The organism is Wenzhouxiangella indolica (assembly GCF_042310355.1).
Lineage (GTDB): Bacteria > Pseudomonadota > Gammaproteobacteria > Xanthomonadales > Wenzhouxiangellaceae > Wenzhouxiangella.
The window spans coordinates 1-57,161 of record NZ_JBHJMR010000012.1 but is presented as its reverse complement, the minus strand read 5'-3'; the positions used below and the strand labels follow the sequence as shown (position 1 = coordinate 57,161).

Genomic DNA, 57,161 nt, shown 5'->3' with positions numbered 1-57,161 from the left:
GGTGACCGGATCCGTGGTGCCCAGGGCACGGCCCGAGGGTGTCTCGAGGCGGGCAAAGAGTCGATGCTCGCCGGGTGCCGGCGTCGGAATGCTGGTCTCCAGGGACCGCACGGGCGCCAGTTCCTCGCCGTCGAGGACCAGGGTGATCCGGGCGGTGGGCGGCACGTCGATATCGATACCCATCGTGATATCGATGCTGTCTCCCTCGGGCGTCAGGGTGGCGCCATCGGCCGGTCGCTCGATTCGGAAATTCATCGGCTGGGCCTCTCCCCGGGTCGGCGCAGCCTCGCTTTCGATTCCGGGGATTGATTCGTCGTCTCCCTCGAGCACATTCAGCTCGGGCAGGTCGACGGGGTCGACGTCGCCGTCGGGCTTCTGGTCGGTATAGGTCACGTTGCCGTTCTCGTCAACGACGCGGTAGATCTCCTGTGCGCCGGCCGGCAGAACCAGCAGCGCCAGGAGCGCGGCAAGAATGATCGACGACTTGTTCATGATGGCACCTCGATTGCCCGGCAGTCTGACCGGTATTGTAGGAGAGCGCCGCGGCAATGGACAGGTGTTGCTTGCCGGTAGCGGAATGCGGACCGCCGGTGGCGGCCCGCAATCGGCGCCGGGGATCAGCTCGAGTAGTACATGTCGAACTCCACCGGGTGAGTCGACATCCTGAAGCGCGTCACCTCGTTCATCTTCAGCTTGATGTAGCCGTCGATGAGGTCGTCGGTGAACACGTCGCCGGCCTTGAGGAAGTCGCGGTCGGCGTCGAGCGCGTCCAGTGCCTGGTCGAGGGCATGGCACACGCGCGGAATATCGCGTTCTTCTTCCGGCGGCAGGTCGTAGAGATCCTTGTCCATCGGTGCGCCCGGGTCGATCTTGTTGATCACCCCGTCGAGGCCGGCCATCAGCATGGCGGCGAAGGTCAGGTAGGGGTTGCCGGCGGCGTCGCCGAAGCGGATCTCGATGCGGCGAGCCTTGTCGGTGCCGACCCAGGGCACACGGCAGGAGGCCGAGCGGTTGCGCGCCGAGTAGGCCAGCAGCACCGGCGCCTCGAAGCCCGGTACCAGGCGCTTGTAGCTGTTGGTGGTCGAGTTGGCGAAGGCGTTGATGGCGCGCGCGTGCTTGAAGATGCCGCCGATGTAGTGGAGGGCCGTTTCGCTCAAGCCCCCATAGCCGTCGCCGGCGAACAGGTTGGTGCCGCCCTTGGAGATCGACTGATGGACGTGCATGCCCGAACCGTTGTCGCCGACCAGGGGCTTGGGCATGAAGGTGGCCGTGCGCCCGTGGCGGTGGGCGACGTTGTGCACGACGTACTTGAGCATCTGCATCTCGTCGGCCTTGCGCACCAGGGTATTGAAGCGCGTACCGATTTCGCACTGCCCGGCTGTTCCGACTTCGTGATGGTGCACCTCGACCGGAACGCCGATGGCTTCGAGCGTGGCGCACATCAGGCTGCGCAGATCGGAGTGACCGTCCACCGGGGGCACGGGGAAGTAGCCGCCCTTGACGCGCGGCCGGTGACCGTAGTTGCCGTCCTCGTAGGTCTTGTTGGTGTTCCAGGCCGCTTCCTCGGAGTCGATCTCGAAGGAGCTGCCCGAAATGTCGTTCTTCCAGCGCACGTCGTCGAACACGAAGAACTCCGGCTCCGGCCCGAAGAAGGCGAGGTCGGCGATGCCGCTCGACTGCAGGAAGGCTTCGGCGCGCTTGGCCAGCGAGCGCGGGCAGCGCCCGTAACCCTGCATGGTCTCGGGCTCGAGAATGTCGCAGGTGAGATTCAGGGTGGCGTACTCGGAGAACGGATCGACGTAGGCGGTCTCGGTATCCGGCATGATCACCATGTCGGACTCGCTGATCCCCTTCCAGCCGGTGATCGAGGAACCGTCGAACATCTTGCCTTCCTCGAACAGTTCGTCATCGACCGCGCTGGCCGGCAGGGTGATGTGCATTTCCTTGCCGAGGGTGTCGGAGAAACGCAGGTCGACGAATTCGATCTCTTCGTCCTTGATTCGCTTGATGATGTCTTCAGCGGCCATGGCGGCTTGCTACCTCTTCGAGTGTGTCAAAAATGGGATGCCCGTACGATGCACATGTCGTGCCAAGCCCTGAAGCCTGCATTTGCCGGCTGACGAGACGCGCACGTGTTCAGAATATGAGCGGATCGCCCGCGGGCCGTTCATGAATTGAGCAGGCATTGACGCGCTCAGCCCGACATGCCTGGATTGAGCGTGTAGGTGCCGGTGATGCTGGCCTTGCCGAGCACATGGCCCTCGAGGGCCTTCACCACGTCGTGCCCGGTGAATGTCCGGGGCAGGTCGAGATGCTCCGTGTCGAGCGCGTAGACCGTGAACGCATAGTGGTGCAGGCGCTCGTCGTTCCAGGGCGGGCAGGGGCCGTCGTAGCCGAAATAGTCGCCGGCCATGTCCGGATCCCCGGCCAGGAAATTGGTGTAGTCGTTCAGGCCCTGGCGGGCGCCTTCGGGCCCCGGCGGGTTCTGCTTGCCCTTGGGCGTGATTCCGTCGCAGCACTCGCCGGTCGCCAGTTCGGTCACGCTCGTGGGAATGTCGACCATGGCCCAGTGGCAGAAGTCGACGCGCGGCATGTCGGTCGGCAGGGTCTTGCCTTCCTGGTTGACGTCGTCGGCCTCGGCCGGAACGTCGGGGTCCATGCACACGATCGCGAACGAGCGGGTGCCCGCCGGTGCGTCGGACCAGGCCAGGTGCGGGCTGAGGTTGTCCGACAGCGCCATGTGCGACTGCGGATCCATCTTGGCGAATGCGAAGCGAGGATCGATCGCGGTTCGGTCGACCAGATCGCGGGACTCGAGCTGCATGTGGCCTCCTTGTCGGTTTGCTTGTCCGGTGTCGTTTAAGCTTACCAGTCTGACTTCAAGACTATACCCGCTTGCCATGACAAGAAAGATGCTGATCCCGTTCCTTCTCCTGCTCTCGCCGGCGGTTCCGGCCGCCCCGGGGCTGTCCGATGACCTGGCCGTGGACGAGGAGATTCCGACACCGGCCGAGGTGCTCGGCTTCGAACCCGGCGAGCGTCATCCGCGTCACCACCAGGTCGTGGACTACCTGTCGCGCCTGGCAGCGCACTCCGACCGTGTGATGATCGAGGAAATCGGTCGCAGCCACGGCCAGCGCCCACAGGTTCTGCTGACCTTCGCCAGTCCCGAGCGGCTGGCGAATATCGATGAAATCCGCGCCGGCCGCCGCGACGCCGCCCGCGAAGGCGAGGGGCCGCCGGTGGTCTGGATGGGTTACTCGGTGCACGGCAACGAGGCCTCCGGCGTGAGCGCCGCGATGGTCATGGCCTGGTATCTCGCCGCGGGCCAGGACGAGCGCGTGACGCGCTGGCTCGACGAGATGATCCTGGTCATGGAGCCAGCCATCAATCCCGACGGCATCGACCGCTTCGCCCACTGGGTCAACATGCATCGCGGCCAGCATCCCTCGGCCGACCCCGATGATCGCGAACATGCCGAAGGCTGGCCCGACGGGCGTACCAACTACTACTGGTTCGACCTCAACCGCGACTGGCTGCCGGTGGTCCATCCCGTTTCGCAGAACCGCCTGCGTCACTATCATCAGTGGCGGCCCCATGTGATCACCGACCACCACGAGATGGGCCGCAACAGCACCTTCTTCTTCCAGCCCGGCATTCCCGAGCGCGCCAACCCGCTCATCTCCGACGCCAACCAGGAATTGACCGGCGCGATCGCCGAGTTCCATGGTCGCGAGCTCGACGCTGCGGGCGAGCCCTTCTATGCGCGCGAGTCCTTCGACGATTTCTACATCGGCAAGGGCTCGACCTACCCCGACGTGACCGGCGGCATCGGTATCCTGTTCGAGCAGGGCTCGAGCCGCGGCGTGGTCCAGGAAAGCGACTACGGCCGCAAGCGCTTTGCCGACACCGTCGCCAACCAGGTCCGCACCAGCATCTCGACGCTCGACGGCGCCCTGGCCCACGCCGAGGACCTGGTCGAGTACCAGCGGGACTTTTTCGAGCAGCTCGGTGCGCAGGCCGCGGACTGGGGTCGCGCGGGCTGGCTGATCGGCGACGGCGGCGATCCGGCGCGTGCCCACGCGCTGATCGGCATGCTGCTCAATCACGACGTCGTCGTCCGCCCGGTCGAAGAGACGGTCTCGATCGAGGGGCGGAGCTTCGCCCCCGGATCGGCCTGGGCGATTCCCGCCGACCAGGATGCCTACCTGATGCTGAAATCCGTCTTCGAGGCGGTCACCGAGATGGAGGTCGAGACCTTTTACGACGTATCGGCCTGGCCCATGGCGATGGCCCACGACCTGCCGCTGGCCACCCCCCGGCGGCTGCCCGATACCGGTGCGGCCCTGACCGAGGCGCCGCGGCATCGACCGGCCGCGGTCGATACCGACGCCCTGGCCTGGCTCGTGCCCTGGAACCAGTACCGTGCCGACGCCCTGCTGGCCGACCTGCTCGACGAGGGCTATCGGGTCCAGGTTCTGACCGAACCGATGACGGCCTCGGTCGAGGCGGACGAGCGCGAATTCGCGCGCGGCAGCCTGGTCGTTCATTCCGGCATCCAGCCGAGGGATGTCGGGGCCGTCGGGGCCCGGCTGGGCGAGCTTTCCGGGCAGCACGGCGTCGACGTGGTCGCGGTCGGCCGCGGTATGGCCGCCAGCGGCGTGGATCTTGGTTCGCCTTCCGTACCCGTGCTCGAGCCCGTCAAAGCCGCCATGTTGACCGGTCACGGCGTCAGCGCCTACGCCGCCGGAGCGGTCTGGCACTGGTTCGATACCCGACTGGATCAACCGGTCACGCAGCTCGATGCAGCCCGGTTGCGCGGCAGCGACCTCGACGACCAAACGCACCTGATCGTGCCGCCGGGCTGGTATGGCGCCCTGTCCGACTCGGTCAAGGCGCGGATCGCCGAGTTCGTACGCGGCGGGGGCACGCTGCTGGCCTTCGGTCGGGCGGCCGGGATGGTCGAGTCACTGGAGCTCGAATGGCAGCTGGTATCCGAGGACGACGAAGACGAGGGCGAGCACGAACGCCGACCCTACGGCGACTACCGCCAGGACCGGGCCCGCGAGCTGATCGGCGGCACCGCGCTGCGCGTCGACCTCGATCGGACCCACCCACTGGCCTGGGGTTACAGCAACGACGAACTCGTACTGTTCCGCCAGGGCGCGCACCGCCTCCGGGCGGTGGACAACGCCTATGCCCAGGTCGGCGTGTATGCCGACCCACCCCTGGCCGCCGGTTACCTGTCGCAGACCAACCGCGACGAACTTGCCGGCACGCCGGCGATCAGCGTCAGCCGGCATGGCGAAGGGACGGTGGTGCGGATCGCTGACGAGCCGCTGTTCCGCGGCTACTGGCGCGGCGGCGAGAAGCTGTTCGCCAACGCCCTGTTCTTCAGCCAGCTGGTCTCGCCGACGCGCTTGCCCGGAGATTGAAATTGCCAAATTCGAATGACCGAAATTCGAATGTTCGAAACAAGCAGCTGACTTTTCGGTGCGGATTGCCGGGTAAACCTGAGGCGATCGGCTGAGGGTGGATCTGGTTACCCGGCTGCAGCGTGCGGCCGGGTGGCTTCCTCGACATGGGCCTGCTCGGCCAGGGCCGTGCGATCGAGGATCCGGACGTTCTTGCCTCTCACGTGGATGACGCCGTCGCGCTGCAGGGCTGACAGGGTGCGCGAGACGGTCTCGATGGTCAGCCCGAGGTAGTTGGCGATGTCGCGCCGGTCCATCGACAGGCGGAACAGGTCCGGGTCGAGCTGACGGCGTTCGAGCCGGCGCGAGAGGCTGAGCAGGAACAGGGCCACGCGGGTGCGCGCGTCCAGCCGTCCGACCACCAGCAGCAGCTTGCGGGCCTCGGCCATCTCCTCGGCCAGCAGGCGCAGCATGACCTGGTTGAGCCGCTGGCTTTCGCCGAGCATCTTCTGGAAGTCCGCGATCGGGATCTCGCACAGCCGGCACTCCTCCAGCGCAACGGCCGAACCGGCGTGCTTGCCGGTGGAGAAGGCGTCCAGCCCGATGACATCGCCAGGCAGGTAGAAGCCGGTGACCAGTTCATCCCCGTCGCGCGAAATCTCGTACGCCTTGATCGAGCCCGAGCGCAGGACGGCCAGTTGCCTGGAGGGCTGGCCGCCGTGGTGCAGGTGAGCGTTGCGATCCACGCCCTGGCGGCGCCGGATGACGCCGTTGAGCCGGTCGCGCTCGTCGGGGTTGATGTCCTGGGCGAAGCACAGGCTGAACAGCACGCAGTCGTTGCAGCCGTTGTCCTTGATGGTCAGATCCGGTGCGGTGCTGTTCGACGGCATGGCATGCGTCCTAGACGATGCGTGAGAAGCGGCCGCGCGCTTGCCCGGCGGGTGCCAGGTAGGCGTCGAAGACCTTCGCGATCGCGCGCAGGAAAAGCAGGCCGTTGGGGGTGACCTCCAGGCCGTCCGGCCCGAGTTCGATCAGCCCGTCCTCGGCCAGTGGCTTCAGGCGCTCGAGCTCGTCGGCGAAATAGCGCCGGAAGACGAGCTGGTAGTCACGCTCGATGTCGCGGTAGACCAATTCGCCGTTGCACATGATGCGCTCGATGATGTCGGCGCGAATGCGATCGTCGGTGTTGCGGGTCAGCCCGCGTGCGGTCGGCAGGTGGCCCTCGATCAGCGATACCGTCCAGTCCTCGATCTTGCGGTGGTTCTGGGCGAAGCTGTCGCCGACCTGGCTGATCGCGCTGGGGCCGAAGCTGATCAGGTCCAGCCCGCCGTGGGTCGAGTAGCCCTGGAAGTTGCGCACCATGGTGCCGCCCCGCTTGGCCTTGACCAGCGAGTCCTCGGGCCGTGCGAAGTGGTCCATGCCGATGAACTCGTAGCCGGCGTCGAGCAGGCGCGCGAGCGTGTTGCGGAAGACCGCCAGCTTGGTCGCCGGGGTGGGCATCTGCTCGATGTCGATCTGGCGCTGGGCCTTGAACAAGTGCGGCAGGTGGGCGTAGTTGAACAGCGAGATGCGGTCGGGGTTCATGCTGATGATTGACTCGACCGTGCGCGAAAAGCCGGTCGTGGTCTGCAGCGGCAGGCCGTAGATCAGGTCCACGCTGATCGAGTCGAAGCCCACGCCGCGGGCTGCCCCGATGACCGAGCCGACCATGGCCGTGTCGTGCACGCGGTTGACGGCCTTCTGAACCTCCGGGTCGAGATCCTGCACACCCACCGAGATGCGGTTGAAGCCGATGTTTCGCAGTTCGCGGATGCCGGCCGGGTCGATCGTGCGCGGATCGATTTCCAGTCCCAGCTCGGCGTCGGCGGCGAAGTGGAAATGGGTGCGCAAAAGCGCCATGAGCTGGCGAATCTGGTCGCTGCGCAGGAAGGTCGGTGTGCCGCCGCCGAGGTGCAGCTGGCGCACCGGGCGGTCGCGGTCGAAGCGCGGGGCGACCAGTCTCAGCTCCTTCTCCAGGTTGACCAGGAACTCCTGGCCGGCCGTGCTCGAACGCGTGATGACGCGGTTGCAGGCGCAGTAGAAGCAGGGGCTGGCACAGAAAGGGACATGGACGTAGACCGACAGGTCGGCCGGGATGGGCAGCCGGTTGCTCTCGGCGATGGCCGCTTTGAACTCGGCCGCGCCGAAATCCTCGCTGAACTGCACAGCGGTCGGGTAGGAGGTGTAACGAGGGCCCTCGCCGCCGTGCTTGGCGATCAACTCGGCATCGAAAGTGGGGCGCATCAATTCGGACATGGCGATCTTGCCGCAAGTGGTTGACTGGATACGGGCGCCAGATTAGCCCCGACGGAGCCATTCCGAATTGATCATCGTCAAAAAGCTCCACCTGCGCCGGTGGCCAGCGCTTCTGTTACATTCTGTCGCTGTATCCACGCCCATTCCGGAGCCCGCAGTGATTCGATCTTGCCTGTTCGCCCTCACCCTCCTGCTCCCATTTTCGTTCGTCCTGGCCGAGGAAGAAGCGCCCGAGCCGGTCGCTGTCGACGAAGTGCTGGCACTCGGTCCGCTGCCCGTCGATGCTGAACGCATGGACAAGGCCGGGCATGCCGACGATCTGCGCCGGGCCCTGGTGGGCCAGCTCGGCGAAGGCGCGCTGCCGCGCCCTGGCGAGGCCGTGACGGCCTTCGGTCAGCGCAGCGAGTGGGGCGCGGTCTCGCCGTCATCGACGGGCAGCGAGCGGCGGCTGCAGCTGTGGTGGTTCCAACTCGAGACCGAACGCTTCGTGCGCGGTCACCTCAAGGTCGAGGACCTGCGCAACGCCGTCGTCTTCGTCGACGGCCGCAAGGTCGATGCCAGCGATGAGGGCCATGCCCTGGACCTGCGCAACGGCAGCCATGGCGTCTGGATCGTGCACGAAGGTTCGACCGAGGACGGCGAACCTTCCGTGGCCTGGCAGGGCCGTTCCGGGAATGACCGTGCCGCCGCCCACACCCGGTCCGAGCGCCGTGTCTCGGCCCAGCGCCTGACCAATGCCGAGACCGTGGGCGATCTGGCCATCTCGCCCGACGGGCGCTACCTGGCCCTGGCCTACGAGCGCCGCGACGAAGCGGCCGGCACCGAAATCCGCCGCCTCGAGATTCGCGACCTGCAGACCGATCGCGTCGTGCGGCAGTGGACCGCCGATCGGCCCGCGGCGCTGGCCTGGAGCCCGGACGGCTCGAAGCTGGCGGTACAGACGGGCAACAGCCTGTGGCTGCACGAGCGCGACTCCGGAAAGGCACGCGCCCTGCTGCTCGAGCACGAGGGCATCGGGAGCTGGCGCTGGCACCCGGATTCCGGCTCCATCCTGTTCAACTGGGTCAAGAAGGACGAGGCCGAGACCGACAAGCGCCGCCGGCTGCGGGCCCTGGAAGACCGCTGGGCCGGTTTCCGCGACTTGAGCCAGCTCTACCAGGTCGACGTCGACAGCGCCATCGTGCGCGCGCTCACGGCCGAAGAACGCTCGGTCAACCTGCACGACATCGTCGACGGCCGCGCGCTGCTGTCACACAACGTGATCGACTACGCCGCGCCGCCGCACGGTCTCACCCGGGTGTTCGAGATCGACCTCGACAACGGGCAGCAGCGCGAGATCGCCCGCCTGCGCCAGTTCAACGATATCCGTTATGCCGACGACGGCTATTGGCTGCTGGCCGGGCCCGGCCTGTCCTTCGGCGATGGCGACACCACGCCGGAAGACGTGATCCCGAACGACTACGACACGCAGCTCTATCGCCTGTCGACCGACGGTACCCGGGCCGTCAGCCTCAGCCGCGCGTTCGATCCGGCCTTCAGCGGCATCGAGCGCCTGGCCGACGGCAACCTGCTGCTGTCGGCGGTTTCCGGTGAAGAGTCGGTACTCGTCCACTACGACCGCGATGCCGAGGCGCTGAACATCGTCGACAGCGGCTTCAGCGTCGTCGAGTCCTTCGTCGCCTCACGCACCTCGCCGCCGACGGTGGTGGCGCGCGGCAGCGATGCCGACGCGCCGCAGCGCGTGCATCGCGTCGGCCTCGACGGCGAAACCGAGGTGCTGGTCGATTCGCGCGAGACGGCCTATCCGGACGTGGTGTTCGGCGAGGTTCGCGACTGGTCCTTCACCAACGACGACGGCGTCGAGATCGACGGTCGTTACTACCTGCCGCCGGACTTCGATGCCGAAAAGCAGTACCCCCTGATCGTCTACTACTACGGCGGCACCGTGCCCGTGAACCGTCAGTTCACCGGCCGCTACCCTTTCAATCTCTGGGCCGCGAACGGTTATGTCATCTACGTTGTCCAGCCCAGGGGCGCCATCGGCTACGGCCAGAACTTCTCGGCCAGGCACGTCAACGCCTGGGGCGACTATGCCGCCGACGATATCGTCGAGGGCACGCAGCAATTCGTCCAGGCCCACGATTTCGTCAGCGAAGATCGGATCGGCAACATCGGCGCCAGCTACGGCGGCTTCATGACCATGCACCTTGCGACCAAGACCGACATCTTCGCCGCGTCGATCTCGCACGCCGGCATCAGTGCGCTGACCAGCTACTGGGGCGAGGGCTGGTGGGGTTATTCCTATTCGGGCATTGCCAGCAAGGGCAGCTTCCCCTGGAACAACCGCGAGCTCTACGTCGAGCAAAGCCCGGTCTACAACGCCGACAAGATCGAAACCCCGATGCTCCTGCTCCACGGCGAGGACGACACCAACGTGCCGGTGGGCGAAAGCGACAACATGTTCACCGCGCTCAAGCTCCTGGGGCGCGAAGTCGAGATGGTCGAGTTTCCCGGCCAGGACCACTGGATCCTCGACCGGGAACAGCGCTACATCTGGTGGGACAGCATCCTGGCCTGGTACGACCGCTGGCTCAAGGATGAACCCGAATGGTGGCAGCACCTGTATCCGGAGTCGTAGCGGGTTTGCGTTGACTCACGCAGAGCCGTGGATTGCGTGGAGAAGAGAAAACCTTTGAAACGCAAAGACGCAAAGACGCGAAGTGAAAATCAAAATCACCAGGTTTCAGAACGAGAATTTGCTTCGATGAAGATCCTCTTTCGTCTTTGGTGGTCCTCTGTGTAGTCAGTTTTTTGTTTCTTCGCGTCTTTGCGTTCAAAAGATTTTGATTTTGACCCCAGCTGCGCGCTCTGAAACGCCGCGGCTCTGCGTGAAATTCACTTCAAGGGCGCCTCTAGGTGACGCACTCGACAAGAAATTGCATCCAGGGGTGGTCGATGGCGTGCGCCAGCCAGGGGCCGGCTGCGATCAGAAGCCCGGTCAGGGCCAGCAAAGATGCCGCCAGCCAGCGCAGGCCCGGGCGGTTGATGGCCGAGCGGAATTTCAGCATCACCAGGCCGCCGCCAAGCAGAAGCGGCACGGTGCCAATGCCGAAGGCCAGGATCATGGCGGTGGTCGCCAGCGGGTCAGCCAGCATCACGGCGGTGGCGACGACGGTGTAGAGCAGGCCGCAGGGCAGCAGGCCCCAGAGCAGGCCCAGGCCGATGGCGTTGTCCAGGGACTTCACGGGAAGAAACTTCGCGAAGATGGGCATCATGCGCCGGGTCAGCGGCGCGGCCAGTTGTCCCGCGACGTCGCGGAAACGACCCGGCAGGGCGATGTAGACGGCCATCAGCACGGTGCTGGAGCGTCGCTATGAGAAGCAGAAATTGGAGGCTGATGAGTACGCCAAGGACTTCATTGCCTGTTTCAACCTGATCCGGCGCTTGATGGAAATTGAGAGCCAGTGCGACGAGACCGACGAGGGGCAGAAGATTGTTGCCGTGGGATCGCAAGAGTACCTGGCGGGGAGCATGCGCTTTATAGAAACTAGTTCTGAGCTGCGGCACCGGTCGCTTCTCTGCGAGGACGCAGAACTTCTTTTCCCGACTTGCAGGATGAACTTCGGAAGACTCCGGCAATTGAAAGGCGGAGCCGCCAGCTCAACCGCATGATGATGCGGAGGGGGTATCAGCCTGTACTGATGGAAATGGACGACCGCGCGCAACTAATTGTCGGAAACGCCATGCTTCGCAGAATGGCCAAGATCGCCCATCCGAGCGACAAGCTAGAAGACTACCGTATCGCGACGAACTACATCGAGACTTAGCAATATTTGGTCGAAGATGGGCTCCGCGAGGCAGGCATTGAACAGATGAACCCGGCAACTCCGCTGGCTCTGCAGAGCCTCAACCTAAGGCTTATCGAAAGCAAGGATATGGTGTGATGGAGATCAATATCGACGTCATTCTTGAGGATCTCAAAGACGGCAAGACGACGAAGACGCAGCGATCGCTCGAAAAGCTCAACGCGACCTTGTGCGCCAGCTACGAACGCGGCGAACGCGACTTTTCGATCACCACCATCGGTCGACTTTCGGCGGAAGACGGCGGGGTCGGCTACGAATCCATCCGGGCGACCGCTAACCAGCACTACCGCAATCTGGTCAAGGCATGGGCGGCGAAAGCCAAGACCACTACCAAAAAGCCCCTCAGCAGCCATAGCCGATCCCGGCGAGTGCCTCAGGACAATCAACTGCTTGAGCGCATTCCGGATCCCGCCCTGCGGGTGCTGTTCGGCCAGATCATCGCCGAGCGCAATCGCTACCGTACCCAGCTCAACATTCTCAAGAACCACGCCGAGGTCGTGATCGATAAGCGCCCTGTCAGGCAGATGGAAGCCAGCGCCAAACCCTCCGTCGAGCTTCTTCGTTCGCTCGAGGGCATAGTCTCGGATAACGAGATCAAGGCGCTGCGGTTCGCCGCTTCCGACGAATGTATCGAGCGCCAAGGGTGGTTGGTCACGCAAGCCGGACAAGTGAAAGACGAGCTTGGGGGGGAGGTGTTTCCCCGTGGTTTCATGACGGGGCTGCACAAGATTGTCGGGGAGGTTGATTGCGATGAGTAGTCGCCGGGAGCTTGCACAGGGGTATACCGAGCGCGTCGATCAGTGGATCGCGGTGCGCGATCGGTGCAGCGATTACCTTGAATACGAGCGTAGCGGTGAGGTCAACCGAGGCGCGTTGTGTGCCGAGCTCGATTTTAGCCGCTGTCAATTGTAATGATTAACGCTACTTTACAAGCACTGACGCTACCGGCCAGTTTGGACAGCCATGCGCTGGATGAGCCACCGCACCTCATTCTGCAACCACGCAACACCAACAATGTCCAGATTCAGTGTGATCCAGAGGTTTGAGGTGCGGCGAAAAGCGGACGAAGTCGCACTACGATGCCAGGCGTCAGGGATTTGAGGCGCCAATGGACTCATGTCGCTATCTGTACCTCTCGCCATCATGAAGCTTACTCATGCGGTTGTCGCTTGGGAGAGAGTTCGACAACCCATGCCCGCCAGTCCGTGGGGCTGGCGGCTTCGCTGGTCCGGAGCAGAATTCTCTGCCCGTCGGCACTGACGTCAACCGCCCTAACTTCGCCCCAGCGCGATGACGATAAACCCAGTTCAGCAAGCACATCGGTCATGCTCACGATGCCGGTTTTTGCGGTCCAGACAAAGGCGCGAACGGGGCGCGAGGCGCCGTCGTTGATGGTCACCTGATAGGTCCCAACAGCCAAGCTTCCGTTGTCGCTGGCGTGCTGAGCGAAGTTCGTGCGCCCATTGGAATCCGGTAGTTCGCCGAAGTAGACCGTGCCGTGGTCTTCGTTCCACAGCCAAGCCTGACCCAGGTGGGGGTGGTCGGCAGGCACTTCGGCGCCCTGGCCGCCACCGAGTATGATCGAGCAGTCATCGTTGCAGGCAAACGCCCGCCTCAGAACCGCGCCGTACTGGTCGCGCAAGTACTCCGGCTCCTCTTCAACCCAGCGGGTGGCCCGCTCGCGAGGGAAATTTCCGTCGCCTGGATAGTCTGTCTGGGCGCCGGCGACCACGCGCCCGTCTCTCGACACGGCTTCTCCACGCCCTTCAAAGTTTGGATCGTCGCTAGGTGAGAGCGGCAACAATCGTTGTCCGCTCTCGGCATCCCAAAGCCATGGGCGATCTTCGAGTCTTCCGTCACCGGTCAGGTACTTTCCGCCATTAGAACTGCCTAGCACAATAGAGGAGTCCAGATTGAATCCAGGAATCTCCTGCCAACCTTGATCGGGCACCCATCGTATCGGAACAACTCCGGTCACGTTTCCTTGAGAATCCTCTTCCGCACGGATTGCAACCAACTCGTCTGCTTCATCTCGCCATAGCATTGTGCTATTGGAAACAATTGCACCTTCAAGATCCTTGACCGAGGATTCTCCTGGATGCCAAATCCAACCGCGATCAGATGAGTTATAGCCAGCGACCGCGCCATTCTCAGCCATCGTGGCAGCGCGATAGACGGGGCCTGTTTCTCCGCTGGGGGTGTTGGAGGTTGGGAGGGGCACTTCTTCGATATTGAGATCATAGATATCGCTCAACTTGGGCCGTTCGTATGGACACGCCGGCCGCTGCAGGCCGGTCAGTCGCTCCAGATCCAGCGTACCCGTGCCGAATCCCGACTCTGTAGCATCCCAGGCGAGCACACCGCCGTCGCAATCCAGCTCGAGCGCCAGCATGCCCCAGGGCTGTTGTTCGACATCCGCCGGGTCGAATGGCACGCCAAAGCGCGCACCAGAGGTCACCATCATGTCCGAAAAGACGATCTGGTCGCCCTGGCGCCCGCCGACGCCGACCAGCCATTGCTGTTCTCCGTCATTGTCATAGGTGTACCAAATGATTATTGCTTCGTCGCGACTCAGCCACTGCAGGGAAAAGCCGTGCCCGGACTCGTCCGGTTCGTACCAAGACCCGCTCAGCCCGGCGTCTTCGGTGACAGGCTCCAGCGGACTGCCGTGAATCGGTGAGTGGCAGTCCGCGCCCATAGTCCGTGTCAGCCGCTCGATGCTCATCGTCTGCTGCTGGCCAAAGGCGTCGTAGGAAAATTTGCCATCCAGGCAGCCGGAAAACCACATCTGCGCCTCCCCAACCAGTTCACTTTCGACGTCGTCGGGGTCGAAGTCTGAACCGAACCTGGCGCCGGAGGTAACGTAGAGTTCCGGAAACTCGATCCATTCGCCTTCATCCGTGCGACGTATGTTGCCGGACCCGATCAGCCAACGCTGATCGCCGGATTCGTCGTAGGTGAACCAGTACACTACCGCACTGTCTTCATCGACGATTTCCAGCGTCCAGCCCGCGCCGCTGCTGGCCGGCTCATACCAATGTGCGGTGTGGCCCGGGCCCACGATTTGGGCATCATCGGCCGGCGGCGCCGGCTGCCCGTAGGCTACCGACGCCGCCGCGATCAGCACAACTGACAAAACGCGTTGCATAGTTGCTCCTACTCCGAACTACTGAATCGGATAGGTCGGACACGGAAAGGACGTCTGGCTCTGATCGCTGCCGTATTGGTTTGAAAGAGTCAGGGTTACAGAAACCGTTTGGCTCGAACTGCAAGTGCCGAACAAAAACGAAGACTGACTTGAGTCGCCCGTGTTAGTGCTCCAGCTTTTACTGGTTATTCCTTGAGCGTCAAAGTAATCTATAACGCACATGTAGGTCTCGCTGCCGCTATTGGCGATATCGGGGCAAGTGAAGCCATAAATTTCTGGGGCGTTTGCGCCGTGAGTTGTCATAACGGCTAAGTCGTAGAGTGATGCCGTGTCGAGAACAGGCTGGAACCAACTCTGCGGAACTCCTGAGTACTGCTCGTCACAGGTCCCAGCAATTGCATCCTTCCCTCCAACTAAGGTGCCCTGGGCTTGGCCGTCCCCTGTTATAAACGGGCCACCTGAATCACCTGACTTGAGGCAGGCGTTGGTCCTGGTTACCCCCGGTATAAATACCGATTCAATACAAGCATAAAACATGTTGTGCTCTGTGCAAAACTCTTGGTTCATGTTCTTCTCTTGAACCTGGCCGCAATGTGGCCCCCCGGTCCTACGCCCGTAGCGACAAACAGTAGAGTTCAGGGGAGCTTCTACAATGCCAGCATCTTCACTCGGTACATTGAGGATCCCATCATTGTAGCCGTTGATCTCCGACACTGGATTGTATGGTGCATTTGTATCGACCCATGTGCTATCGGAGCTAGGCCAATCCGATGCCTCGAAGTCACCAATAGCAGTGGAGGAATCGCATTCGCTTACGGGATCAAGACCATCCATTGCACAATGAGCGGCAGTCATGTAGCCCTCCACGGAGGAGTCGTCTTCTACTGAAAAGCCAATCGAACATTTCTGCCCACTGTCATTATTCTCATAGCAGTTCGCGCCACGAATAGTTGCCGATAGCTCAGGAAGGCGTTGCAGGACTTCAAGGCGAAGATGCTCATGCTGCTCTGATGACAAATCAATCAGCTTGCGAACCAGTTCCTTAGTCCCAGGTGCGATCCGCACGACGACTGAGTTAGTTGGGTAGTCGATGAAAGAGGCTCGAATTGATCCGGCCAATTCCAGATTGCTCCTTCGCTGATCCCGAATCGAATCTGTTGCCGACCTGAGCTCACCAAGACTGTTTGGGACGACCTGAGCTTCTGCACCGAGTCGGCGAATGATATCGATGTAACCCTTGTCGGTTGTGGCAACCACTAGCGTGACAGTTTCTGGATCAAGCCATGCTCCAGCCCAGGCACTGCCGAGATGATCGCGCAGCGCGTGGTGTATGCGCCTAGCCTCCGCTTCCTTCGCAATTCGGTCGACTGCTTCCTGCTTGCCTATGCCATATAGCGCTCGGTATTCTTCGAGAATGGCGGCATTGGGAATCCGGTTAGACGTTGCTCCCCAAGCCGCAAGGGTGAATAAGAATAAGCTCAGTAGTACCAGAAGTTCCAGCGATAGCCTTCGGGCTGAACAATTGTTTTTGCGATGCATTTGTACCGCCATTTTCGCCTCCACAGGTTGTGGAAATTTAGCCCTTCCCAAGTTCACGCTATCATATTTGTGTTGATCTGTTGAATTTGGGACGCAAATGCAGTCCAGTCTCCGCCGCTTCGGTTCGTCGCGGTTTCGCTGAACCAACTACGCATGGCGACGGCATGAAGTTCCCGGTGTAGAGCGACACCGTAACCTTTCCTTAAGGCGACCCCCAGATTTACGCCCCTCCGGGGTGATTGTCTACACTGCTGTCCTGTTCACTGCAGGGAGCAGCGTACCGATGACCGCTGACCTGGAGGTGCGTATTACCATCAAGACCCTGGCCCATAAGGGCGTTCCCAAGCGGGCCATCGCCCGCCAGCTGGACATGACCGAAGGCAACGTTCGCTATCACCTGAGTCGGCTGGAGGCTGGCACCATCGATGGCCGCAGCCGGCAACAACATAAGGCCGCAGCGCTGGCTGACCCGATCGACTTCTGGCTTCAGGACCGGCAACGGTGAAGGGCGTCGATCAACCTGGCCGAGCTGCATGACTGGCTGGTGGCCGAGTACGATTATGCTGGCAGCCTGCGTTCGCTCAAGCGCTATGTATCCGCGAACTATCCGCCGCCGCGCCAGCGCGCCCGCCGGCGCATCGAGACCCCGCCGGGCGCCCAGGCCCAGATCGACTGAGGGACCTGGCCCAACATGATCATCGCCGGTCAGCGCGTGGATCTGCGGGGCTTCCATCTGTTCCTGTCGCACTCGCGACGGCCCGCTCTGGTCTGGTCCTACAGCCAGGACCAGCTCAGCTGGTTGTGTTGCCACAACCGCGCCTTCGAGCGCGATGGCGGCATCCCGGCAGTGCTGCGGGTCGATAACACCAAGACCACGTTAACCAACGTGCAACGCCCCGGACTACTCGGTGGCCTGATCGGAGAGCCCTAAGAGCTTGGTTCTACACACTCTATTACACAGTGTGTAATTGTATTTGGGAAGGAAAAAGCACTATTGGGTAGTGTTTTCGGTCATTCACTCACTTACTTACACACTATTTGCTATAAGGAGAGATGTCCTGTATCCGGAGTCGTAGCGGGTTTGCGTTGACTCACGCAGAGCCGTGGATTGCGTGGAGAAGAGAAAACCTTTGAAACGCAAAGACGCAAAGACGCAAAGACGCGAAGTGGAAATAAAAATCACCAGGTTTCAGAACGAGAATTTGCTTCGATGAAGATCCTCTTTCGTCTTTGGTGGTCCTCGGTGTAGTCAGTTTTTTGTTTCTTTGCGTTCAAAAGATTTTGATTTTGGCCCCAGCTGCGCGCTCTGCAACGCCGCGGCTCTGCGTGAGATCCACTTCAAGGGCGTCTCTAGTGTACCCCGTCACTCATCTTGTAACTTATAGAGCGCCGTACAAGCCCGAGCGCAAGGCGGCGCTCGCCGGGAAGGGTTGGTCCCTTTGCAAGAGCGCCAACGCCGCGATCGGGCTTGTACGGCGCTCCCTTCGGGCGAGCGCCTCAGGGGCCATCTGCGGCGTTGCAATTGCTTGACGTAGCCCCACTACGCCGGCGCAATCGCGCCTTGCATCTGACCCCTGAGGCACTCGCTATAAGTCACAATATGAGTGACGGGGTACACTAGGTGACGCACTCGACGAGGAACTGCATCCAGGGGTGGTCGATGGCGTGCGCCAGCCAGGGGCCGGCTGCGATCAGAAGCCCGGTCAGGGCCAGCAAAGATGCCGCCAGCCAGCGCAGGCCCGGGCGGTTGATGGCCGAGCGGAATTTCAGCATCACCAGGCCGCCGCCAAGCAGAAGCGGCACGGTGCCAATGCCGAAGGCCAGGATCATGGCGGTGGTCGCCAGCGGGTCAGCCAGCATCACGGCGGTGGCGACGACGGTGTAGAGCAGGCCGCAGGGCAGCAGGCCCCAGAGCAGGCCCAGGCCGATGGCGTTGTCCAGGGACTTCACGGGAAGAAACTTCGCGAAGATGGGCATCATGCGCCGGGTCAGCGGCGCGGCCAGTTGTCCCGCGACGTCGCGGAAACGACCCGGCAGGGCGATGTAGACGGCCATGAGCACGATGATGGCGCCGAGCGCCCAGCGCATGACCTGCGGGGCGGCGTCGGGCACGGCCGCGGCCGGCAGCATGCCGAGCCCGGTGGCGAGCAGCCCGATGGCCAGGTAGCTCGAAATGCGCCCGACATGAAAGCCGATCGCCAGCGCGCCGCGGCCGGAAGGAATCTGCGCATGCAGCAAACCGACGATCCCGCCGCACATACCCAGGCAGTGCGTCGACCCGAACAGGCCGGCGAGCAGGCCGGTGAGAAGGGCGGTTTCAACGTTCATGGTCCGGACTCATTCAATGGCCTTGGGATGAAAACCTTTAAAACGCGAAGCAGCAAAGCAGCAAAGCACGCAAAGACAAGAAAAAGGCGAAACCACCGAAGACACCGAATACACCGAACAAAGCACAATACGGGGAACGACTCCACTATCTGCACGAGCATTTCTGAAACCCGCTCTTCATTTCGGTGCTTTCGGTGTCTTCGGTGGTTCCACTCTTTGCCCTTCTGTTTCTTCGCGCGCGTTGCTGCTTCGCGTCTTTGCGTTTGAAAGGTTTTGATCCTCCGTGACATCGTCCTCGCCAGCGTTCCGATTGCTTCTCCCTGAAGGCTTCTCGTCGTCGTCGAGGATGTCCAGTGCCGGGGTGTCGAGGTCGTCGAACTGGTCGTTTCGGATCGCCCAGAAGAACGCGCCGATGGCCAGGAGCATCAGCAGGATCGACAGGGGGATTAGGACGTAGATGATGTTCATTGACAATAGGGTTTCAGGTTTCAGGTTTCAGGTTTCGGGACTCGGGACTCGGGACTCGGAACTCCGTATCCCGATACCGATCCTCAGGCCTCCGCCGCCGGCCTCGGTACACCACGCTCCCGGTTTTCCTTCCGCGAAGGCTCGGACAGCCGCGGCTTGGCCGAACGGGGTAGCTTGCCGGCTCTTCGGCCGTTGGCGACGACCAGCAGGCTCGACAGCGACATGCCGATGGCCGCGGCCCAGGGCGGGACGAAGCCGGTGGCGGCCAGGGGCAGGGCGAGCAGGTTGTAGGCGAAGGCCCAGGCCAGGTTCTGGCGGATCACGCCGACCACCCGCGGGGCCAGTTCGAAAGCGCGGCTGACGCGATCGAGCGACCGGCCCGTGATCACGAGATCGGCCTGGGTGCGGGCGATGTCGGCGCCTTCGGCCAGGGCCAGGGAAACATCGGCCCCGGCGAGCACCGGGGCATCGTTGATGCCGTCGCCGACCATCGCTACCCGGGCGCCCTCGGCCTGGAGTTGCCGAACCAGGTCCAGTTTGTCGGACGGTTCCAGGTCGCCTTCGAATCGCTCAATTCCGAGCCGTTGCGCCATCTCTGCGACGTTGTCGGTCCGGTCACCCGAGGCGAGCAGTATTTCGACGCCGCGAGCCTTGAGTTGTCCCACCAGTTCGCCGGCACCTTCGCGCAGCGGACTGTCGAGCCGCAGCCAGGCTATCAGCGTGCCGTCTCCCGCCAGGGCGATCCACTGGCCCGGGCCCGGTGGCGCCAGGTCGCGGCCCAGCCTTTCACCGATCCATGCCGGCTTGCCCAGCGCCAGTTCCCGGCCTTCGATGCTGCCGCGTACGCCGGCGGCCATCACGGCCTCGGCGTCTTCGACGCGGCCGCCGTCGTCGTAGTCCTCGAAGGCCGTGGCCACGGGGTGGCGACTGACGCGTTCCAGGCGGCCGGCCAGCCGCAGCACTTCGTCGCGGAGCAGCCCGGAATCGCCCACGCGCACCTGAGACACGCTCATCTGCGGTTGCGTCAGTGTGCCGGTCTTGTCGAGCACGACATGCGTGATTCGCGGCAGCTTCTCGAGCACGTCGCTGCCGGTCGTGAGAATGCCCAGGCGCGCGAAGCCGCGGGCAGCGGAGGCGAGCGCCACCGGTGTACCCAGGGCCAGCGCGCAGGGGCAGGAGACCACCAGCACGGCGATGACCACCGGCAGCACGTGGGCCGGATCGATCTGCGACCACACCAGGGCCGTGACGGCCGCGCCGCTGAGCACGAAGGCGACGAACCAGCCGGCGATGTGGTCGGCGACCCGTGCCAGGCGCGGCTTGTGGTCGCGCGCCTGCTCGAGCAACTGCACGATGCCGGCCAGTACTGTCGACCGCCCCACCTCGCCGACCTCGACCAGGAGCTGGCCGTCTCGCACCATGGAACCGGCGAGCACGGCTTCGTCGAGGCCGCGGCGGCGGGGGGTGGATTCGCCCGAAAGCAGCGCTTCGTCGACCATGGCGCGGCCGTCGACGATGCGGCCGTCGGCCGGTATGGTTTCGCCGGCGCTGACCTGGATGCGGTCGCCGGGTTCGAGTTCGACCAGCGCTACCGGTTCCGGCGTGCCGTCCGGGCCCAGTCTCCGGGCGGCCGCCGGTAACGAGCGTGCCAGGGCCGAATGAACGGAGCCGGCGCGCTGGCGCGTGACCAGCACGGCGTAGCGCCCCAGCAGCAGGAAGAAGATGAACATCACCACCGAGTCGAAGTAGGCCTCGCCGGCGTCGAGCAGGGTCGTGACGATGCTGGCGGTCAGCGCCAGCAGCATGGCGGCGGCGACCGGCACGTCCATGCCCATGCGGCGGCTCTTGAGCGTCCGCCAGGCCGATTCGTAGAAGATCCGGCCGGAGTAAAGGGCCACGGGCACGGCAACCACCATGCTGATCAACTGGAAAAAGCGTTCGCTGGTGGGATCGATATCCTGGAAGGCGCCGATGTAGCCGGCCAGGGCGTAGCTCATCACCTGGACCATGCCCAGGCCGGCGACCACGATGGCCTTGAGCAGGCGGCGGCGTTCCGTTCGGTCGCGTTGTTCGCCGGCCAGGGGAGAATCGAGATGCGGCCGGTAGCCCAGGGCAGCCAGGCGCGAGGCCACCTCGCTCAACGGCGCTCGCGCGGGATCGAACTGCAGGCGGGCCCTTCCGTCGCCGATGTCGACCTGGATCTCGGCCACGCCGTCGAGTTCGCCGACGAAGCGCTTGATCAGCCAGGCGCAGGCGGCGCAGTGGATGTTCTCGAGCACCAGTGTGAGCTGGGCCAGGCCGTCGCAGTCGATGCGGGCGTAGTGGCGCAGAATGGCGTCGCGATCCCAGGCGCTGTAGTCGTCGGGGCGCGCGGCCGCTTCCGGGCGCTCGGGCAGGGCATCGCGGAAATCATAGTAGCGATCCAGCCCGGCCCGGTCGATCAGGGTGGCGACGGCCTGGCAGCCGTGGCAGCACATGGGGCGTGCTTTGCCGCCGATGCTTGTCGAGAGTTCGACACCCGGCGGCACCGGCTCGCCGCAGTGCCAGCAAGGCGTCGACGACCCCTGGCTCACAGCTGTTCCGGATCGAGCCCGATCTGGCCGGTGACGTCGCCGCCGAATCGCCCGGCAAGCCACCAGGTCTGCTGCATGTCGCTGAGGATCACGCGAGCCCGCGCGGGCGGCCGGATGGCGCTCATCTCGGCCTGCCAGCGCTCGTTGTCGACCCGGTGCGCCACCGCCGAGACGTCGCGACCGGCATCGGTCGGGTGCTGGAAGCGCAGCAGCAGCTGATCGGGCAGTTCCTCGAGCTGATTGGCGCTCATGACCAGCTCGGCGGCATCGCCGCTGACCGACAGGGACGCGCCCAGGCCCAGGCGTTCGGCGCGCTCGGCATGTTCGCGCGTGTCGACCAGTGCCTTGCCCAGGGGCTGGTAGTCGCCGGTCACCATCTGGGGCGCGTTCTTGATGCCGATCACCAGCACGCCGGTGCCCGAGGCAACACCCATGCTGAGAATGGCCAGCAGGAACCAGACCCAGAATTCCCGGTACCAGGGCCGGGCGATCGTATCGGTCATGTCGACTTCCATGGCGTCACTCCAGTGCGCGTGCGGGGATGAAGAACCGGGTTTCGGTTTCGTTGAGCACCTGTCCCTCGGCATCGGTGGTAATGATGGTGATGTCGTGCATGCCCACCTGGGCCCCTTCGATCGGCAGGCCGACGGTCAGCGGCTGGTTGGCAACTTGCGACGGCGCGATGGTCACCGGTTTGGTCGGATCGATGACCCGCAAGCCGGGCAGGCCTTCGGCGTCGATGCTTACGGCCAGGTCGCGATCAGTCCGATTGGACAGCTTGAGCGTGAAGGGGTTCTCGAGGGTCTGTTCGGTGACCCGGTGCAGGGCGGTGCGGTCGCGCAGCACGTCGACCAGTAGCGGGTCGCGGCCGGTCAGAACCAGGCCGACCAGGGTCGCCAGGGCCAGCAGGGCAGCGAGGTAGATGAAGATACGTGGCCGGATGATACGCGTGGGCTTGCCGGCCATCGCGTTCTCCGTGGAATAACGGATCAGGCCGCGTGGATAGCCCATGCGGTCCATCACGTCGTCGCACACGTCGATACAGGCCGCGCAGGCGATGCATTCGATCTGCAGGCCGTCGCGGATGTCGATGCCGGTGGGACAGACCTGCACGCAGCCCATGCAGTCGATGCAGTCCCCCAGCCCCTGTTCGGCGGGGTCGGCATTCTTCTTGCGTGGGCCGCGCGGCTCGCCGCGGGCTTCGTCATAGGAGATGACCAGCGAGTTGTCGTCGAACATCGCCGACTGGAAGCGCGCATACGGACACATGTACTTGCACACCTGCTCGCGCAGGTAGCCGGCGTTGCCGTAGGTGGCGAAGGCGTAGAAGAACAGCCAGAAGGTCTCCCAGCCGCCCAGGTTGAACTCGACCAGGCGCATGCCGAAATCGCGGATCGGCACGAAGAAGCCGACGAAGGTGAAACCGGTCCACAGCGCGAACGTGATCCACAGGAACTGCTTGGCCGACTTGCGCGCGATCTTTTCCCGGTTCCAGGGGCCCTGGTCGAGCTTGATGCGCTTGTTGCGGCGACCTTCGGTCACGCGCTCCATCCACAGGAAGACCTCGGTCCAGACGGTCTGCGGACAGGCGTAGCCGCACCACAGCCTGCCGGCCAGGGCGGTAAAGAAGAACAGCGTCAGCGCGGCCATGGCCAGCAGCAGCGACAGGATGATCAGGTCCTGCGGCCACAGCGTGATGCCGAAGATATGGAACTGGCGGTTGACCAGGTCGAACAGCACGAGCTGCTGGCCGTTGATGCTGATCCAGGGCAGCACATAGTAGAGACCCAGCAAAACCCAGGCGGCGATCACGCGCAGACGGGCAAAGCGGCCCTTGACCTCGCGCGGGTAGACCTTGGGTTGCTTGACGTAGAGCGGGATGGACTCCTGGGTGCTGCCGTTGCTCATTGTGCGTTTCTGCCATTGAAGCGGCTGGCTGGCCGCAGCAGCAGCCAGGTGAACAGGCTGGAAGCGGCCGTGGCCGACCAGAACAGGAAGAAGCCGACGGTGTAGCCGGCCATGCGGCTCATCTCCAGCTCCGGAAAGGTCATGTCGCGCAGCATCAGCGGGTCGACGATGGCGAAAAACACCATCGTCGACACGCCGGCGGCGAAGAACGAGGGCCACAGGATCGCCCCCAGGCGCTGTGCGAGGGGGCGCGGCGGGATGTCGAGATCAGTCCTGGCCATCGTCTTGCGCGCTCAGGCTCAGGACGTAGGCGGTGACCAGCCGGGTGCGGATCTCGCCGAGCAGGTCCATCTGTGCCGGCATCACGCCGTTGCGGCCGCCGCGAATGGTCTGCTTGATCGATTCGAGGCCGTCGCCATAAGTGTAGACGCCGCTGGTCAGATCGGGCGCGCCGAGGTGGATATTGCCGCTGCCGTCGGGGCCGTGACAGGCCGCGCAGTTTTGCTGGTAGAGCTTCTCGCCGGCCGCCGCCATGGTGGCGTCGACCGACTTGCCCGCGAGCTGCTGCACGTAAACGGCGGTGCGCGTCACGCCTTGCTCACCCAGGGAGTCGCCGAAGGGCGGCATGACCGCCTGGCGACCGGCCTTGATCGATTCGAGCACGCGCTGCGGCTCGCCGCCCCAGATCCAGTGGTTGTCGGTCAGGTTCGGGTAGCCCTGCGCGCCGCGCGCATCCGATCCGTGGCAGGTCGAGCAGTTGTGGGCATAGATGTTTCGACCCATGCGCAGCGCCTGTTCGTTGCCGGCGAGTTCCTCGACCGACTCGGAAGCCAGCTCGGAGAATTGCGCCCGGAAGGCCTCGTCGGCCCGCGCCATTTCGCTTTCGTACTGTCCTTCCTGGGACCAGCCCAGGGTGCCGTCATAGCGGCCAAGCCCGGGGTAGAGCACCAGGTAGCCCAGCGAGAAGATGACCGACAGGTAGAACAGCCACAGCCACCAGCGCGGCATGGGGTTGTTGTATTCGCGCAGGTCCTCGTCCCATACGTGCCCGGTGGTGTCGGCGCCGTCACCGTCCACCTGCTTGTTCACCTTGGCGCGGCCGGTGGCGACAAAAAGCCAGACCATCGCGGCGGTGAAGCCCAGCGTGATGATGACGACGAACCAGTGCCAGAACGCGCTCATGATGAATTCTCCTTGTCCTTTTCCTCGTTTTCCTGGCGCTGACGATCGTCTTCGTCCAGCGGCAGATGGGCCTGTTCGTCGAAGTCTTCCTTGCGTTTGAACACGAACACCCAGATGACGATCGCCACGAAGGCGAGCATGGCGAAACCGGTAATCAGGCCGCTGCTCATGATTCGTCTCCCTCTGCGCCCTTGCCTGCCCTGGCGGCATCCTGGCCGGTCCAGTCCGTGCCAAGGCCCTGCAGGTAGGCGATCACCGCCTCGAGCTCGGTGCGTCCGGCCACTTCGTCGGCGGCGGCCTCGATCTGCTCGTCGCTGTAGGGATGGCCCAGGCCCCTGAGGACGCGCATGCGTTTCTGGATTGACTCGGGATCGATGAAGCGCTCCGCCAGCCAGGGATAGGCCGGCATGTTCGATTCCGGCACCACCGCGCGCGGGTCCATCAGGTGCAATTCGTGCCAGGCGTCGCTGTAGAGGCCGCCCACGCGCGCCAGGTCCGGTCCGGTCCGCTTCGAGCCCCACTGGAAGGGGCGGTCGTAGACGTGCTCGCCGGCCACCGAGTAGTGTCCGTAGCGCTCGGTCTCGGAGCGGAAGGGCCGGATCTGCTGGCTGTGGCAGTTGTAGCAGCCTTCCGAGACGTAGACGTCGCGCCCGGCCAACTCCAGCGCGCTGTGCGGCTCGACGCCATCGGCCGGTTCGACCACGGCGGCCTTGAACATCAGCGGAACGATCTCGACCAGGCCGCCGAAGCTGATGGCGACCACGATCAGGACGGCCATCAGGCCGGCGTGTTTTTCGATCTTGTCATGCATTGCCATGTTTGGAGTCTCCGTCTCGCTCAGGCGTGGGCCGGTGCCTTGACCGGCACTTCCAGGTCATCGGTTTCGCGCATCTGCCAGGTCTTCCAGACGTTGTAGAGCATGATGAACATGCCCGACAGGAACACCAGGCCGCCGAACAGACGCAGGATGTAGTACGGCTCGGTTTGCTGCAGTACCTCGATGAAGGTGTAAGTCAGCGTGCCGTCGTCGTTGAAAGTGCGCCACATCAGGCCCTGCATGACGCCGGCAATCCACATTGCGACGATGTAAAGCACGGTGCCGATGGTGGAAACCCAGAAATGCCACTCGATCAGCTTCGTCGAATACATCTTGTCAACGCCGCACAGTCGCGGGAACAGGCTGTAGAGCGACCCGACCGTGATCATCGCCACCCAGCCCAGCGCGCCGGCGTGGACGTGGCCGATGGTCCAGTCGGTGTAGTGCGACAGGGCGTTGACCGTCTTGATCGACATCATCGGACCCTCGAAGGTCGACATGCCGTAGAAGGAAAGCGCAACGATCATGAAGCGCAGGATCGGGTCGGTGCGCAGCTTGTGCCAGGCGCCCGACAGGGTCATGATGCCGTTGATCATCCCGCCCCAGCTGGGTGCGAGCAGCATGACCGAAAACACCATGCCCAGTGACTGCACCCAGTCCGGCAGCGAGGTGTAGTGCAGGTGGTGCGGGCCGGCCCACATGTAGATGGCGATCAGCGACCAGAAGTGCACGATCGACAGGCGGTAGGAGTAAACCGGTCGGCCGGCCTGCTTGGGCACGAAGTAGTACATCATGCCGAGGAAGCCGGCGGTCAGGAAGAAGCCGACCGCGTTGTGCCCGTACCACCACTGAACCATGGCGTCGACGGCGCCGGAATAGATCGGGTAGGAGTGCATCCAGCTGGTCGGGATGGCCAGGTTGTTGACGATGTGCAGCACGGCAATCGTCAGGATGTAGGCGCCGAAGAACCAGTTGGCCACGTAGATGTGGCGCACCTTGCGCTTGACGATGGTGCCGAAGAACACGACGGCGTAAGCCACCCAGACGACCGCGACCAGGACCGACAGCGGCCAGACCAGTTCGGCGTACTCGCGGCTCATCGTGTAGCCCATGGGCAGGGTGATGACCGCCCCGATGATCACGGCCTGCCAGCCCCAGAAGGTGAAGGCGGCCAGCTTGTCGGAGAATAGGCGGGCGTGGCAGGTCCGCTGCACCACGTAGTAGCTGGTCGCGAACAGGCCGGAGCCGCCGAAGGCGAAGATCACGGCATTGGTGTGGAGCGGCCGCAGGCGGCCGTAGCTCAGCCAGGAAATGCCCGCCGTCATGTCGGGCCAGATCAGCTGCGCGGCAATGAACACGCCGACGAGCATGCCGACGATGCCCCAGATCACGGTGACCCAGGCAAATTGCCGGACCACGCGGTCGTTGTAAGTGCTGGAGTGCGCCATCATGGATTCCTTGTTGTTGGTCGATACCGGAACGGGGTGGAGCGGATTATCGTTACAGCCGGCTTGCGAATACTTGATCAGAATCAACTCGTGCCGACCATGATCGTTCTCCGGCTCGATTTTCATGGCACGACAGACGGTATGATTGCCGCGATGAATCCGCAACCACAGCCTTCTTACAGTCGCGCATGACGGGTCTGAGCGTCAATGACTGGCTGCTGGTCGAGTCGTTTCGGCGGCTCGAAGAGCGCGTCGGGCGCCAGCGCGACGAAGCGGCCCTGGCGATCGCCCGCGACCGCGGCGGCGATTTGGCCGCGCGTATCCGGGCGCGCGCCGCCGCCCTCGACCAGGCGCCGGCGGTGCGAGCCGACATCCGCCGGCTGCGGCGCGCCCTGGGCTGGCTGGGTGCCGGCCTGGCCCTGGTCGGCCTGCTGGTGGGCGCGGCCGCCGCGCGCGCCACTATCGCCGATCGCCAGGTCGACATCCTGCTGGCGACCGCCGCGCTGCTGCTGGTGCCCAGCCTCATGCTGGTGGCCTGGGGCGTTGCGATGCTGCTCGGCGCGCGCCGCGGCGGGTCGGGTGGCCTGAACGCCGGCGTGGCGCTCAGCGTTCTGCGCTGGATCGGTCCGCGGCTGCTCGCCTCGCCGCATTCGGCCGACGTCATTGCTGCATTCGCCAGTTCTGCCGCCACGCGCTGGGGGCGCTGGCGACTGAGCGCACTCACCCACGGGTTCTGGACGGCCTACGCCGTCGGCGCCCTGGCCACCCTGGTCGTGTTCTTTTCAGTTGTTCAGTACGACCTGGTCTGGGGCACGACCCTGCTGAGCGACCGCAGCGTGGTGCGTCTGGTCGAGTGGCTGGCCGGGTGGCCCGAGTTCCTGGGCCTGATGCCCGCGGTCGAAGAAGCCTGGATCGCCGCCGGCCGGGCGGGTAGCGAGGCTTCGGCCCGCGCCGAGTGGGCGCGCTTTCTGCTGGCGATGGTCGCCGCCTGGGCGATCCTGCCGCGCGTCGTGCTGCTGTTCCTGTCGGCCGGAATGGCCGCCCTGGCCGGCCGCCGGATGGATCTCGATACCACGCGGCCGGGCTATCTCCGCCTTGCCCCGGATCTGTCGTCGGCGCACCGCGGCGGGCAGGAGACGGCCGGTCGGCCGATTCCGGAGGCCGAGCAGCGTCCGCGCCTGCGCAGAAAACCGAACGCCGAAGGTATCCTGGCGGTGGCGGTCGAGCTCGAGCGCGCCGACGCCGCAGCGGACAGACTGGTGCCCGGCGTTGAGCTGATCGATCTGGGCCGCGCCGACAATCGCTCCGGGCGGGCGGCGGCGCTGGAGACGGCGCAGCGGCTGCGGCGCCCGGCCGTCGCGGTGCTGGCGGTTTGCTCGATGCTCCGAACCCCCGATGCCGGCACCGAGCGATTCCTCGCGCGCCTGTCGGAAACGGCCGATGCGCCGCTGTGGCTCGTGCTCGACGAGGGCACGCGCCTGGCCGAGCGCGGCGGTGACGTGACGGCCCGCCGTCGCGACTGGCAGGCGCTGTCCGAGCGCGCCGGTGGCCAGGTCGTTTTCCTCGATCGGGAAGCGCCCGAGGCGGGCGAGCTGGCCCGGCTGCATCGCGCGCTCAGCCAGGACGGGGGGAGCGCATGAGTGCTCGATCCCTGAGAATCGCGATCGTCGGTCATACCAACACCGGCAAGACCTCGCTGGTGCGAACCCTGACCCACGACCGCCGCTTTGGCGAGGTGCGCGACCAGGGCGGGACGACGCGGCGCATCGTATCGGGCGATCTCGTCACCGACGGCGGTGAGCACATCGAGTTGCTCGACTCGCCGGGACTGGAAAACGCCCCGGAGTTGATGGACTGGCTCGATCGCCAGCCCGGTGACCGCCACGACGGCCCGGCCCGTATTCGTGCCCTGATCGATGACGCCGGGGCGGCCGAGCACTTCGATCACGAGGCCCGGGTGCTCGAACTGATGCTGGGCGTGGACGTGGCGCTGTACGTCATCGATGCGCGCGAGCCGGTGCTCGAGAAGTACCAGGACGAGTTGGCCGTGCTCGGGCTGTGCGCCCGTCCGATCGTGGCCGTGCTCAACTTCACCGCCTCGCCCGACAGCCGCGAGACCCAGTGGCGCGACGCCCTGGCGCGGGTGCAGCTGCACACGATCCTGGCTTTTGACGCGGCGGTGCGGGAACCGGCTACCGAACTGGCCCTGTTCGAGAAGCTCAAGAGCCAACTCGATCAACATGGCGACGTGCTCGAGGCGTGGCTCGCCCACCGGCGCGAAGAAGAGCGCCGTCGCCGGCTCGCGGCTGCGGAGGCCGTGGCGTCCCTGCTGCTCGATGTGGCCGCCTGCCTGCGGGAGGTCCCTGCCGACAGCGAGGCCGAGCAGCAGCGCGCCTGGCGGGAAATGCGCGCGTCCATCGGTCGTCGCGAGCAGGCCTGCGTGGACACCCTGCTCGAGCTGTATCGCTTCGGGCGCGAGAACTACGACGAGACCGATCTACCCGTCAGCGACGGGCGCTGGCAGGCCGACCTGTTCGATCCCGAAACCCTGCGCCACTATGGGCTGCGCAGTTCCGGGTATGCCGCCGCCGGTGCCAGTGCCGGTGCGGCCGTCGATATCGGTACAGGCGGGTTGTCGCTGGGTACGGGCACGCTGGCCGGTGCGGCACTCGGTTTCGGCGCCGGGCTGGTGCGAACCGCCGGTGCGCGCCTGATCAGCCGGATGCGCGGGCGTGTGCGCCTGCAGGTCGATGACGCCGTGGTGCGCCTGCTCATGGCCCGTTCGCTGGATTTGCTCGTGGCCCTGATTCGGCGCGGGCACGGCAATCCCGAACGTATTCGCTTGTGCAATGACCGACCCCTGACGCGCCGCCTGCCGCCTGCCGTGCGTCGTGCCCGACATCACCCGGGCTGGTCGGCGCTCAATCCTGACGGCGGGGTGAGCCCGTCGCGCTCGGCCGCGTTGGCGGAACTGGCGTCTGAACTCGACGATGCGATCGTCGACAGCGACGGCCCTGGCGCGGCAGGCTGAAGGACCGATCGCTGCCGGTTCCTGGTCGCCCGCATGCCGGCGTTTCGGGGGGTCTACGTTGTTGTGGCAATTGTCCTCGAGCAGGCGTACAATGGTCGGCGCCTGCGGTAAATGGCAGTTGCGAGTTCAGGTTGATCCCTCCTTATTGGCAGGTCTTCGCCGAAATCCAATCCTCATCTACCCTGGCACGTACGTTTTTTGTTTTTTATACAGGTAGCAAGATCATGGCAACAGGTTCAGTCAAGTGGTTCAACGAAGCCAAGGGTTTCGGTTTCATCAGCCAGGATGACGGCGGCAAGGACGTTTTCGTCCACTTCTCCGCCATCCAGGGCAGCGGCTTCAAGACGCTGGCCGAAGGTCAGAAGGTGTCCTTCGATATCCAGGACGGCCCGAAGGGCCCGCAGGCTGCCAACGTGCAGCCCGCCTGAAGCGAACCGCTTCACGACAAAAAGGCAAAACCCCGCTGCGGCGGGGTTTTTTTTGGTCTCAGGACAGGTTGTCGTCCTGGCCCGAATCCTTGGGCGGGGCCTTGCTGCGATCGGCGGGGCAGTGGAAGGGCTCGCCGTCGCGCCCGGCGTGGTAGGCGTAGTCTTTGCCGCCGCTGCGCAGCAGGATGTAATAGCCCTCGACCAGGGCCTGCGTGTACATCATCCCTTCTTCCGGGCAACCCAGGGCACCGTCGGCAAAGGTGACCTCCCGCGCTCGCAGCAATTCGATCTCGTCTTGCGCCTTTCCTTCTCGTCCCGCCAGGTCCTTGCGCGCCGCCTCGACGGCTTCCTCCAGGCTCAGGCGGTCGGGTCCGCTGTCGGTCATGTCGTTTCCTTCGACGATCTCGCCGCCGGTTTCTGAAGGGGCCTGGCCGGAATCCGGCGATGCACCGTTGTCCTCCGGGGAATCAACGCTTTCCTGGCAGGCGCTCAGCGCAATGGCCAGCAACAGGCAGGTGCCTAGTAAAATCAGGGGTTTGACCCTCATGCTCATGTCTCCGCGTCTCCTGTAAGCTTTAGATTATGGCATCGTGCGCATTCCCCTGCAGTCTCGTCCAGGGGCCAGGTGTAGCGCGATCACCAGCGGTGATAGGCGGGATGCCCCGGCTTGACGGCCACGAAGCGGCCGGTCGCGCGGTCGCATACCTTGCCGCCGGCGCTGAGCTCTGCCTCGACGCTGACGATGCCCTTCTCGTCGGTGTCGGTGACCCAGGCTTCCAGGTGCAGGGGGCCGTCCGACGGGGTGGGGCGGCGCAGCTTCACGGCGTATTCCATCGTCACCGTGCACGGCGGTGTTTCCAGGCCCTGCGACTGCATCAGGTGCCAGGCCGCGGTCCAGTTCATGTGGCAGTCGAGCAGTGAGCCGATGATGCCGCCGTTGATCACACCGGGGAAGGCTTCGTGGTGCGTTTCCGGCTGCCAGTCGGCCACGACCCGCTCGCACTGCGCGAACGAGCGGATGCGCAGCCCCTTGTCATTGGCCGGACCGCAGCCGAAGCAGGCGTTGTGCGGGGCGTAGCGTTCCTGAAGGCAGGGTTCGTTCATTCTTCCTCCTTTTCTTCCTTTTCTTCGGGGCCGATGGTGCGGTCGAGATAGGCGCGCAGCCGCTCCCAGGCGTGGGCGGCCGCCGGGCGGGCATCGCCCGTGTCGCGCTCGGTGTAGAGCCAGAACCCGTGATCGACGGCGTCGTAGATGTGGACGTCGTTGTCGATGCCGGCCGCGCGCATGGCGGTGACGAAGGTCTCGACTTCGTCGACCGGAATGCCGGTGTCTTCTTCGGCAAAGGTGCCGTAGACCTCGTGGTGCACGTGCTGCATCTGTTCGGGGTCGTCGATGAGCGAGCCGTAGAAGATTGCCGTGCCGTCGTGGTGCTGGCCGCCCAGTGCGTAGGACAAGGCCACGCCGCCGCCGAAGCACCAGCCGACCGTGGCGATGCGGCCGGTCGTGGGCGTGTTGGTCTTGAGCCAGTCGACGGCGGCGTCGAGGTTGTCGATGATGCGCTGCTCGTCCGAGCGCGCCTCGCGCATCAGCGCGATGTTCTCTTCCCGGTTCGAGCCGGTGCGCCCGCCGTAGAGATCGGCGGCCAGCGCGATGTAGCCGTGCTCGGCGAAGGCGTCGGCGGTTTGTCGAACACGATCGACCAGGCCGTTCCATTCGTGGATCAGGATGACGGCCGGAAACGGGCCCTCGCCCTCGGGCAGGGCCAGGTAGCCGCTGGTGGCTTCGTCGCCGTCGAAGTAGCTGATGTCGCGGCCGGCCGGTTCCGGTGCCTGGCCGGAGATGGCGCGCATCATGACGTCTTCGGCCGATGGCTCTCGCGCCTGCGCCAGCGGCAGGGCCAGCGTGCAAAGCGCGAGGGCTGCGAACGCTTTGAGAATCGATAGGTGCATGCCTTGCCTCCGCCCGGAGCGTGCCGGGGTCAATGGGTCAGTTGTCGACGGTAAAGCTTAGATCAACGCCGGTGTCGCGTTCACCCGAAACGACGCGCACGCCCCAGCGACGCGAGAATTCGTAGCGGCCCGAGAGCACGTTGCCGGTCTCGAACAGGCCCACGCCGTAGCTGACGAAGAGCTTTGGCAGCAGGTAGAAGCCGACGTTGAGCGCACCCTGGCCGCCCGCGTGGTCGAAATCGGAACCGGTGACGACGTAGGCCAGGGCCTTTTCGTCGCTGGTCGGCGGGTCGGTGTAGAGCTCGATCTCGGGTCGCTGCGCGCTGCCGCCGATGTGGACCCCGGCGGTCTCGACCTTGGGGTCGCCGAAGATGTCGCGAACGGCGCGAATATCCAGGCGGGGGTCGTCGATGGGCTGGCCGCTGAAGATGACCTCGCCGCCGTTGATTTCCAGATTCTGCCCGTAGGCGCGATAAGAGCCTTCGGGCAGACGGAGCGTGCCGCGGCCCTGCGGCCGGGCAGGACCGCGCCAGACCAGTTCGAGCTCGCCGGCGAGCTGGGTCTGAAAGCCCTCGGTTGCCAGGCTGGCGTTGTCGCCCAGGTCGATGCCCAGCCTGCCCTCGACACGTCGGCGCTCAATCGCCGCCTCGGTCTCGTCGTCTTCCGCTTCCTCGCCCACGACTTCGACATCCGGTGAGGCGGCGACCCGCTCGGCCGCGCCCGGCGGCAGGCCGCCGCGCAGGCGATCGATGCGAATATCGCCGTCGATGTCGACGCGTTCGGGCTGCGCGCTGAGGCTGATCTGCGGGCTTGCTGTCAGTTCCAGCCAGTCAGCGCCGGCGAAGGCGAATCGCTCACCTTCGAGCCGGCTTTCCAGCCGCCAGCCTTCGTCGAGCAGGCTGGCCTGGCCGTCCAGGCGAAGCTCGCCTTCGCCCGATTCGGCCCGCCCCCGCAGGCTGGCCTGGTCGGCAGACCCGGACAGTTCGAGCGCGATGGCCGATACATCCAGGCCCAGGGGGGCGTGGGCGAGCTCACCGTTGTCGATCGCCAGGCGTCCGCTCATGGCCGGGCCGGTCACGGGACCGGTGATCTCGATCCGGCCCATGGCCGATCCGCCGATGCGGTCGACGTTGGGGATCAGGTGGCCAAAAGCGGAGATATCGGGGAGGTCAAGCCGGGCCTCGCCCTCGAGGGTGGTGTCCGTCGGTTGGCGCAGGTCCGCCAGCCGTGCCCGCCCGTTGATCTCCGTATCGCCTTCCAGGCGGGCGTTCAGGGTAACGCCCAGCGCGGTTCCTTCACCGGGTTCGAAATCGACTTGCACCCCGTCGATCGCCAGCAGGTCCTGTTCGCCGTCTATGGCCTTGAGGACGCCGGCCGAGAGCCTGAGTTGCCCATCCATTGTCGACAGGCCGGCGCTGTCCCAGCCGGCCTCGATTCGGCCCGACAGCGGCGTGGTCAGCGAAAAGACCGGGTCGAGGGGCAGCAGAAGGAGGTCCATCGGCACCTGCTCGACGCTGGCCAGCACCCGGCCGGTCTCTCCGACCTCGAGTTCCTCTAGGCAAAGCCGGGCCGGGGTATCGGCCGCCGTGGCCAGGCAGGCGTTCCGGGCCTGTACGCCCCGCTGCGAGGCAGCCAGGTCCACGGCTTCGGACAAACGCCAGTCGCCTGCCAGGGTCTCGAACAGGGACAGTCGGGTGAGCTGGCCGCGCCATTCGCGCTCGCCATCCAGGCAGTCGGCCAGGCCGCCGTCGGCGGCCAGGTCGATGTTGCCGCGTGCTCCGGCGGACTCGAATCGGAGCTGGTGTTGCGCGCAGCTTCCGACCAGGGTCAGTTCCAGCTTTTCGACGCGGTCCCAGGGCTGCAGGTCCAGGTTGCTCGCCCGGGCGACCAGGTCCACCTCGGGCTCACCCAGCCAGGCCAGCGAGAGCACCAGGTCGGCCTGTTCCAGGTCGTAGTTTTCATAGCGCAGCGCACTGACATTGCCGCTGAGTTCAAGACGACCCGCCGCGGGATCCAGGCTGCCGGAAAGCTCGGCTTCGCCTTCCAGTGCCGGCCAGAGTTGATCGAGGGAGACGGCCTCGAGCGCCACCTCCCAGGTCGCGGCCTCGCTGCTGCTTACGTCGATCCGGTTGTCGCCGAGGCTGAGCGTCACGTCGGCGGACTCGGGCTGGTCGTCCACCCAGGCGAGTTGCCCGGTGCCTTCGATCGCCTGGCCGCGCAGCTCGCCGCCCAGGCGTTCGAGTCCGATCGTCGCCTGCCAGCGCTCGTCCCGGCTCAGGTCGATGCGGGCTTTTCCGTCGATGCTGCCCGGAAGCTGGCTGACGAATATCCCGGGGTCGAAGCCCTCGAGGGCCAGCGTCACCCCGGCCGAAAGGGACGGCGCCCAGGCGATGCGCCCGTCGAGCGCGAGCGAGCCGCTCTCGCCGGCGTCGATCGTCAGCCGCTCGATATTGGCCGCTTCGCGCGACCCGCTCGCGCGCGCTTCGATGCGCGCCGGCGGCGACTGCGGTGAGTCGAGCATGGCGTCGAGTTCGGCGCGCCAGTCGCTGATGCGGCCCTCCAGGTGAAGACGGCCAGACTCGCTGGCCACCAGCGGCTCACTGTCGTCGGTGACCGGTGGCCAGGCGAACTGCTGCCATTCGAGCGTGACATCCACGCTGTCGCCGGCCGGGTCGATGCGTCCGGCGCCGGTCACGCTCAAGTCGCCCGGATCGGCCGCGAGCTCGAGGCTTTCGACCTCGATCACGCCGGCTTGCGTCGACACCACCAGCTCGCCGCCGATGCGGCCCTGGTTGGGCCACTGCGGGTACAGCGGCGTGAGGTCGAGGGACTCGAGCGTCAATCGGGCGCTCGAAGCGGGTGCCGACTCGCTCCAGTCGAGCCGCCCGTCGCCGCTGATGCGCCCGTCGAGGATGTTCGCCTCGAGCGATTCGATCGTCATCGCCTGCGTGCTGCCGGACACGGCAAGCTGCCAATCGCCCGCGGGAATGTCGTCGCCGCTCACGCGCGCGCTGGATTCGGCGCGCCAGTTGTTCGGTTCGCCGCTGAGGGAAAAGGAAAGATCCGCCACGGTCACGGGCAACCCCGGCCAGTCGGTCAGTCCGCCCCGGAACTGGGCCTCGATCGCCGCTGCGCCGGGCAGTCCGCGCACGCGGCCCTGGCCATCGAGCGCGACCGGTCCGGATGTGCTCAACTCGAACTCGAGGGCGTCGATCCGGCCTTCGACGACGAGCGCGGCGGATTGCCCGGCGTCGTTGTCGAGCTTCGTGCTGGCGTCGAGTTCCAGCCGGCCGCTGCCGCGGCGCTCGAGCGCCCATTGGCCCTGGGCGGTGGCGCGTCCGGCATCGGCAACGACGGCAAGCTGCTCGATCTCGAGCCGGTCGCCGTAGCGCCCGGCCAGGTCGAAGCTCTGGATGCGCAGCGGCTCGCCTTCGCCGTGGATAGCGATCCGGCGCAGGGCGAGCTCGTCGATCACCACTTCGATCGGGCTGGCCAGGGCCGACAGGTCGAAGGGCTCAGCCGCTGGCTCGTCGGTTTCCTGGGCCTCGGGCAGGTAAATGTCGATGCCTTCACCGCGCATCGACTGCACGACCACGCGCGGCCCGGAGAAAAGATCGATCCGCAGCTCGAGCGCCAGTTCTTCGGCGTCGACCCTCGCGCCGGCGTGCTCGAAGCGAATGCCGTCGAGCCTCAGGCCCGAGAGCAGGCCGCCGGAGAGCGAATCGTAATCCAGCCGTTCGACGGCGCCGGTCGCCTGATTCAGCGTCCATCGGGCCCCGCCTTCACTACGCGTGAGCCACAGCCAGGCCGAGGCCAACAGCAGGCCGAGGGCGAGGACGGCAATCCCGACAATGATCAGCCACTTTTTCATAGCAGTTGGGTACCGATGGTGAAATGCAGCCGCCAGGGCTCGTCGACTTCGTCGAGGGCCTGGGCGATGTCGATGCGCAGCGGTCCGATCATCGTATACCAGCGAAAGCCCACGCCCACGCCGCGCTTGAGCTTGCGATCGTTGAAGTCGTTGAATGCGTTGCCGATATCGGCAAAGGCCGCTAGCGACCAGTTCTCGCCGACGCGGTATTCGTACTCGGCCGAGCCGACCAGCAGGTGGTTGGCACCGTTGCGGTTGGTGCTCAGTTGCTCGAAGCCGTAGCCGCGCACCGTGCGGTCGCCGCCGGTCTTGAAGCGATAGCGCTCGGGCAGGTCGGTGAGGGTCAGGTCGAGGCTGCGGTCGCCGAGATCGACATCCAGCCGGCGGGTCTCGGCCTCGGTGTAGCCGGCCTCGCCGCGCAGCAGCAGCTTGTGGCGCTCGCCGAAAAGCAGGTGCCAGCGCCCGCTCAGCCAGGCCTGCGCGAAGCTCACGTCCGAGCCGGCCGATTCGTGCGCGCCGATCAGGTGCGCCCGCCCGACCGATCCGCGGGTGTTGAAGCCGCTGCCTTCGATCCGGGGCAGGCGCCAGCGGCCGCCGAAGGCGACCGTGCGCGTATCGGTATTCAGGAAGGGGCGAAGTTCCGGGTTGGCCTCGATCAGCGCCTCGTTCTCGGTGCTGAAGGAGCCTTCGCGAAACGCATCGAAGCTCTCGTTGAGGATCGAGACGAACAGTCGCTCTTCCAGGCGATCGTAGCGGCCCGACCAGAGCTCGCGCTCCTGCATTCGGCCGAAGGTCAGCTCGGCCTGCTCGCGGCGGCCCTCGAAAGCTTCGAAAACCGGTTCGACGCGATTCTCTTCGTAGAAGCGGAAATTGTCCTGCTCACTTCGCAGCGTGGTGCCGGCGGTGAGAAACTCCGAGGGGCGGTTGCCGCGCGGATGGCGGTACTCGGCCTGGAACACGTATTCCTGGTTGCGCTGCTGTGCGCCAAGCGCGGCCTCCAGGCGGTTGCCGCGCGATCCGAGGTAGTGGCGCGTCCAGCCCAACTGCATGCGCGCCCCGGTGTCGGTGCCGAATCCGAGCGTCGCCCGCCAGGTATTGGGCTCGCGCGGCTCGAGTCGATAGTTGAGATCGACGCGATCACGTTCGTCGTCGCGTTCGGGTTCGATCACGACACGGTCGAACAGGCCCGAGCGAACCAGGGCCTCGCGCTGGCGGTCGAGCCGTTCCACGCTGTAGGGCTCGTCGGGCTCGAGGATATGCAGGCGGTTCATCAGCGAGGCGCTGAAGGGCTGCTCCGGCGCCTGGAAGTCGCCGAAGCGATAGCGTGCGCCGGTGTCGAAGTCGATTTGCAAGTCGGCCTCGCCGCGCTCGGCGTCGACCCGCACTCGGCGCCTGTCGAAGCGGGCCTTGAAGTAGCCGCGTTCTTCGGCGAGCCCTTCCAGCCCTCTCCAGGCGGCCTCCCATCGACGATGGTCGAGTCGCTCGCCGCTTGTCAGCGGCCATTCCCGTCGCCACTGCCTCAGTTCGGGGTCGTCGCTGCCGTCGCCGCGCAGCTCGATGTCGACCTCGTCGATCACGACCGGCTTGCCGGGGTCGATGCTCAGTTGCGCGCGCCACGGCTCGCCGTCGCTTTCCGGTTCGGTCAGCCGCACCCGGACGCGCGGGCTGTAGAAGCCGAACGGGCGCAGTGCCATCCGGGTCTCGTCCCGGGCTTCCGCGGCCATCTGCCTGAGGCGCCACAGCGCCAGGTCGTCGAACCGCTCGGCCCGCAGCAGCGACACCGAGGCGCGCACGTTGGCCAGCAGTTCTCCCTCAACGCCGGATACTTCGGTCTTGACGGTTGCGGCCGGTGCCAACCCTGAAACGAGCAGGGTGAGTAGCAAGACCAGTCTCGGCGCCAGCGCCATGGGATCTCCCGAGTAAACGATCGTCTATGGTACCGCTCGGACAGTCCACGGAACGGGATGTTCAGGCCGAACGCGCGAAGTTGCTCTGACGGCGGTCGAGCTGGCGATAGCCGATCGCCTCGCTGAGGTGATGCGCCTGGATGCAATCGCTGCCGTCGAGGTCGGCGATGGTTCGCGCCACGCGCAGGATGCGATGGTGGGCGCGCGCGGAAAGGCGCAGCTTGTCGCAGGCCGACTCCAGCAGGGCGGACTGGTGCTCATCGAGCATGCAGTGCTCTCGAATGCCGGCTACGTCGAGCCCCGCGTTGACGCCGCCGCGATCGACCTGCACCGAGCGCGCTTCGAGCACGCGCTGACGCACGGCTTCGGACGGCTCGCCCGTTGGCAGGTCCTTGAGCGATTGTCGGGGCACCTCGATATGCAGGTCGATGCGGTCGAGCAAGGGGCCGGAAATGCGGTCGCGGTAGCGGCGAATCTGGTCGGGGGTGCAGGCGCAGCGACCCGACGGATCGCCCTCGTAGCCGCAGGGGCAGGGGTTCATGGCCGCCACCAGCATGAAGCGGGCCGGGAACTCGGCCTGTACGGCCGCGCGCGAGATCACCACGCGCCCGGACTCCAGCGGCTCACGCAAGACCTCCAGCACGTGGCGGGAGAACTCCGGCAGTTCATCCAGGAACAGCACGCCGCCGTGGGCCAGCGAGATTTCGCCCGGCCGCGGTTTCGAACCGCCACCGACCAGGGCCACGCCGGAGGCGGTGTGGTGCGGGGCGCGGAACTTGCGCTGGCGCCAGGTCGGCGGATGCAGTTCCAGCCCGGCCACCGACGCGATGGCCGCCGCCTCGAGCGCCTCGGATTCGTCCATCGGCGGCAGGATGCCGGGCAGGCGCGAGGCCAGCAGGGTCTTGCCGGTGCCCGGCGGCCCCATCAGCAACAGATTGTGGCCGCCGGCGGCGGCGATTTCGAGGGCGCGGCGCGACCGGTGCTGGCCGAGCACGTCGGCCAGGTCGGGGCCGGTGCGTTGCTCGTCACCGCTGACCGGCTCGGCCCGCGGCAGGGCCTGCCGGCCGTTGAGGGCCTCAGCGACCTCGCACAGGGATTCGGCCAGGTAGATTTCGGCCTCACGCACCAGGCCGGCTTCCTGGGCGTTGGCGCGCGGCAGCACCAGCTTTCGGCCCTGCTCGCGGGCGCGCAGGATGGCGGGCAGGGCGCCCTTGACCGCGCGCAATCGCCCGGTCAGCGACAGCTCGCCCAGGAACTCCCATTCGGCGAGATCATCATCGGGCACCTGGCCCGACGCCGCGAGCACGCCGACGGCAATCGGCAGATCGAAGCGCGCGCCTTCCTTGGGCAGGTCGGCCGGGGCCAGCGACACGGTGGTGCGCCACGACGGCAGTTCGAACTCGGAATTCTTCATCGCCGCGCGCACGCGGTCCTTGCTCTCGCGCACGGCGGTTTCGGGCAGGCCGACGATGTTGAACAGCGGCAGTCCCGGAGAGAGGTTGACCTCGCACAGCACTTGCGGCGCCTCGATGCCGACGGCGGCGCGTGAAAGCACGGTTGCCAGTCCCATGGTGATGTCGACCTGCTGCTGGTGGATTCAACAACAGCATGCCCGCGCTTGCTTAGAGCCTGACATGGCAATCCGACGTGCCGTCGTGTAGGAAATTTGCTACCCGCGTACGCAAGACGCGCCCGGATTGTTGCGGCAGGGGCTGGCGAAGTAGGGCGGCTCCCCAGGTCTCATGTCGATGCGTGAGGCGTCTACCGCTGGACGTCAGGGCTGAGCGCTACCTAATTGACCGCATGGCCCACTAGCCGTTCGATCTCCGCGACCGGTCGGGGCTTGCCGAACAGGAAGCCCTGCATCAGTTGGCAGCCTTGTTCGACCAGAAAGTGCACCTGGGCTTCGGTTTCGACGCCCTCGGCGACGACTTCGAGGCTCAGGATCTGGGCCATCTCGATGATCATCCGGATGATGGCGGCGTTGTAGGGCGCCTTGTCGAGGTCGCGGATGAACGATCGGTCGATCTTGAGTTCGTGCACGGGCAAACGGCCCAGGTAGGCCAGGGAGGAGTACCCCGTGCCGAAATCGTCGATGGCGAATCGCACGCCGAGGGCGGCCAGCGAGCGGATCTTGTCGTTCGCCGCGTGAATATCGTGGAGCAGCGTGCTTTCGGTGAACTCGAGGATCAGCCGGTCCTTGCGGATGGGGTGCTGGTCGAGCAGGCCAGTCAGGTGGGATTCGAAGTCGCTGCGGTAGAGCTGGCTCGATGCGATGTTGACGCTCAGCGACCAGTCCCGAAATGCTTCCGAAGCCTGCCAGCGGCTCAACTGGCTCAAGGCCTCGGCGAGCGTCCATTTCTCGATCGGCGTGATCAGGCCGCTTTGCTCGGCGGTGGGAATGAAGTCGCTCGGCTGGATGATGCCCCGCTCGGGGTGGTGCCAGCGGATCAGCGCCTCGGCGCCGACGATGCGCCGTTGGCTGTCGACCTTGGGCTGGTAATACAGCTCGAACTGGTTTTCCCGGATCGCCCGGCGCAGGTCGCTTTCGATCGACTGTTCCTGCGCCACGGACTCCTGCATGCGCTCGTCGTAGAAGCTGAAGGTCCGGTCGGGCAGGGTCTTGACCTGGTGCAGGGCGATGGCCGCCTGGTTGAGGATTTCCAGGCTGTCGACGCTCTCTCCATTGAATAAGGTGGCGCCGATCCGGCAGCGGTTGAAGTAGTCCTGGTCGTGGATGCGGTAGACGCGGTCGAGCGCCGAAAAGACACGATCTGCGATTCTGCTGACCGAGCTGACCGACGCCTGCCAGCTGCTGCCCGCGGCTGGCAGGATCAGGGCGAACTCGTCGGCGCCCTGCCGAAAGGCCGCCTGATCCTGCCCGGCAATCTCGCGAAGCTCCTGCCCGACCTCGATGAGCAGCCGGTCGCCGGCGCTCATGCCCATGGCGTCGTTGATGCGTTTGAAGCCGACCAGGTTGATCAGCAGGAGGCTGCCGTACTGGCCGGACCGTTGGCAGTGCTCGACCGTTTCCTTCAGGCGGCGCTCCAGCAGCCGGCGGTTGCCCAGGCCGGTCAGCGGATCATACAGGGCCAGCTGCTGCATTCGGACTTCGGCCTTTTTCAGTGCGCTGATGTCGATGTAGTCGTAGATGAAGTTGCGGATTGCCCCCGTACTGCTGCGCACGGCGGTGACCAGCAGCAGCTGGGGATGCGTTTCACCCACTTTGTGCAGGAGGCTGACCTCGCCGCGCCAGCGGCCGCGGTGCTCGACCGACTCGGCGATGGTGGCATTGATGCGTTCGCGCTCGCCGGGGGGCAGAAGGAAGTCGGCGCGCTTGCCGATCGTCTCTTCGCTGTTGAAGCCGGTAATGAGCGTGAACGCCGAGTTGACCCGAATGATCCGGTGCTGGTTGTCGGTGATGCAGATGCTTTCCTGCGATTCGAACGCGGCCGCGGCGATGCGCAGCTCGTGCGCCAGGCGCCGGCTCTCGGTCACGTCCCGGATGAACACGATGAAGCGCTCTTCCGGGCCTTCGCTCGGCTCCAGGCGATTGCCGACGGCCTCGAAATGCTTTTGCTCAGCATCGAGTTCCAGTCGGTATTCGTACTGCCGGGATCGACCGTTGCGGTGCACGTCCTCGAGCAGTTCGCGCAGCACGCCGCTGACATCGGCGGGCAAAAAATCGAAGATGCAGCGTCCCAGGGCCTCCTCGGGTCGGGCAAGCAGCCCGGAGTAGCGTGAATGGAACTGGTGGATGACGCCGCCGCGATCGAGCTCGAAAATCATGTCGGGCAGGGCTTCGAGTGTCGCTTTCAGGCGGGCCCGTGCACCGGCCAGTTCCCGGTAGGGTGTTTCGATGCCGCCGATGACCAGCGCCCGGAACAGGTAGAAGTAGGCTGCGATCTTGTAGATGTGGCCGATCAGGGCGTAGGAATCGCTGACCGTGGCGTAGAGCGTGAACAGGAATTCGCTCATGGCGATGATCAGGATTGCCGCCAGCAGTGCGTCGACATCGACCTGTTTGAGCGAATTGCGTCGCAGCCACAAGGTGATTGCGCTCACGAGGTGCAGGGCAATGACCAGGTATTCCGTCCCGATCTTGACAGCGGTCAGCCCGGTCTCCGGCTTGAACAGGGTCGGAAATGCGCCGGGCGCGCCGGAAATGACGGCGTAGATGCCGGCAACCGCGCCGAGGGTCAGGAGCAGCAGGGCCCATCTGAACCAGGGCCCATGCTGCGGTTGGCGCCAGGGCAGGAACATCGCGACCGCCAGCGCCGTCGCCGCCAGCAGGCGGGCGGCCAACCAGAAGCGGATGGTCTCTTCCTCGCCCGCCGGCGTGATGAAGCCGGGCATGCCGCTGAATGACAGGACGTGACCGAGGTCGAGCAGGGCCACGCCCAGGAAAGCGATCGAGATCAGCAGCAAGGGCAGCGGGGTGCGTTGCTGGTCGCTGTTCCAGCCAACGGCGAAGACCACGCAGGCCATGGCGATGGCCATGATTTCCAGCGCGCTGTGGATGCCGACGTACTGCGGCATCAAGTCGGGCAGTTCCAGCGGCAGTGCCGCCAGAATGATAGCCAGGCCGCCCAGGGCAAGCAGGATGCCCAGTATGGATCTGCGATGGCGACGATCAGTGTAAGCCGGTGCGCTCACACGCTCTTCCTCTCGATTGCATTCGCCCGTGGACGCCTGGGCTCATCGTACCGGGCGGTCGCCGGCCTGTACAGGCGGTCGTTTCCCGGCAGGGCGCGTGCCCGTGGTGGCGCGGCCTGTCGATATTCAGCCGGGTCGAAAGCAATTACACTGCCGGGCCGCACTTCTTCATTCCGGATCCGACAAGCATGCTGCTCCTGTGGACCGTGACGTTGCTCTGGGCCTTCAGCTTCTCGCTGATCGGGGTCTATCTTTCCGGCCAGGTGGATGATTTCGTGTCCGTCTTCCTGCGGGTTGTGCTGGCCCTGGCGCTGTTCGCGCCGCTCCTGCTGCGGTCGCGACCGCGGTGGCCGGCGGCCGGCGCGCTGATGGCGGTCGGCGCGGTCCAGATCGGCCTGATGTACCTGTTTCTTTTCCACGCCTACGGCTACCTGAACGTACCCGAGTTGCTGTTGTTCACGATCTTCACGCCGCTGTACGTGACGCTGATCGACGAGGTGCTGATCGGCCGGCGCCATGTGCCCGGGCGGTTCTGGCTGGGGGCGGCCCTGGCCGTGGCCGGGGCGGCGATCATTCGATTCGGCGGCGTCAGCCCCGACTTCCTGGTGGGCTTTTGCCTGGTCCAGGCCGCCAACCTGTGCTTCGCCGCCGGCCAGGTGGCTTACAAGCGGCTCGATCTCGGCGGCACGGTCTCGCAGGTTCAGGCTTTCGGGCTGTTCTTTGCCGGCGCGGCCGTGGTGGCCGGGCTGGGCGTTGTACTGTTCGCCGACCATGCGCGCTGGCCGGCGACGGCGGTGCAGTGGGGCGTGCTGCTGTGGCTGGGCCTGGGTGCCTCGGGCCTGGGCTACCTGGGCTGGAACCTGGGCGCCAAGCGCGTCAATACCGGTCAGCTGGCGGCGATGAACAACATGCTGATCCCCGCCGGCATCCTGGTCAACTTCGCCTTCTGGAACCGCGACGTGGAGTGGCCGCGCCTGCTCCTCGGCGGGCTGGTGATCGGGTTGGCGGTGTGGGTTTGCAGCGGTTCTTCGAGGCGCGCGGGGACATTACAATAGCGAACCGTGCGATCTTGCGCGGTTTCCGGTTTCCGGTTTCCGGTTTCCGGTTTCCGGTTTCCGGTTTCCGGACCAGGGACCAGGGACCAGGGACCACGGACCACCGGCCACCGGCCATAGCTAACCTGCGAACGAATGAACGAATGACCGACCAAACCCACCTCCGTCGCATCCGCAGCTTTGTCCGCCGACCCGGTCGTCTCACGCCCGGCCAGCAGCGGGCCCTGGACGAGCTCCTGCCCCGTTATGGCATCGACCCCGACGCGGCCGATCTGCGGCATGCTTTCGACCGGGATGCGCCGCTGGTTGTCGAGATCGGTTTCGGCAACGGCCAGGCCCTGGCCTGGATGGCGGCGAACGAGCCGGACAAGAACTTTGTCGGCATCGAGGTCCATGAGCCGGGCGTGGGGCGACTGCTCAGAAGCGTCGAGGAAGCGGGCCTGGGCAACGTGCGCGTGGCCATGCGCGATGCCGTGGAAGTGCTGGTCGAACAGGTGGCGCCGGACAGTCTCGACGAAGTGCGCATCTATTTTCCCGATCCATGGCCCAAGAAGCGCCATCACAAGCGCCGCCTGATCCAGCCCCGCTTCCTGGAGCGCCTGGTCGGGCGCATGAAACCCGGCGGCTTGCTGCACCTGGCCACCGACTGGGCGCCTTACGCGGAGTGGATGCTCGAGGCGATTGCCGAAGTGCCGGCGCTGGAACTCGAAGGCGACCCCTGGGTCGAGCGACCGGCCTGGCGTCCAAAGACGCATTTCGAAACGCGCGGCCAGAAGAAGGGCCACGAGATCGTCGATATTCTCTGTCGCGTGGCCTGAGTCTGGATCAGCAGCCCACCGGCCCGGCCGCGCTCCTGTCGCTTCCGGCATCCGGCGGCTTCAGGGCCTGCCGGAGCGACAGGCCTTCGAGCAGCCACATGCTCAGCCCGAAGGTCAGCACCCCGATGATCAGGGCGGCGCTGACGCCGAAATCGGCCAAGCGCTGCAGCGCGATCGACGAACCGATCCACGCCGCCACCATGCCGAGCCACTGGTAGGCCCGTCCGATCAGCCGGAGGGTCGGCCTCGAGTAGCGCATTCGCGCCAGCCTCGAGTGTCCGCTGCGGTGCAGCTTGACCAGCCGTTCGGCCCACAAGATCGTGAATACCAGCAGCAGCATGGTGGGAGAGGCGGCCCATTCGCGGACGATGAAGTAGGTCGGTATATCGCCGAATCGCCCGATCGTCTCCCACACCGCAAGGCCCAGTGCGGCAATCGCAAGCGCAAGCCCCGCGATACTGACCGCAACCGCGACAAGCCACAGCCCCGCGTTCGTCTTTCCGGAAATCGGCGGCGTTGAAGTGAACATCGATGGAGTTCCTTGCCAAGCCCACCTTCAGGCTAGCAAGAGCATCCGTAGCGGGGCAAGTTCAGGAACGCCGGTTGACCAGGCGGCTGGCGAGCCAGGCCAGGCCCTCGGTGTCGCCTTCGACGCGGGCGAGGGCCTCGGCGGATTCGGCAGCCAGCTCGTCGATCCGCAGGCGGGCGGCTTCGACGCCGAACAGGGCCGGCCAGCTCGCTTTCTGCCGGCTGGCGTCGCTGTCGCTGGACTTGCCGATGGCGGCGGTGTCGCACTCGATCTCGAGCAGGTCGTCGCGGATCTGGAAGGCCAGGCCGATGGCCTCGGCGAAGCGCGACAGGGCCTCGTGTTGTGCCGGCCCGAGATCGGGCTGGAGTGCGGTCGGCATCATCACCGCGGCGTGAATCAGTGCGCCGGTCTTGCGGCGGAACATGTCTTCCACCGCCTCGCGCTCGGGGCGCATGCCTTCGAATTGCAGGTCCAGGGCCTGGCCGCCGGCCATTCCCACCACGCCGCAGGCGCGCGCCAGTTCTCCGCTCATGCGCCGCGCGGCTTCGGCGTCGGGCACTTCGGCCAGCACCTCGAACGCCATCGCCTGCAGCGCGTCACCGGCGAGAATGGCCGTGGCCTCGTCGAACGCCAGGTGCACGGTGGGCCGACCGCGGCGCAGGTCGTCGTCGTCCATCGCCGGCAGATCGTCGTGAACCAGGGAGTAGCAGTGGATCAGTTCGACCGCCATGGCAGGCGCGTCGAGTTGATCATCGTCGAGCCCCAGGGTCATGCCGCTGGCGTAGACGAGCAAGGGACGCAGGCGCTTTCCCCCGCCCATGGCCGCGTAGTGCATGGCTTCGGCCAGGCGCGATTCGCTGGCCGGGAATGCCTCGATCCGTCCCGCCAGGCGGCTTTCGACCCGGTGGGTAAGCGCGTCGGCGCGCTCGGCGAGGCTCTCGGCAGTCATCGATCGACGGGCGGTACAGCCCGGGCCGTCAGTCAAACGGCCAAAGTCTGCGCCAGAAACCGGGTTCGTCGCTTTCGAACTCGACATCGCCGTAGTTGTGCTCGATGACCCGGCGGGTGTCGGCGGCCAGCTCGGGCAGTTCCAGCCGCGAGTAGGCGCGCGCCATCAGATCGAGGGCCTCGATATTGGCCGGTGCCTGTGGATAGGTTTCGATAACGTGCCGGGCGCGATTGATCGCGGCAATGTAGGCCCCGCGGCGGAAGTAGTATTCGCCGATGACGACGTCCTGTTCGGCCATCACGTTGCGCAGGAAGACCATGCGCTGGCGCGCGTCGGCGACGTAGCGGCTCTCGGGGAAGCGCCGGATCAGTTCCTGGAACTCCATGAAGGCCTGGCGGGCGCTGGTCTGGTCCCGGTCGACCACCTGTCCCGGAAAGATCCGGCGCAGGAAGCCCATGGCCTGATCATAGTTGACCAGCCCCTTCAGGTACCAGGCGTAGTCCACGTTGGGGTGCGTGGGGTAGGTGCGGATGAAGCGCTCCAGGGTGGTGACCGCTTCCTCCGTCGAACCCGCCTTGTACTGCGCGTAGGCCATGTCGAGCTGGGCCTGTTCGGCGTGGCGGCCGAAGGGGTAGCGGGTGGTCAGCTGCTTGTAGCGATCGATCGCCTGCGGCCAGGCCTTGGCGCGCAGGGCGGAGTGGGCGCGCTCGTAGAGCTCCTCGGCGGGTACGCTGTCGTCGACCTTCTCGCGGCTGCAGCCGGCCAGGGCGAGCAAGGCTGCGGCAAGCAAGAGCAGCACGGCCGTGCGAAATGGGCGACGGACTGATGCGGGATTCTGCATAATGATCTCGTGTTTGAATCAGGGCACGCTGCGGCGCGCCATTATGCCATTCTCGCGCGGATCGTGTCCGCCGGCCACCCGATCATGACGACCCGAGTACAGAAACAGGATCAAATCGAACCGACGCATGCCGGAAAGCGCCTCGACGCGGTGCTTGCCGAGCTCTGGCCGGAATTTTCCAGGAGCCGGATCGCCGACTGGATCCGCGACGGGCTGGTGCGCGTCGACGGCACGGCGGTCAAGCCCAGGCTGCGTCTTTCCGGCGGCGAGCGGGTTGCCCTGGATGCTGAACTGGCTCCGCACGCCCAGCTCGAGCCCCAGGCGATCGAACTCGATGTGCTGGTCGACGACCCGGCCTTCCTGGTGATCAACAAGCCGCCCGGCCTGGTGGTGCATCCGGGGTCGGGCAACCCTGACGGCACCCTGGTCAACGCCCTGCTGCACTACGACCCCGACCTGGCCCCGCTGCCGCGTGCGGGACTGGTGCATCGGCTCGACAAGGACACCAGCGGTTGCCTGCTAATCGCGCGTACGACCGCCAGCCACAAGTACCTGGTGGCGGCATTGAAGCGCCGCGAGATCAAGCGCCGCTACCGCGCCCTGGTCTGGGGCGAGATGATCGCCGGGGGCACGGTCGACGAGCCGCTCGGCCGGCATCCCGTCGATCGCCGGCGCCAGGTCGTGCGCCGCGACGGCCGGCGCGCGGTCACCCACTACCGGGTGGCGCAGCGGCTCAAGGGCGCCACCCTGCTCGACGTCGAACTCGAAACCGGCCGCACCCACCAGATCCGCGTCCACATGGCGCATATCCGCCAGCCCATCATCGGGGATTCCGTCTACGGCAAGCGCGGTGCGCCGGCAGGGCTGAGCGAGGCGCAGCGTACGGCCTGGCAGCGCTTTCCGCGCCAGGCGCTGCATGCCTGCGAGCTGAGTTTTGCCCATCCCGAAACATCACGACAGGTCACGGCTTCGGCCCCCGTGCCCGATGACATGCAGCGCCTGATCGAGCTGCTGAGGGACGATGCAACGCGTTGAGCCGAACTGGCCCGGCGATGATCGGGTCGCCGCCTTTTGCACCACGCGCCGCGGCGGGGTGAGTGAAGGCGCCTGGGCGTCGATGAACATCGGTGCCAACAGCGGCGATGATGCCGGTGCCGTGGCGAGCAATCGCGCCCGGCTGACCGCCGAGTTGCCGGCCGAGCCCCGATGGTTGAAGCAGGTGCACGGCCGCCGCGTGATCCACCTGGCCGAGTGGAAAACGGGAATCGAGGCCGACGCGGCCTGGACCGACCGGCCCGGCGAGGTGGTCGCGATCCAGGCCGCCGATTGCCTGCCCATCCTGCTGGCCAATCGCGATGCGACGATTGTCGCCGGCGTTCACGGCGGCTGGCGCTCGCTTGCCGCCGGCATCATTCCCCGAACGCTCTCGGCGCTGCCGGGCGACGGCGGCGAGTTGCTGGCCTGGATCGGGCCGGGTATCTGCGGCCGCTGTTACCAGGTGGGCGACGATGTGCGTTCGGCCTTCGTCGATCGCGATCCCCTGCTGGCCGCGGCCTTCCAGTTCGACGGCGGCCGCTGGCGCGCCGACCTCAAGTGGATCGCGGCCCATCAACTGCGCGCGGCCGGCGTGGCGGTGTTCGACAGTCGGCGCTGTACTTTCGAGGAGGCGGGCGCTTTCTATTCCTTCCGGCGCGACGGGAAGACCGGGCGGATGGTGTCGGTGGTTTGGCTGAAGGAGTAGCTGCGGTGGTCGTTCGGGATGGACCAATGACCGAATGATCTAATGACCGAAACTGCCCCGACTGGCTTCGCAGCCGGCTGCGGTTTGGGTCATTCGATCATTGGAATTTGATCATTGTTTGAAAATTGGAATTTGGAACTTGGTCATTCTCCCTCGAAAGGGGGCTTTTCCCCGGATATCGGTTACAATGCTCTCCCGGATTCACTGCAGCACGGATGTCCGGGCATGACCTCTCTTATTTTTGTAACCGGCGGTGTCGTTTCATCGCTGGGTAAAGGCATTTCAGCCGCCTCGCTGGGCTCCATCCTGGAAGCCCGGGGCTTGCGCGTGACGCTGCTGAAACTCGATCCCTATATCAACGTCGATCCGGGCACGATGAGCCCGTTCCAGCACGGCGAGGTGTTCGTCACCGAAGACGGCGCCGAGACCGACTTGGACCTGGGTCACTACGAGCGCTTCGTGCGCACGCGCATGACCCAGCGCAACAATTTCACGACCGGGCGGATCTACGCCAACGTGATCGCCAAGGAGCGCCGCGGCGACTACCTGGGCAAGACCGTGCAGGTCATCCCGCACATCACCGACGAGATCAAGGACTCGGTCAACCAGGCCGTCGAGGGCTACGACGTGGCGCTGATCGAAATCGGCGGCACGGTCGGCGACATCGAGTCGCTGCCCTTCCTCGAGGCCATCCGCCAGCTCGGCACCGAGTACGGCCGCCAGGCGCTGTTCATGCATCTGACACTGGTGCCCTATCTCAAGGCCGCCAACGAGATCAAGACCAAGCCGACCCAGCACTCGGTCAAGGAGCTGCGCTCGATCGGCATCCAGCCCGACGTGCTGCTGTGCCGCTGCGAGCGCATGATTTCCGACGAGGAGCGCAAGAAGATCGCGCTGTTCACCAATGTCCTGCAGGAGGCCGTCATTTCTGCGGTGGACGTCGATTCGATCTACAAGATTCCGCTGTTCTATCACCGCCAGGGCCTCGATCGCATCGTGCTCGACCGGCTCGGCATCAAGGCCGCACCGCCGGACCTGTCGGACTGGGAAGAAGTGGTCGAGCGCCAGGGCCGCCCGCAGCACGAGGTGACCGTGGCGATGGTCGGCAAGTACGTCGAGCATGCCGACGCTTACAAGTCGCTCAATGAAGCGTTGCTCGCCGGCGGCTTCGAAGAGTGGGTGAAGGTGAAGATCAAGCCGGTCGAGTCCGAGGAAATCGAGGCCAACGGCACCGGCATTCTCGAAGACGCCGACGCCATACTGGTGCCCGGCGGCTTCGGCCAGCGCGGCTTCGAGGGCAAGATTTCCGCCATCCGCTACGCGCGGGAGAACGGCATTCCGTATCTCGGCATCTGCCTGGGTCTGCAGGCGGCGGTGGTCGAATACGCGCGCAACGTCTGCGGGCTCGAGGGGGCCAACTCCACCGAGTTCCAGGAAGACGCGAAGCACCCGATCATCGGCCTGATCACCGAGTGGCTGGACGAGAAGGGTCGGCGCGAGTTGCGCGACGAGAACGTCGACCTGGGCGGGAGCATGCGCCTGGGCGCGCAGCGCTGCAAGCTGGTGTCGGGCTCGCTGGCGCGCAAGCTCTACGGCAAGGACGAGATCGTCGAGCGCCACCGCCACCGCTACGAGTTCAACAACGCCTACCGCGAAGCCATCAGCGAGGGCGGGATGAGCCTGGTCGGCTTTTCGGTCGACGACATGCTGGTCGAAATGGTCGAATTGCCCGATCATCCCTGGTTCGTGGCCTGCCAGTTCCACCCCGAGTTCACCTCCACGCCGCGCGACGGACACCCCTTGTTCGCCGGCTTCATCCGGGCGGCATTGGCGCAGCACGAGAAGGCCGCCGGCAGGCCGCCGCGGGCGGTGGAGGCATGAAGCTCGCCGGATCCGAAGTCGGCCTCGATCAGCCGCTGTTCCTGCTGGCCGGCCCCGACACCCTGGAGTCGGAAGCGATGTGTTTGGAAGTGGCCGGGCACCTCAAGGAAGTGACCGATCGCCTGGGGGTTCCCTACGTGTTCAAGGGCTCTTTCGACAAGGCCAACCGCACCTCGGTCAAGAGCTACCGCGGCCCGGGGATGGAGGCCGGCCTGAAGATTCTCCAGGCGGTGCAGTCGCAGATCGGTGTGCCGGTGGTGACCGACGTGCACGAGGACACGCCGATCGACGAGGTCGCCGCCGTGGCCGACGTGCTGCAAACACCCGCTTTTCTGTGTCGCCAGACCAATTTCATCCAGCGCGTCGCACGCGCCGGCAAGCCGGTCAACATCAAGAAGGGCCAGTTCCTCTCGCCCTGGGAAATGAGCAAGGTGGTCGAGAAGGCGCGCGAGGTCGGCAACGAACAGCTGATGGTGTGCGAGCGCGGCTACATGTTCGGCTACAACAACCTGGTGGTCGACATGCGCTCGCTGGCGATCATGCGTGAGACCGGCTGCCCGGTCGTTTTCGACGCCACCCACTCGGTGCAGCTGCCGGGCGGGCAGGGCGAGTCCTCCGGTGGTGCGCGAGAGCACATCCCGACCCTGGCACGGGCGGCCGTCGGCGCCGGCGTGGCCGGCATCTTCTGCGAAACGCACCCGAATCCCGATGAAGCCCTGTGCGACGGTCCCAACTCGATGTACCTGTCCGACATGGAAGCCCTGCTCGAACAACTCGTCGCCATCGATCGAGTCGTGAAACAGTCTCCTCTTTGAAAAATAATTGTCCACAGATGAACACAGATAAACACAGATAAAAGAACAAGAAACTGGGTTGTCGGGTGATGATTGTGGCGTACTGAGGCTCGCGCCAGTGAAGTGTTGCATGTCGCTCTAGAAAGCTTTTTTAAATCTGTGTTTATCTGTGTTCATCTGTGGACAAAAGAATTAAAGGTTTTTGAATGAAAATCACCCAAATCCAAGCACTCGAAATTCTCGATTCTCGCGGCAATCCCACGCTGGAGGCCGAAGTCACGGTTGAAGGGGGGTATATCGGCCGGGCGGCGGTGCCTTCGGGCGCATCGACCGGCGCGCGCGAGGCGGTGGAGCTGCGCGACGGTGACAAGCGCTATGGCGGCAAGGGTGTGCGCAATGCCGTGGCCAGCGTCAACGGCGAGATTGCCGACGCGATCAGGGGCATGGACGTCACCGACCAGGCCGGCATCGACAAGAAGCTGATCGAGCTCGATGGAACCGAAAACAAGTCGCGCCTGGGGGCCAACGCGCTGCTGGGGGCCTCCATGGCGGCCGCACACGCGGCGGCGGCGTTCCAGGGCCAGGCGCTGTGGGAATCCTTGCTGGCCAATTCCGGCCAGCAGGCGAGCCTGCCCGTGCCGATGATGAACATCCTCAACGGTGGGGCGCATGCCGACAACCGGGTCGATATCCAGGAATTCATGATCATGCCCGTCGGACTGCCGGATTTTCCGAGCGCCCTGCAGGCCGGCACCGAGGTGTTCCACGCCCTCAAGCGCATCCTGCGCCAGCGCGGGCTCAATACGGCGGTCGGCGACGAGGGCGGGTTCGCGCCCGACCTGTCTTCGAACGAGGCCGCACTGGAGTTGCTGATGACGGCTATCGCCGAGGCCGGCTATGAGCCCGGCAAGGATATCTACCTGGCGCTGGACGTGGCCTCGAGCGAATTCTATCGCGACGGGCAGTATGTCCTGGATGCCGAGGGGCGGGCCTTCGACAGTACGGCGTTCGTCGACTACCTGGACGGCATGGTGGAACGCTACCCGATCATTTCGATCGAGGACGGCATGAGCGAGGACGATTGGGACGGCTGGGCCGAGCTCACGCAGCGCATCGGCGGCCGGGTCCAGCTCGTCGGCGACGACCTGTTCGTGACCAACACGGCCATCCTGCAGCGCGGCATCGACGAGCAGATCGGCAACGCCATCCTGATCAAGCCCAACCAGATCGGGACGCTGTCGGAAACCCTCGACGCCATCGCCATGGCGCGCAACGCCGGTTTCGGCACCATCATCTCGCATCGCTCCGGCGAGACCGAGGACGTGACTATCGCCGACCTGGCGGTGGCCACCGATGCGGGCCAGATCAAGACCGGCTCCCTGTGCCGCTCCGACCGGGTGGCCAAGTACAACCGGCTGCTGCGCATCCACGACCGACTGGGCGATTCCGCGCGCTATGCCGGCGGCGCGGCTGTTCGAGCCGATCTTGTCGGTTCCTAGTTCTCCGCTAGCTTCTGGAGTGACTGGCGCATGCAGCTTGTAAATGCAAATGGTTATCAGTAAAATTAACTATCCGTTTCGCAATCGAGTAAACCAGACCCATGCGTATCCTGTTTTCCGTCCTGTTGCTGGCCTCGCTGGCTGCCTGCAGTCCTGACGAATCCGACAGCGCCGCCGAGTCGGGCCCGTCAGAAACGACGTCGATGGACTCGTCCGGGGCCGAGCAAGCCGCAGCCGGCGAACCGGGCCGGCTGGTCGTCTACACCTCGCGTCAGCCGCACCTGATCGAGCCGCTTTTCGACCGCTACACCGAACAGACCGGGACCCAGGTCGACTACATCAACGACAGCGAGGCGGCCCTGATCGAGCGCCTCGACGCCGAAGGCGGCGAAACCGTGGCCGATGTGTTCATGACCGTCGATGCCGGCAACCTGTGGCACGCCGCGGAGCGCGGACTGTTGCGATCGATCGACTCGGCGGCCCTGGATGCGGCCGTGCCCGAGGCCCTGCGCGATGACCAGGGTCGCTGGTTCGGCCTGTCGGTGCGCGCCCGAACCATCGTCTACCACCCCGAGCGCGTCGAGGCCGACGAGCTATCCAGCTACGAGGCTCTCGCGGACGAGGATTGGGCGGGACGGCTTTGTCTGCGCACCTCGCAGAAGGTCTACAACCAGTCCCTGGTGGCCATGCTGATCGAGCATCACGGCGAGGAGCGAACCGAGGAGATCGTGCGCGGCTGGGTCGACAACCTGGCCACGGAACCGTTTTCCTCCGACACGCGCCTGATCGAGGCGGTCGAGGCCGGGCAGTGCGATGTGGGCATCGTCAACACCTACTACCTGGGCCGCAAGCTCGCCGAGGACGCCGATTATCCGGTCTCGCTGTTCTGGGCCAACCAGGGCAGCACCGGCACACACGTCAATATCTCCGGCGCCGGCGTGACGCGGCATGCGCCGCATCCGGAGGCGGCCCGGGCCCTGCTCGAGTGGCTTGCATCGGACGATGCCCAGGCCGAGTTCGCGCAGAACAACCTGGAGTTTCCGGTCAATCCGGACGTCGAGCCTCGAGGCATCGTCAAGGAATGGGGTGACTTTCGTGCCGATGACACGCCGCTGCAGATCGCCGGCGAGCGTCAGGCTTGGGCCGTGCGTCTGATGGATCGTGCCGGCTACCGCTGAGCCCATTCATCAACGGCTCTGGCCGCGGGCCGATCGGCGCTGGCTGATCGGCCCGCTGCTGTTGCTGGTCGGTATCCCGCTGCTGATGTTGTTGACCAGCTGGTCCCAGCCGCAGCCCGACATCTGGCAGCACCTGTCGAATTACCTGCTCCCCCGCCTGATCGGGCACACGGCGCTGATGATGGTTGTCGTGGGCATCGGCGTGGCGGTACTCGGCGTCGGCCTGGCCTGGCTGTCGGCCTGCTGCGAGTACCCGTGGCGGCGCATCCTCGATCCGCTGCTGGTCCTGCCGCTGGCCTTCCCGACCTACGTGCTGGCCTTCATCTACCTCGGGATGCTCGATTTCGCCGGACCCGTGCAGACGGCATGGCGTGAATGGTTCGGCCACTCACCGGCCCTGTTCGAGGCGCTGAGTCGCCCGGCCGGCGTGCTCTTCATCCTGGTCCTGGCCTTCTACCCCTATGTATACCTGCTGGCCAGGGCGGCCTTTGTAGGCGGCGGCCTGGCTGCCTTTGAAGCTTCCCGCAGTCTCGGACAGGGTCCGGTCCGCAGCTTCTTTCGTATCAGCCTGCCCATGGCGCGACCGGCCGTCGTGGCCGGGCTGGCCCTGGCCCTGATGGAGGCGCTGGCCGACTTCGGCGCGGTTTCGATCTACGGGTTCAACACCTTTACCACCGCGATCTACCGCACCTGGCTGGGCATGTTCAATCTCACCGCCGCCGTGCAGCTGGCCTCCATCCTGATGCTGTTCGTGTTCCTGCTGCTCGGCGTAGAGCGCTTCAGCCGCAGCAGTCGGGTCAGACAGGCCGAGCGCCGTCCCACCGGCCACCGGATCCGGCTGACCGGCGCGCGCGGCTGGCTGGCAACGGCGCTGCAGTTGGCCGTGCTGCTCGTCGGCGTCGTGCTGCCGCTCATCCAGCTGCTGGTCTGGGCCTGGCCCCAGGCGTCGGATCTGTTCGATGCGCGCCTGGTCCGGGTGGTGGTCAATACCATGGTGCTGGGTCTGTCCGGGGCCCTGGCGGTTGTCGTCGGGGGCATCGTGCTGCTGGCCGCGACCTACCGCACCACGCGCAAGCAGCAGTTGCTGGGCGAGGTGGCGGCCCTGGGCTACGCCATTCCGGGCACGGTGCTGGCGGTGGCGATCATGCTGGCCTTCCTGCAGTTCGACCGGCTTGCCGGCACCACCCTGGCCGGCGGTATGGCGGCGTTGGTCATGGCCTACCTGATCCGCTTCCTGCGGGTGGCCTGGGGGCCGCTCGACAGCGTGGCGGGGCGTATCCGGCCGCAGTACGTGGAGGTCGCCCGCAGCCTGGCGGTGCCGCGCTGGTACCGCCTGTGGCGCGTCAACCTGCCGCTGCTGTGGCCGGGGCTCGTCACGGCTTTCCTCCTGGCCCTGGTCGAGGTCGCCAAGGAAATGCCGGCGACCCTGATGCTCAGGCCCTTCGGCTGGGAGACCCTGGCGGTGAGAATTTACGAACTCACCGTCGAGGGTCAGTGGGAGATGGCCGCCGTGCCGGCGCTGATGCTGGTGCTGCTGGGCGCCATCCCGGTCGCGGTTCTGATCCGGTCGGGGCGCGTGCGGGCGATATAATGCCCGCCTGTTTCAGACCAGGCACCGCTTGATATGAGTTCGAAAACCCCGCTTCACGCCGCCCACGTTGCCGCCGGCGGCAAGATGGTCGATTTCGCCGGCTGGGAACTGCCCATCCACTACGGCTCGCAGATGGAAGAGCACAAGGCCGTGCGCGAGGCCGCCGGTATGTTCGATGTCTCGCACATGACGGTCGTCGACATTCACGGCGGCGACGCGCGCGATTTCCTGCGCCACCTGCTGGCCAACGATGTCGCCAAGCTGGCTGACAAGGGCCGGGCGCTCTACGGCTGCATGCTGGATGAAAACGGCGGGGTGATCGACGACCTGATTACCTACTGGCTCGACGAGCAGTTCTATCGCACGGTGGTCAACGCGGCCACGCGCGAAAACGACCTGGCCTGGATGCGCCGCGTCGCCGGCGCTTTCGACGTCGAGATCGTCGAGCGCGACGACCTGGCGATGATTGCCGTCCAGGGACCCGATGCGCGCGAGAAAGTCATCGATATCCTGGGCGCGCGCGAGGCCGAGTCGCTCAAGCCCTTCCGCGCCACCAGCCACGGCGATTACTTCATCGCCCGCACCGGCTATACCGGCGAGGACGGATTCGAGGTGCTGCTGCCGGCCGGCGAGGCCGAACGATTCTGGAATGCGCTGCTCGATGCCGGCGTTCAGCCCTGCGGCCTGGGCGCGCGCGACAGCCTGCGCCTGGAAGCCGGGCTCAACCTTTACGGCCAGGACATGGACACCACGACCACGCCGCTGGAGTCCAACCTGGGCTGGACCGTGGCCTTCGAGCCCGAAGATCGCGATTTCATCGGCCGCACGGCGCTCGAGCGGCAGAAGGAAGCGGGTGTTTCCCGTCAGATGGTCGGGCTGGTGCTCGGCCGCGGCGGCATCCCGCGAACCGGCGCGGTAGTGCATACGCCGGCCGGCGAAGGGCAGGTGACCAGCGGGGTGTTCGGACCGACCACGCAGTGTCCGGTCGCCCTGGCGCGCATTCCCGCCGGTGAATTCGACGAGGTCGAAGTCGAGCTGCGCGGACGCAAGCTCAGCGCCCGCGTGGTCAAGCCGCCGTTTGTTCGGCAGGGGAAGGTGCGGGTCTGAAGGCGGGGTCGGGGATCAGGGCGCTTCTCGGAGTCGCTCTGAATCCTGGCTCTTGACGCCTTTGGGTGGTGGCTGGGCTGGCGCCACCGGGCGGTGCGGTGGCCTCGACAAGTCAAAATCTGTTTCGCCCGGGCCCGCTTCGCGGGGTCTTGCGGCGACTCACTTTTGTCATTCGCGACCGACCCACGAGAACAGGGTTGAACCGAGGCTCAGCTCGCTGTGAAGCGTTCGTGGCAAGGCGTCGGCGCGCAGGTGTAGTGGTGCTACATCAAGCGCCGAGAACGCAGTCCACGGACGCTTCACAGCGAGCCCTTCGGGAGATTCGGACGCGCCCGCCTGCGGCGTTGAGT

Annotated in this window: 49 protein-coding genes (1 of these 49 running past the window's edge); 20 read left to right on the top strand and 29 right to left on the bottom strand. The window is 65.4% G+C overall.

All coding sequences use genetic code 11. The annotated features are described in order from the left end of the window. From ACDC67_RS12535 to ACDC67_RS12525, 3 genes are all read right to left on the bottom strand, one after another. On the bottom strand, positions 1-492 hold the 5' portion of the coding sequence (locus tag ACDC67_RS12535) for a DUF4124 domain-containing protein (RefSeq protein ID WP_376693628.1). It extends 30 nt beyond the left edge of the window; only the first 492 of its 522 coding nucleotides appear in the window; the start codon lies at positions 490-492; its stop codon lies off the left edge, out of view. A gap of 125 nt (positions 493-617) precedes the next feature. Then, a complete protein-coding gene (glnA, locus tag ACDC67_RS12530) occupies positions 618-2,027 on the bottom strand; it encodes a type I glutamate--ammonia ligase (RefSeq protein ID WP_376693627.1) in 1,410 nt (469 codons plus the stop codon). 167 nt (positions 2,028-2,194) lie between these two features. Further along, positions 2,195-2,824, bottom strand: coding sequence for a YbhB/YbcL family Raf kinase inhibitor-like protein (locus ACDC67_RS12525; protein ID WP_376693625.1), 630 nt, complete (start codon positions 2,822-2,824; stop codon positions 2,195-2,197). A 76-nt stretch (positions 2,825-2,900) separates the two neighbouring features. Here ACDC67_RS12525 and ACDC67_RS12520 point away from each other — a divergent pair, with 76 nt between their 5' ends. Beyond that, positions 2,901-5,435 carry a M14 family zinc carboxypeptidase gene (locus tag ACDC67_RS12520; protein ID WP_376693623.1) on the top strand — a complete coding sequence of 845 codons (2,535 nt, stop codon included), beginning with the start codon at positions 2,901-2,903 and terminating at the stop codon, positions 5,433-5,435. Between the two features lie 107 nt (positions 5,436-5,542). On the opposite strand, the gene ACDC67_RS12515 is transcribed toward ACDC67_RS12520, so the two are convergent. Both ACDC67_RS12515 and hemN read right to left on the bottom strand, forming a co-directional pair. Then, positions 5,543-6,304 carry a helix-turn-helix domain-containing protein gene (locus ACDC67_RS12515; protein WP_376693622.1) on the bottom strand — a complete coding sequence of 254 codons (762 nt, stop codon included), beginning with the start codon at positions 6,302-6,304 and terminating at the stop codon, positions 5,543-5,545. A 10-nt stretch (positions 6,305-6,314) separates the two neighbouring features. Then, complete coding sequence (hemN, locus tag ACDC67_RS12510) at positions 6,315-7,709, bottom strand: oxygen-independent coproporphyrinogen III oxidase (protein WP_376693620.1); 1,395 nt, start codon at positions 7,707-7,709, stop codon at positions 6,315-6,317. A gap of 157 nt (positions 7,710-7,866) precedes the next feature. Here hemN and ACDC67_RS12505 point away from each other — a divergent pair, with 157 nt between their 5' ends. Beyond that, positions 7,867-10,347 (top strand): prolyl oligopeptidase family serine peptidase, encoded by a 2,481-nt coding sequence (locus ACDC67_RS12505; protein ID WP_376693618.1) that lies wholly within the window; start codon positions 7,867-7,869, stop codon positions 10,345-10,347. A 274-nt stretch (positions 10,348-10,621) separates the two neighbouring features. Here the strand turns inward: ACDC67_RS12505 and ACDC67_RS12500 are convergent, their stop codons facing one another. Continuing rightward, positions 10,622-11,059, bottom strand: coding sequence for an urease accessory protein UreH domain-containing protein (locus tag ACDC67_RS12500; RefSeq protein WP_376693617.1), 438 nt, complete (start codon positions 11,057-11,059; stop codon positions 10,622-10,624). Between the two features lie 7 nt (positions 11,060-11,066). Here ACDC67_RS12500 and ACDC67_RS12495 point away from each other — a divergent pair, with 7 nt between their 5' ends. Next, entirely contained in the window at positions 11,067-11,381 is a 315-nt protein-coding gene (locus tag ACDC67_RS12495; RefSeq protein WP_376693615.1) for a hypothetical protein, read from the top strand. Between the two features lie 271 nt (positions 11,382-11,652). Next, positions 11,653-12,333 carry a gamma-mobile-trio protein GmtX gene (gmtX, locus tag ACDC67_RS12490; RefSeq protein WP_376693614.1) on the top strand — a complete coding sequence of 227 codons (681 nt, stop codon included), beginning with the start codon at positions 11,653-11,655 and terminating at the stop codon, positions 12,331-12,333. 392 nt (positions 12,334-12,725) lie between these two features. Here gmtX and ACDC67_RS12485 read toward each other — a convergent pair whose 3' ends face one another. Both ACDC67_RS12485 and ACDC67_RS12480 read right to left on the bottom strand, forming a co-directional pair. Continuing rightward, entirely contained in the window at positions 12,726-14,723 is a 1,998-nt protein-coding gene (locus ACDC67_RS12485) for a hypothetical protein (RefSeq protein ID WP_376693613.1), read from the bottom strand. An 18-nt stretch (positions 14,724-14,741) separates the two neighbouring features. Continuing rightward, positions 14,742-16,274: a S1 family peptidase gene (locus ACDC67_RS12480; RefSeq protein WP_376693611.1), complete on the bottom strand. Its 1,533-nt coding sequence runs from the start codon at positions 16,272-16,274 to the stop codon at positions 14,742-14,744. A gap of 271 nt (positions 16,275-16,545) precedes the next feature. On the opposite strand from ACDC67_RS12480, the gene ACDC67_RS12475 reads away from it, so the two are divergent. The 3 genes from ACDC67_RS12475 to ACDC67_RS12465 are packed head-to-tail and all read left to right on the top strand — an operon-like array spanning position 16,546 to position 17,193. Beyond that, the gene (locus tag ACDC67_RS12475) at positions 16,546-16,767 is read left to right on the top strand and encodes a hypothetical protein (RefSeq protein WP_376693609.1); all 222 of its coding nucleotides are present in this window, start codon (positions 16,546-16,548) and stop codon (positions 16,765-16,767) included. Between the two features lie 39 nt (positions 16,768-16,806). Further along, the gene (locus ACDC67_RS12470; RefSeq protein WP_376693608.1) at positions 16,807-16,938 is read left to right on the top strand and encodes a hypothetical protein; all 132 of its coding nucleotides are present in this window, start codon (positions 16,807-16,809) and stop codon (positions 16,936-16,938) included. Positions 16,939-16,953: 15 nt separating this feature from the next. Continuing rightward, the gene (locus tag ACDC67_RS12465; protein ID WP_376693606.1) at positions 16,954-17,193 is read left to right on the top strand and encodes a hypothetical protein; all 240 of its coding nucleotides are present in this window, start codon (positions 16,954-16,956) and stop codon (positions 17,191-17,193) included. Positions 17,194-17,879: 686 nt separating this feature from the next. On the opposite strand, the gene ACDC67_RS12460 is transcribed toward ACDC67_RS12465, so the two are convergent. The 10 genes from ACDC67_RS12460 to ccoN all read right to left on the bottom strand — a co-directional run bounded on the left by ACDC67_RS12460 (position 17,880) and on the right by ccoN (position 26,986). Further along, on the bottom strand, positions 17,880-18,590 hold the full coding sequence (locus ACDC67_RS12460) for a sulfite exporter TauE/SafE family protein (protein ID WP_376693605.1): 711 nt from the start codon (positions 18,588-18,590) through the stop codon (positions 17,880-17,882). 177 nt (positions 18,591-18,767) lie between these two features. Then, entirely contained in the window at positions 18,768-19,058 is a 291-nt protein-coding gene (ccoS, locus tag ACDC67_RS12455; protein ID WP_376693603.1) for a cbb3-type cytochrome oxidase assembly protein CcoS, read from the bottom strand. 83 nt (positions 19,059-19,141) lie between these two features. Next, positions 19,142-21,631, bottom strand: coding sequence for a heavy metal translocating P-type ATPase (locus tag ACDC67_RS12450; protein ID WP_376693601.1), 2,490 nt, complete (start codon positions 21,629-21,631; stop codon positions 19,142-19,144). Next, positions 21,628-22,146 (bottom strand): FixH family protein, encoded by a 519-nt coding sequence (locus tag ACDC67_RS12445; protein ID WP_376693600.1) that lies wholly within the window; start codon positions 22,144-22,146, stop codon positions 21,628-21,630. The genes ACDC67_RS12450 and ACDC67_RS12445 overlap by 4 nt, the downstream gene beginning before the upstream one ends. A 4-nt stretch (positions 22,147-22,150) precedes the next feature. Then, positions 22,151-23,539, bottom strand: a complete 1,389-nt coding sequence (gene ccoG, locus ACDC67_RS12440; protein WP_376693598.1) for a cytochrome c oxidase accessory protein CcoG — start codon at positions 23,537-23,539, stop codon at positions 22,151-22,153. Further along, positions 23,536-23,820, bottom strand: a complete 285-nt coding sequence (locus tag ACDC67_RS12435; RefSeq protein WP_376693596.1) for a hypothetical protein — start codon at positions 23,818-23,820, stop codon at positions 23,536-23,538. The genes ccoG and ACDC67_RS12435 overlap by 4 nt, the downstream gene beginning before the upstream one ends. Further along, a complete protein-coding gene (ccoP, locus tag ACDC67_RS12430) occupies positions 23,807-24,721 on the bottom strand; it encodes a cytochrome-c oxidase, cbb3-type subunit III (RefSeq protein WP_376693595.1) in 915 nt (304 codons plus the stop codon). The genes ACDC67_RS12435 and ccoP overlap by 14 nt, the downstream gene beginning before the upstream one ends. After that, a complete protein-coding gene (locus tag ACDC67_RS12425; RefSeq protein ID WP_376693593.1) occupies positions 24,718-24,891 on the bottom strand; it encodes a cbb3-type cytochrome oxidase subunit 3 in 174 nt (57 codons plus the stop codon). Before ACDC67_RS12425 ends, ccoP begins: the two co-directional genes overlap by 4 nt. Beyond that, a complete protein-coding gene (ccoO, locus tag ACDC67_RS12420) occupies positions 24,888-25,538 on the bottom strand; it encodes a cytochrome-c oxidase, cbb3-type subunit II (RefSeq protein ID WP_459117375.1) in 651 nt (216 codons plus the stop codon). The genes ACDC67_RS12425 and ccoO overlap by 4 nt, the downstream gene beginning before the upstream one ends. Positions 25,539-25,558: 20 nt before the next feature. Next, positions 25,559-26,986 carry a cytochrome-c oxidase, cbb3-type subunit I gene (ccoN, locus tag ACDC67_RS12415; protein WP_376693681.1) on the bottom strand — a complete coding sequence of 476 codons (1,428 nt, stop codon included), beginning with the start codon at positions 26,984-26,986 and terminating at the stop codon, positions 25,559-25,561. Between the two features lie 188 nt (positions 26,987-27,174). Here ccoN and ACDC67_RS12410 point away from each other — a divergent pair, with 188 nt between their 5' ends. The 3 genes from ACDC67_RS12410 to cspE all read left to right on the top strand — a co-directional run bounded on the left by ACDC67_RS12410 (position 27,175) and on the right by cspE (position 30,445). Continuing rightward, positions 27,175-28,626, top strand: coding sequence for a DUF2868 domain-containing protein (locus tag ACDC67_RS12410; protein WP_376693592.1), 1,452 nt, complete (start codon positions 27,175-27,177; stop codon positions 28,624-28,626). Further along, complete coding sequence (locus tag ACDC67_RS12405; protein ID WP_376693590.1) at positions 28,623-30,017, top strand: GTPase/DUF3482 domain-containing protein; 1,395 nt, start codon at positions 28,623-28,625, stop codon at positions 30,015-30,017. The genes ACDC67_RS12410 and ACDC67_RS12405 overlap by 4 nt, the downstream gene beginning before the upstream one ends. A gap of 224 nt (positions 30,018-30,241) precedes the next feature. Then, on the top strand, positions 30,242-30,445 hold the full coding sequence (gene cspE / locus ACDC67_RS12400; protein WP_164231516.1) for a transcription antiterminator/RNA stability regulator CspE: 204 nt from the start codon (positions 30,242-30,244) through the stop codon (positions 30,443-30,445). 58 nt (positions 30,446-30,503) lie between these two features. Here cspE and ACDC67_RS12395 read toward each other — a convergent pair whose 3' ends face one another. The 7 genes from ACDC67_RS12395 to ACDC67_RS12365 all read right to left on the bottom strand — a co-directional run bounded on the left by ACDC67_RS12395 (position 30,504) and on the right by ACDC67_RS12365 (position 42,828). Then, a complete protein-coding gene (locus ACDC67_RS12395; protein WP_376693588.1) occupies positions 30,504-30,992 on the bottom strand; it encodes a hypothetical protein in 489 nt (162 codons plus the stop codon). 89 nt (positions 30,993-31,081) lie between these two features. Further along, complete coding sequence (locus ACDC67_RS12390) at positions 31,082-31,549, bottom strand: PaaI family thioesterase (RefSeq protein WP_376693586.1); 468 nt, start codon at positions 31,547-31,549, stop codon at positions 31,082-31,084. Then, positions 31,546-32,394 (bottom strand): dienelactone hydrolase family protein, encoded by an 849-nt coding sequence (locus ACDC67_RS12385; RefSeq protein WP_376693584.1) that lies wholly within the window; start codon positions 32,392-32,394, stop codon positions 31,546-31,548. Before ACDC67_RS12385 ends, ACDC67_RS12390 begins: the two co-directional genes overlap by 4 nt. A gap of 37 nt (positions 32,395-32,431) precedes the next feature. Further along, positions 32,432-36,265 carry a translocation/assembly module TamB domain-containing protein gene (locus ACDC67_RS12380; protein ID WP_376693582.1) on the bottom strand — a complete coding sequence of 1,278 codons (3,834 nt, stop codon included), beginning with the start codon at positions 36,263-36,265 and terminating at the stop codon, positions 32,432-32,434. Further along, positions 36,262-38,172 carry an autotransporter assembly complex protein TamA gene (locus tag ACDC67_RS12375; RefSeq protein ID WP_376693581.1) on the bottom strand — a complete coding sequence of 637 codons (1,911 nt, stop codon included), beginning with the start codon at positions 38,170-38,172 and terminating at the stop codon, positions 36,262-36,264. The genes ACDC67_RS12380 and ACDC67_RS12375 overlap by 4 nt, the downstream gene beginning before the upstream one ends. Positions 38,173-38,233: 61 nt before the next feature. Next, positions 38,234-39,742, bottom strand: coding sequence for a YifB family Mg chelatase-like AAA ATPase (locus ACDC67_RS12370; protein WP_376693579.1), 1,509 nt, complete (start codon positions 39,740-39,742; stop codon positions 38,234-38,236). Between the two features lie 221 nt (positions 39,743-39,963). Next, complete coding sequence (locus ACDC67_RS12365) at positions 39,964-42,828, bottom strand: bifunctional diguanylate cyclase/phosphodiesterase (protein ID WP_376693577.1); 2,865 nt, start codon at positions 42,826-42,828, stop codon at positions 39,964-39,966. A gap of 188 nt (positions 42,829-43,016) precedes the next feature. On the opposite strand from ACDC67_RS12365, the gene ACDC67_RS12360 reads away from it, so the two are divergent. Beyond that, the gene (locus tag ACDC67_RS12360; RefSeq protein ID WP_376693575.1) at positions 43,017-43,883 is read left to right on the top strand and encodes an EamA family transporter; all 867 of its coding nucleotides are present in this window, start codon (positions 43,017-43,019) and stop codon (positions 43,881-43,883) included. A 143-nt stretch (positions 43,884-44,026) separates the two neighbouring features. Then, positions 44,027-44,701: a tRNA (guanosine(46)-N7)-methyltransferase TrmB gene (gene trmB / locus ACDC67_RS12355; protein WP_376693573.1), complete on the top strand. Its 675-nt coding sequence runs from the start codon at positions 44,027-44,029 to the stop codon at positions 44,699-44,701. A gap of 7 nt (positions 44,702-44,708) precedes the next feature. Here trmB and ACDC67_RS12350 read toward each other — a convergent pair whose 3' ends face one another. The 3 genes from ACDC67_RS12350 to ACDC67_RS12340 all read right to left on the bottom strand — a co-directional run bounded on the left by ACDC67_RS12350 (position 44,709) and on the right by ACDC67_RS12340 (position 47,020). Continuing rightward, the gene (locus ACDC67_RS12350) at positions 44,709-45,230 is read right to left on the bottom strand and encodes a hypothetical protein (protein ID WP_376693571.1); all 522 of its coding nucleotides are present in this window, start codon (positions 45,228-45,230) and stop codon (positions 44,709-44,711) included. Between the two features lie 61 nt (positions 45,231-45,291). Next, positions 45,292-46,179, bottom strand: coding sequence for a polyprenyl synthetase family protein (locus ACDC67_RS12345; RefSeq protein WP_376693569.1), 888 nt, complete (start codon positions 46,177-46,179; stop codon positions 45,292-45,294). 28 nt (positions 46,180-46,207) lie between these two features. Next, complete coding sequence (locus ACDC67_RS12340; protein ID WP_376693567.1) at positions 46,208-47,020, bottom strand: outer membrane protein assembly factor BamD; 813 nt, start codon at positions 47,018-47,020, stop codon at positions 46,208-46,210. An 84-nt stretch (positions 47,021-47,104) separates the two neighbouring features. Here ACDC67_RS12340 and rluD point away from each other — a divergent pair, with 84 nt between their 5' ends. The 8 genes from rluD (at position 47,105) to gcvT (ending at position 56,811) form a co-directional block, all read left to right on the top strand. Then, positions 47,105-48,055 carry a 23S rRNA pseudouridine(1911/1915/1917) synthase RluD gene (gene rluD, locus ACDC67_RS12335; protein WP_376693565.1) on the top strand — a complete coding sequence of 317 codons (951 nt, stop codon included), beginning with the start codon at positions 47,105-47,107 and terminating at the stop codon, positions 48,053-48,055. Then, a complete protein-coding gene (gene pgeF / locus ACDC67_RS12330) occupies positions 48,042-48,761 on the top strand; it encodes a peptidoglycan editing factor PgeF (RefSeq protein ID WP_376693563.1) in 720 nt (239 codons plus the stop codon). The genes rluD and pgeF overlap by 14 nt, the downstream gene beginning before the upstream one ends. A gap of 225 nt (positions 48,762-48,986) precedes the next feature. After that, positions 48,987-50,642 carry a CTP synthase gene (locus ACDC67_RS12325; RefSeq protein WP_376693561.1) on the top strand — a complete coding sequence of 552 codons (1,656 nt, stop codon included), beginning with the start codon at positions 48,987-48,989 and terminating at the stop codon, positions 50,640-50,642. Further along, positions 50,639-51,457: a 3-deoxy-8-phosphooctulonate synthase gene (gene kdsA, locus ACDC67_RS12320; protein ID WP_376693559.1), complete on the top strand. Its 819-nt coding sequence runs from the start codon at positions 50,639-50,641 to the stop codon at positions 51,455-51,457. Before ACDC67_RS12325 ends, kdsA begins: the two co-directional genes overlap by 4 nt. Positions 51,458-51,642: 185 nt before the next feature. Further along, entirely contained in the window at positions 51,643-52,935 is a 1,293-nt protein-coding gene (eno, locus tag ACDC67_RS12315; protein WP_376693557.1) for a phosphopyruvate hydratase, read from the top strand. A 101-nt stretch (positions 52,936-53,036) separates the two neighbouring features. Continuing rightward, the gene (locus tag ACDC67_RS12310; RefSeq protein ID WP_376693555.1) at positions 53,037-54,113 is read left to right on the top strand and encodes an extracellular solute-binding protein; all 1,077 of its coding nucleotides are present in this window, start codon (positions 53,037-53,039) and stop codon (positions 54,111-54,113) included. Continuing rightward, positions 54,097-55,704: an ABC transporter permease gene (locus tag ACDC67_RS12305; protein ID WP_376693553.1), complete on the top strand. Its 1,608-nt coding sequence runs from the start codon at positions 54,097-54,099 to the stop codon at positions 55,702-55,704. Before ACDC67_RS12310 ends, ACDC67_RS12305 begins: the two co-directional genes overlap by 17 nt. A gap of 33 nt (positions 55,705-55,737) precedes the next feature. Next, positions 55,738-56,811 (top strand): glycine cleavage system aminomethyltransferase GcvT, encoded by a 1,074-nt coding sequence (gene gcvT, locus ACDC67_RS12300; protein ID WP_376693551.1) that lies wholly within the window; start codon positions 55,738-55,740, stop codon positions 56,809-56,811. Between the two features lie 168 nt (positions 56,812-56,979). Here gcvT and ACDC67_RS12295 read toward each other — a convergent pair. Further along, positions 56,980-57,161 (bottom strand): hypothetical protein (locus ACDC67_RS12295; protein ID WP_376693549.1); only part of this gene is annotated, 182 nt, incomplete at its 5' end.

Coding starts and splice junctions, on each gene's coding strand:
- glnA (WP_376693627.1), bottom strand. CDS start 2,027: ATGGCCGCTGAAGACATCATCAAGCGAATCAAGGACGAAGAGATCGAA.
- ACDC67_RS12525 (WP_376693625.1), bottom strand. CDS start 2,824: ATGCAGCTCGAGTCCCGCGATCTGGTCGACCGAACCGCGATCGATCCT.
- ACDC67_RS12520 (WP_376693623.1), top strand. CDS start 2,901: ATGACAAGAAAGATGCTGATCCCGTTCCTTCTCCTGCTCTCGCCGGCG.
- ACDC67_RS12515 (WP_376693622.1), bottom strand. CDS start 6,304: ATGCCGTCGAACAGCACCGCACCGGATCTGACCATCAAGGACAACGGC.
- hemN (WP_376693620.1), bottom strand. CDS start 7,709: ATGTCCGAATTGATGCGCCCCACTTTCGATGCCGAGTTGATCGCCAAG.
- ACDC67_RS12500 (WP_376693617.1), bottom strand. CDS start 11,059: ATGGCCGTCTACATCGCCCTGCCGGGTCGTTTCCGCGACGTCGCGGGA.
- gmtX (WP_376693614.1), top strand. CDS start 11,653: ATGGAGATCAATATCGACGTCATTCTTGAGGATCTCAAAGACGGCAAG.
- ACDC67_RS12485 (WP_376693613.1), bottom strand. CDS start 14,723: ATGCAACGCGTTTTGTCAGTTGTGCTGATCGCGGCGGCGTCGGTAGCC.
- ACDC67_RS12480 (WP_376693611.1), bottom strand. CDS start 16,274: ATGGCGGTACAAATGCATCGCAAAAACAATTGTTCAGCCCGAAGGCTA.
- ACDC67_RS12475 (WP_376693609.1), top strand. CDS start 16,546: ATGACCGCTGACCTGGAGGTGCGTATTACCATCAAGACCCTGGCCCAT.
- ACDC67_RS12465 (WP_376693606.1), top strand. CDS start 16,954: ATGATCATCGCCGGTCAGCGCGTGGATCTGCGGGGCTTCCATCTGTTC.
- ACDC67_RS12460 (WP_376693605.1), bottom strand. CDS start 18,590: ATGAACGTTGAAACCGCCCTTCTCACCGGCCTGCTCGCCGGCCTGTTC.
- ccoS (WP_376693603.1), bottom strand. CDS start 19,058: ATGAACATCATCTACGTCCTAATCCCCCTGTCGATCCTGCTGATGCTC.
- ACDC67_RS12445 (WP_376693600.1), bottom strand. CDS start 22,146: ATGGAAGTCGACATGACCGATACGATCGCCCGGCCCTGGTACCGGGAA.
- ccoG (WP_376693598.1), bottom strand. CDS start 23,539: ATGAGCAACGGCAGCACCCAGGAGTCCATCCCGCTCTACGTCAAGCAA.
- ACDC67_RS12435 (WP_376693596.1), bottom strand. CDS start 23,820: ATGGCCAGGACTGATCTCGACATCCCGCCGCGCCCCCTCGCACAGCGC.
- ccoP (WP_376693595.1), bottom strand. CDS start 24,721: ATGAGCGCGTTCTGGCACTGGTTCGTCGTCATCATCACGCTGGGCTTC.
- ACDC67_RS12425 (WP_376693593.1), bottom strand. CDS start 24,891: ATGAGCAGCGGCCTGATTACCGGTTTCGCCATGCTCGCCTTCGTGGCG.
- ccoO (WP_459117375.1), bottom strand. CDS start 25,538: ATGGCAATGCATGACAAGATCGAAAAACACGCCGGCCTGATGGCCGTC.
- ccoN (WP_376693681.1), bottom strand. CDS start 26,986: ATGGCGCACTCCAGCACTTACAACGACCGCGTGGTCCGGCAATTTGCC.
- ACDC67_RS12410 (WP_376693592.1), top strand. CDS start 27,175: ATGACGGGTCTGAGCGTCAATGACTGGCTGCTGGTCGAGTCGTTTCGG.
- ACDC67_RS12405 (WP_376693590.1), top strand. CDS start 28,623: ATGAGTGCTCGATCCCTGAGAATCGCGATCGTCGGTCATACCAACACC.
- cspE (WP_164231516.1), top strand. CDS start 30,242: ATGGCAACAGGTTCAGTCAAGTGGTTCAACGAAGCCAAGGGTTTCGGT.
- ACDC67_RS12395 (WP_376693588.1), bottom strand. CDS start 30,992: ATGAGGGTCAAACCCCTGATTTTACTAGGCACCTGCCTGTTGCTGGCC.
- ACDC67_RS12390 (WP_376693586.1), bottom strand. CDS start 31,549: ATGAACGAACCCTGCCTTCAGGAACGCTACGCCCCGCACAACGCCTGC.
- ACDC67_RS12385 (WP_376693584.1), bottom strand. CDS start 32,394: ATGCACCTATCGATTCTCAAAGCGTTCGCAGCCCTCGCGCTTTGCACG.
- ACDC67_RS12380 (WP_376693582.1), bottom strand. CDS start 36,265: ATGAAAAAGTGGCTGATCATTGTCGGGATTGCCGTCCTCGCCCTCGGC.
- ACDC67_RS12375 (WP_376693581.1), bottom strand. CDS start 38,172: ATGGCGCTGGCGCCGAGACTGGTCTTGCTACTCACCCTGCTCGTTTCA.
- ACDC67_RS12370 (WP_376693579.1), bottom strand. CDS start 39,742: ATGGGACTGGCAACCGTGCTTTCACGCGCCGCCGTCGGCATCGAGGCG.
- ACDC67_RS12360 (WP_376693575.1), top strand. CDS start 43,017: ATGCTGCTCCTGTGGACCGTGACGTTGCTCTGGGCCTTCAGCTTCTCG.
- trmB (WP_376693573.1), top strand. CDS start 44,027: ATGACCGACCAAACCCACCTCCGTCGCATCCGCAGCTTTGTCCGCCGA.
- ACDC67_RS12350 (WP_376693571.1), bottom strand. CDS start 45,230: ATGTTCACTTCAACGCCGCCGATTTCCGGAAAGACGAACGCGGGGCTG.
- ACDC67_RS12345 (WP_376693569.1), bottom strand. CDS start 46,179: ATGACTGCCGAGAGCCTCGCCGAGCGCGCCGACGCGCTTACCCACCGG.
- ACDC67_RS12340 (WP_376693567.1), bottom strand. CDS start 47,020: ATGCAGAATCCCGCATCAGTCCGTCGCCCATTTCGCACGGCCGTGCTG.
- rluD (WP_376693565.1), top strand. CDS start 47,105: ATGACGACCCGAGTACAGAAACAGGATCAAATCGAACCGACGCATGCC.
- pgeF (WP_376693563.1), top strand. CDS start 48,042: ATGCAACGCGTTGAGCCGAACTGGCCCGGCGATGATCGGGTCGCCGCC.
- ACDC67_RS12325 (WP_376693561.1), top strand. CDS start 48,987: ATGACCTCTCTTATTTTTGTAACCGGCGGTGTCGTTTCATCGCTGGGT.
- kdsA (WP_376693559.1), top strand. CDS start 50,639: ATGAAGCTCGCCGGATCCGAAGTCGGCCTCGATCAGCCGCTGTTCCTG.
- eno (WP_376693557.1), top strand. CDS start 51,643: ATGAAAATCACCCAAATCCAAGCACTCGAAATTCTCGATTCTCGCGGC.
- ACDC67_RS12310 (WP_376693555.1), top strand. CDS start 53,037: ATGCGTATCCTGTTTTCCGTCCTGTTGCTGGCCTCGCTGGCTGCCTGC.
- gcvT (WP_376693551.1), top strand. CDS start 55,738: ATGAGTTCGAAAACCCCGCTTCACGCCGCCCACGTTGCCGCCGGCGGC.